This window comes from Sphingomonas sp. BLHR8 (genome assembly GCF_056821725.1).
Window position 1 is genome coordinate 1 of record NZ_JBPDIM010000002.1, and the last position, 55,559, is coordinate 55,559.

General features: G+C 68.1%; 52 protein-coding genes and 3 pseudogenes (1 of these 55 running past the window's edge). 31 read left to right on the forward strand and 24 right to left on the reverse strand.

The features are described from left to right. Positions 1-341 (reverse strand): exonuclease domain-containing protein (locus tag ACRYJK_RS09995; RefSeq protein ID WP_482667449.1); only part of this gene is annotated, 341 nt, incomplete at its 3' end. Between the two features lie 72 nt (positions 342-413). Beyond that, positions 414-1,250, reverse strand: a complete 837-nt coding sequence (locus ACRYJK_RS10000) for a hypothetical protein (RefSeq protein WP_482667450.1) — start codon at positions 1,248-1,250, stop codon at positions 414-416. 148 nt (positions 1,251-1,398) lie between these two features. Here ACRYJK_RS10000 and ACRYJK_RS10005 point away from each other — a divergent pair. From ACRYJK_RS10005 to ACRYJK_RS10030, 6 genes and pseudogenes are all read left to right on the forward strand, one after another. Further along, positions 1,399-2,802: pseudogene (locus ACRYJK_RS10005) on the forward strand (EAL domain-containing protein); the annotation flags it as partial. Between the two features lie 44 nt (positions 2,803-2,846). Further along, positions 2,847-3,298 (forward strand): annotated as a pseudogene (locus tag ACRYJK_RS10010) (IS5 family transposase); the annotation flags it as partial. A 59-nt stretch (positions 3,299-3,357) separates the two neighbouring features. After that, positions 3,358-3,732 carry an ArsR/SmtB family transcription factor gene (locus ACRYJK_RS10015; protein WP_482667451.1) on the forward strand — a complete coding sequence of 125 codons (375 nt, stop codon included), beginning with the start codon at positions 3,358-3,360 and terminating at the stop codon, positions 3,730-3,732. After that, on the forward strand, positions 3,729-4,190 hold the full coding sequence (gene arsN2 / locus ACRYJK_RS10020; RefSeq protein ID WP_482667452.1) for an arsenic resistance N-acetyltransferase ArsN2: 462 nt from the start codon (positions 3,729-3,731) through the stop codon (positions 4,188-4,190). The genes ACRYJK_RS10015 and arsN2 overlap by 4 nt, the downstream gene beginning before the upstream one ends. Next, positions 4,177-4,317: pseudogene (locus tag ACRYJK_RS10025) on the forward strand (arsenical-resistance protein); the annotation flags it as partial. The gene arsN2 and the pseudogene ACRYJK_RS10025, both read left to right, overlap by 14 nt. Positions 4,318-4,771: 454 nt before the next feature. Continuing rightward, a complete protein-coding gene (locus ACRYJK_RS10030; protein ID WP_482667453.1) occupies positions 4,772-5,560 on the forward strand; it encodes a class II aldolase/adducin family protein in 789 nt (262 codons plus the stop codon). A 23-nt stretch (positions 5,561-5,583) separates the two neighbouring features. Here ACRYJK_RS10030 and ACRYJK_RS10035 read toward each other — a convergent pair whose 3' ends face one another. Together ACRYJK_RS10035 and ACRYJK_RS10040 are read right to left on the reverse strand one after the other, a co-directional pair. Beyond that, positions 5,584-6,273 (reverse strand): Crp/Fnr family transcriptional regulator, encoded by a 690-nt coding sequence (locus tag ACRYJK_RS10035; protein WP_482667454.1) that lies wholly within the window; start codon positions 6,271-6,273, stop codon positions 5,584-5,586. 179 nt (positions 6,274-6,452) lie between these two features. After that, on the reverse strand, positions 6,453-7,541 hold the full coding sequence (locus tag ACRYJK_RS10040) for a serine hydrolase (RefSeq protein ID WP_482667455.1): 1,089 nt from the start codon (positions 7,539-7,541) through the stop codon (positions 6,453-6,455). Between the two features lie 232 nt (positions 7,542-7,773). On the opposite strand from ACRYJK_RS10040, the gene ACRYJK_RS10045 reads away from it, so the two are divergent. Beyond that, positions 7,774-8,772: an NADPH:quinone oxidoreductase family protein gene (locus ACRYJK_RS10045; RefSeq protein WP_482667456.1), complete on the forward strand. Its 999-nt coding sequence runs from the start codon at positions 7,774-7,776 to the stop codon at positions 8,770-8,772. Between the two features lie 142 nt (positions 8,773-8,914). Here ACRYJK_RS10045 and rplL read toward each other — a convergent pair whose 3' ends face one another. Together rplL and rplJ are read right to left on the reverse strand one after the other, a co-directional pair. Then, entirely contained in the window at positions 8,915-9,292 is a 378-nt protein-coding gene (rplL, locus tag ACRYJK_RS10050) for a 50S ribosomal protein L7/L12 (RefSeq protein ID WP_482667457.1), read from the reverse strand. 71 nt (positions 9,293-9,363) lie between these two features. Further along, positions 9,364-9,879: a 50S ribosomal protein L10 gene (gene rplJ / locus ACRYJK_RS10055; protein WP_482667458.1), complete on the reverse strand. Its 516-nt coding sequence runs from the start codon at positions 9,877-9,879 to the stop codon at positions 9,364-9,366. A 426-nt stretch (positions 9,880-10,305) separates the two neighbouring features. On the opposite strand from rplJ, the gene ACRYJK_RS10060 reads away from it, so the two are divergent. The 6 genes from ACRYJK_RS10060 to ACRYJK_RS10085 all read left to right on the forward strand — a co-directional run bounded on the left by ACRYJK_RS10060 (position 10,306) and on the right by ACRYJK_RS10085 (position 17,312). After that, a complete protein-coding gene (locus ACRYJK_RS10060) occupies positions 10,306-11,124 on the forward strand; it encodes a class I SAM-dependent methyltransferase (protein ID WP_482667459.1) in 819 nt (272 codons plus the stop codon). A 180-nt stretch (positions 11,125-11,304) separates the two neighbouring features. Beyond that, on the forward strand, positions 11,305-13,605 hold the full coding sequence (locus ACRYJK_RS10065) for an FtsK/SpoIIIE family DNA translocase (RefSeq protein WP_482667743.1): 2,301 nt from the start codon (positions 11,305-11,307) through the stop codon (positions 13,603-13,605). Positions 13,606-13,744: 139 nt separating this feature from the next. Beyond that, entirely contained in the window at positions 13,745-14,428 is a 684-nt protein-coding gene (locus tag ACRYJK_RS10070) for a LolA family protein (protein ID WP_482667460.1), read from the forward strand. Positions 14,429-14,726: 298 nt separating this feature from the next. Beyond that, positions 14,727-15,521 carry an exodeoxyribonuclease III gene (locus ACRYJK_RS10075; RefSeq protein ID WP_482667461.1) on the forward strand — a complete coding sequence of 265 codons (795 nt, stop codon included), beginning with the start codon at positions 14,727-14,729 and terminating at the stop codon, positions 15,519-15,521. Then, on the forward strand, positions 15,521-16,606 hold the full coding sequence (gene ribA / locus ACRYJK_RS10080) for a GTP cyclohydrolase II (protein WP_482667744.1): 1,086 nt from the start codon (positions 15,521-15,523) through the stop codon (positions 16,604-16,606). Before ACRYJK_RS10075 ends, ribA begins: the two co-directional genes overlap by 1 nt. Next, on the forward strand, positions 16,593-17,312 hold the full coding sequence (locus ACRYJK_RS10085) for an esterase/lipase family protein (protein WP_482667462.1): 720 nt from the start codon (positions 16,593-16,595) through the stop codon (positions 17,310-17,312). Before ribA ends, ACRYJK_RS10085 begins: the two co-directional genes overlap by 14 nt. A gap of 4 nt (positions 17,313-17,316) precedes the next feature. Here ACRYJK_RS10085 and ACRYJK_RS10090 read toward each other — a convergent pair whose 3' ends face one another. Continuing rightward, entirely contained in the window at positions 17,317-17,733 is a 417-nt protein-coding gene (locus tag ACRYJK_RS10090) for an acyl-CoA thioesterase (protein WP_482667463.1), read from the reverse strand. Next, complete coding sequence (pyk, locus tag ACRYJK_RS10095; protein ID WP_482667464.1) at positions 17,730-19,202, reverse strand: pyruvate kinase; 1,473 nt, start codon at positions 19,200-19,202, stop codon at positions 17,730-17,732. The genes ACRYJK_RS10090 and pyk overlap by 4 nt, the downstream gene beginning before the upstream one ends. 146 nt (positions 19,203-19,348) lie before the next feature. Between pyk and ACRYJK_RS10100 the strand changes: the two genes are divergently transcribed. Further along, positions 19,349-19,597, forward strand: a complete 249-nt coding sequence (locus ACRYJK_RS10100) for a DUF2312 domain-containing protein (protein WP_482667465.1) — start codon at positions 19,349-19,351, stop codon at positions 19,595-19,597. Positions 19,598-19,683: 86 nt separating this feature from the next. Here the strand turns inward: ACRYJK_RS10100 and ACRYJK_RS10105 are convergent, their stop codons facing one another. Then, positions 19,684-20,400, reverse strand: coding sequence for a type 1 glutamine amidotransferase domain-containing protein (locus ACRYJK_RS10105; RefSeq protein WP_482667466.1), 717 nt, complete (start codon positions 20,398-20,400; stop codon positions 19,684-19,686). A 135-nt stretch (positions 20,401-20,535) separates the two neighbouring features. Between ACRYJK_RS10105 and ACRYJK_RS10110 the strand changes: the two genes are divergently transcribed. From ACRYJK_RS10110 to pgsA, 4 genes are all read left to right on the forward strand, one after another. Further along, a complete protein-coding gene (locus ACRYJK_RS10110; RefSeq protein WP_482667467.1) occupies positions 20,536-21,279 on the forward strand; it encodes a YebC/PmpR family DNA-binding transcriptional regulator in 744 nt (247 codons plus the stop codon). Next, the gene (gene ruvC / locus ACRYJK_RS10115) at positions 21,234-21,767 is read left to right on the forward strand and encodes a crossover junction endodeoxyribonuclease RuvC (RefSeq protein ID WP_482667468.1); all 534 of its coding nucleotides are present in this window, start codon (positions 21,234-21,236) and stop codon (positions 21,765-21,767) included. Before ACRYJK_RS10110 ends, ruvC begins: the two co-directional genes overlap by 46 nt. A 218-nt stretch (positions 21,768-21,985) precedes the next feature. After that, positions 21,986-22,585, forward strand: a complete 600-nt coding sequence (gene ruvA, locus ACRYJK_RS10120) for a Holliday junction branch migration protein RuvA (RefSeq protein ID WP_482667469.1) — start codon at positions 21,986-21,988, stop codon at positions 22,583-22,585. 66 nt (positions 22,586-22,651) lie between these two features. Beyond that, entirely contained in the window at positions 22,652-23,242 is a 591-nt protein-coding gene (gene pgsA, locus ACRYJK_RS10125; RefSeq protein ID WP_482667745.1) for a CDP-diacylglycerol--glycerol-3-phosphate 3-phosphatidyltransferase, read from the forward strand. A gap of 9 nt (positions 23,243-23,251) precedes the next feature. On the opposite strand, the gene ACRYJK_RS10130 is transcribed toward pgsA, so the two are convergent. Then, the gene (locus ACRYJK_RS10130) at positions 23,252-24,157 is read right to left on the reverse strand and encodes a hydrogen peroxide-inducible genes activator (protein ID WP_482667470.1); all 906 of its coding nucleotides are present in this window, start codon (positions 24,155-24,157) and stop codon (positions 23,252-23,254) included. Positions 24,158-24,254: 97 nt separating this feature from the next. On the opposite strand from ACRYJK_RS10130, the gene cysE reads away from it, so the two are divergent. Further along, entirely contained in the window at positions 24,255-24,944 is a 690-nt protein-coding gene (cysE, locus tag ACRYJK_RS10135) for a serine O-acetyltransferase (RefSeq protein WP_482667471.1), read from the forward strand. Then, the gene (locus ACRYJK_RS10140) at positions 24,941-25,279 is read left to right on the forward strand and encodes a DUF2794 domain-containing protein (protein WP_482667472.1); all 339 of its coding nucleotides are present in this window, start codon (positions 24,941-24,943) and stop codon (positions 25,277-25,279) included. Before cysE ends, ACRYJK_RS10140 begins: the two co-directional genes overlap by 4 nt. Here ACRYJK_RS10140 and ACRYJK_RS10145 read toward each other — a convergent pair. The 3 genes from ACRYJK_RS10145 to ACRYJK_RS10155 form a co-directional block, all read right to left on the reverse strand. Then, positions 25,276-25,959, reverse strand: a complete 684-nt coding sequence (locus ACRYJK_RS10145) for an RlmE family RNA methyltransferase (protein WP_482667473.1) — start codon at positions 25,957-25,959, stop codon at positions 25,276-25,278. The two genes, ACRYJK_RS10140 and ACRYJK_RS10145, sit on opposite strands and share 4 nt — an antisense overlap. Beyond that, a complete protein-coding gene (locus ACRYJK_RS10150; protein ID WP_482667746.1) occupies positions 25,956-27,044 on the reverse strand; it encodes a Ppx/GppA phosphatase family protein in 1,089 nt (362 codons plus the stop codon). Before ACRYJK_RS10150 ends, ACRYJK_RS10145 begins: the two co-directional genes overlap by 4 nt. Before the next feature lie 293 nt (positions 27,045-27,337). Next, on the reverse strand, positions 27,338-27,703 hold the full coding sequence (locus ACRYJK_RS10155) for a glycine zipper 2TM domain-containing protein (RefSeq protein ID WP_482667474.1): 366 nt from the start codon (positions 27,701-27,703) through the stop codon (positions 27,338-27,340). 161 nt (positions 27,704-27,864) lie between these two features. Here ACRYJK_RS10155 and ACRYJK_RS10160 point away from each other — a divergent pair, with 161 nt between their 5' ends. Next, positions 27,865-28,890, forward strand: coding sequence for an esterase-like activity of phytase family protein (locus ACRYJK_RS10160; protein WP_482667475.1), 1,026 nt, complete (start codon positions 27,865-27,867; stop codon positions 28,888-28,890). Positions 28,891-28,978: 88 nt separating this feature from the next. Here the strand turns inward: ACRYJK_RS10160 and rpmB are convergent, their stop codons facing one another. Beyond that, the gene (gene rpmB, locus ACRYJK_RS10165) at positions 28,979-29,278 is read right to left on the reverse strand and encodes a 50S ribosomal protein L28 (RefSeq protein ID WP_482667476.1); all 300 of its coding nucleotides are present in this window, start codon (positions 29,276-29,278) and stop codon (positions 28,979-28,981) included. A 129-nt stretch (positions 29,279-29,407) separates the two neighbouring features. On the opposite strand from rpmB, the gene ACRYJK_RS10170 reads away from it, so the two are divergent. Next, entirely contained in the window at positions 29,408-29,839 is a 432-nt protein-coding gene (locus ACRYJK_RS10170; RefSeq protein ID WP_482667747.1) for a nucleoside deaminase, read from the forward strand. A 15-nt stretch (positions 29,840-29,854) separates the two neighbouring features. Here the strand turns inward: ACRYJK_RS10170 and ACRYJK_RS10175 are convergent, their stop codons facing one another. Both ACRYJK_RS10175 and ACRYJK_RS10180 read right to left on the reverse strand, forming a co-directional pair. Continuing rightward, a complete protein-coding gene (locus ACRYJK_RS10175) occupies positions 29,855-30,667 on the reverse strand; it encodes a LytR/AlgR family response regulator transcription factor (protein ID WP_482667477.1) in 813 nt (270 codons plus the stop codon). Then, positions 30,664-31,911: a sensor histidine kinase gene (locus tag ACRYJK_RS10180; RefSeq protein ID WP_482667478.1), complete on the reverse strand. Its 1,248-nt coding sequence runs from the start codon at positions 31,909-31,911 to the stop codon at positions 30,664-30,666. Before ACRYJK_RS10180 ends, ACRYJK_RS10175 begins: the two co-directional genes overlap by 4 nt. 141 nt (positions 31,912-32,052) lie before the next feature. On the opposite strand from ACRYJK_RS10180, the gene ACRYJK_RS10185 reads away from it, so the two are divergent. Together ACRYJK_RS10185 and ACRYJK_RS10190 are read left to right on the forward strand one after the other, a co-directional pair. After that, a complete protein-coding gene (locus tag ACRYJK_RS10185) occupies positions 32,053-34,158 on the forward strand; it encodes a RelA/SpoT family protein (RefSeq protein ID WP_482667479.1) in 2,106 nt (701 codons plus the stop codon). Positions 34,159-34,282: 124 nt separating this feature from the next. Further along, the gene (locus ACRYJK_RS10190; RefSeq protein ID WP_482667480.1) at positions 34,283-35,011 is read left to right on the forward strand and encodes a class I SAM-dependent methyltransferase; all 729 of its coding nucleotides are present in this window, start codon (positions 34,283-34,285) and stop codon (positions 35,009-35,011) included. A gap of 87 nt (positions 35,012-35,098) precedes the next feature. Here ACRYJK_RS10190 and ACRYJK_RS10195 read toward each other — a convergent pair whose 3' ends face one another. Further along, the gene (locus ACRYJK_RS10195) at positions 35,099-37,993 is read right to left on the reverse strand and encodes an Rne/Rng family ribonuclease (RefSeq protein WP_482667481.1); all 2,895 of its coding nucleotides are present in this window, start codon (positions 37,991-37,993) and stop codon (positions 35,099-35,101) included. Between the two features lie 416 nt (positions 37,994-38,409). Here ACRYJK_RS10195 and ACRYJK_RS10200 point away from each other — a divergent pair, with 416 nt between their 5' ends. Both ACRYJK_RS10200 and ACRYJK_RS10205 read left to right on the forward strand, forming a co-directional pair. Then, positions 38,410-39,288 carry an N-acetylmuramoyl-L-alanine amidase family protein gene (locus ACRYJK_RS10200; protein ID WP_482667482.1) on the forward strand — a complete coding sequence of 293 codons (879 nt, stop codon included), beginning with the start codon at positions 38,410-38,412 and terminating at the stop codon, positions 39,286-39,288. Positions 39,289-39,327: 39 nt separating this feature from the next. Then, a complete protein-coding gene (locus tag ACRYJK_RS10205; protein WP_482667483.1) occupies positions 39,328-41,955 on the forward strand; it encodes a penicillin-binding protein 1A in 2,628 nt (875 codons plus the stop codon). Between the two features lie 57 nt (positions 41,956-42,012). Here ACRYJK_RS10205 and gyrB read toward each other — a convergent pair whose 3' ends face one another. Then, positions 42,013-44,607, reverse strand: a complete 2,595-nt coding sequence (gene gyrB, locus ACRYJK_RS10210; protein WP_482667484.1) for a DNA topoisomerase (ATP-hydrolyzing) subunit B — start codon at positions 44,605-44,607, stop codon at positions 42,013-42,015. Between the two features lie 116 nt (positions 44,608-44,723). On the opposite strand from gyrB, the gene ACRYJK_RS10215 reads away from it, so the two are divergent. Then, positions 44,724-45,155, forward strand: coding sequence for a hypothetical protein (locus tag ACRYJK_RS10215; RefSeq protein WP_482667485.1), 432 nt, complete (start codon positions 44,724-44,726; stop codon positions 45,153-45,155). Here the strand turns inward: ACRYJK_RS10215 and ACRYJK_RS10220 are convergent. Genes ACRYJK_RS10220 through zwf form a run of 4 tightly spaced genes read right to left on the reverse strand, consistent with a single transcriptional unit; the run spans position 45,152 to position 49,126 of the window. Continuing rightward, positions 45,152-46,036, reverse strand: a complete 885-nt coding sequence (locus ACRYJK_RS10220) for a DMT family transporter (protein ID WP_482667486.1) — start codon at positions 46,034-46,036, stop codon at positions 45,152-45,154. The genes ACRYJK_RS10215 and ACRYJK_RS10220 overlap by 4 nt on opposite strands. After that, the gene (gene eda, locus ACRYJK_RS10225) at positions 46,033-46,638 is read right to left on the reverse strand and encodes a bifunctional 4-hydroxy-2-oxoglutarate aldolase/2-dehydro-3-deoxy-phosphogluconate aldolase (RefSeq protein ID WP_482667487.1); all 606 of its coding nucleotides are present in this window, start codon (positions 46,636-46,638) and stop codon (positions 46,033-46,035) included. Before eda ends, ACRYJK_RS10220 begins: the two co-directional genes overlap by 4 nt. After that, a complete protein-coding gene (locus ACRYJK_RS10230; RefSeq protein WP_482667488.1) occupies positions 46,635-47,675 on the reverse strand; it encodes a glucokinase in 1,041 nt (346 codons plus the stop codon). Before ACRYJK_RS10230 ends, eda begins: the two co-directional genes overlap by 4 nt. A 5-nt stretch (positions 47,676-47,680) precedes the next feature. After that, entirely contained in the window at positions 47,681-49,126 is a 1,446-nt protein-coding gene (gene zwf / locus ACRYJK_RS10235) for a glucose-6-phosphate dehydrogenase (protein WP_482667489.1), read from the reverse strand. A 122-nt stretch (positions 49,127-49,248) separates the two neighbouring features. Between zwf and ruvB the strand changes: the two genes are divergently transcribed. After that, positions 49,249-50,274, forward strand: coding sequence for a Holliday junction branch migration DNA helicase RuvB (gene ruvB, locus ACRYJK_RS10240; RefSeq protein WP_482667490.1), 1,026 nt, complete (start codon positions 49,249-49,251; stop codon positions 50,272-50,274). 71 nt (positions 50,275-50,345) lie between these two features. On the opposite strand, the gene ACRYJK_RS10245 is transcribed toward ruvB, so the two are convergent. Together ACRYJK_RS10245 and pdeM are read right to left on the reverse strand one after the other, a co-directional pair. Continuing rightward, complete coding sequence (locus ACRYJK_RS10245; RefSeq protein WP_482667491.1) at positions 50,346-53,186, reverse strand: TonB-dependent receptor; 2,841 nt, start codon at positions 53,184-53,186, stop codon at positions 50,346-50,348. A 190-nt stretch (positions 53,187-53,376) separates the two neighbouring features. Then, positions 53,377-54,105: a ligase-associated DNA damage response endonuclease PdeM gene (gene pdeM / locus ACRYJK_RS10250; protein WP_482667492.1), complete on the reverse strand. Its 729-nt coding sequence runs from the start codon at positions 54,103-54,105 to the stop codon at positions 53,377-53,379. Positions 54,106-54,345: 240 nt separating this feature from the next. On the opposite strand from pdeM, the gene ykgO reads away from it, so the two are divergent. The 3 genes in view from ykgO to ACRYJK_RS10265 are tightly spaced (at most 54 nt apart) and all read left to right on the forward strand, a layout consistent with a single transcriptional unit that may run on beyond the window. Then, entirely contained in the window at positions 54,346-54,471 is a 126-nt protein-coding gene (gene ykgO / locus ACRYJK_RS10255) for a type B 50S ribosomal protein L36 (RefSeq protein ID WP_003046794.1), read from the forward strand. Between the two features lie 10 nt (positions 54,472-54,481). Next, complete coding sequence (locus ACRYJK_RS10260) at positions 54,482-55,108, forward strand: HAD family hydrolase (RefSeq protein WP_482667493.1); 627 nt, start codon at positions 54,482-54,484, stop codon at positions 55,106-55,108. Between the two features lie 54 nt (positions 55,109-55,162). Next, a protein-coding gene (locus ACRYJK_RS10265) for a YbhB/YbcL family Raf kinase inhibitor-like protein (RefSeq protein WP_482667494.1) crosses the window boundary here: on the forward strand, positions 55,163-55,559 show its 5' portion. Its footprint extends 179 nt past the window's final position; the window shows 397 of its 576 coding nt (coding positions 1-397); its start codon is at positions 55,163-55,165; its stop codon lies off the right edge, out of view.

The window sequence follows — 55,559 nt, forward strand, 5'->3', positions numbered from 1 at the left end:
ACCATCGCGTCGGTGAGGCCGGTAAGCTCGGTCACCTCCTCCGGTACGCCGAACTCGGGCTGCTCGAGCCAGCAGCGCGTCGGAAGATGCCCGACTGCCCAGCCGCCCCGACCGATCTCGACGACCTTGATCGCCAACTCGATGATCTCGGCGGTCTCGACGTTGAGCGAGGTCGTTTCGCAGTCCAGCAGTGCCACCTTGCGCAAGACCAGATCGGGTCGAGCCGGGCGAGCGCGCGGCTGGTCAAGACGTACCTGCAGCTTGAAGTCTGGATGGTCTCGCAGCACCGCAGCCGCTGCCGCTACCTCGTGGCTCGCGAAAACCAGGTTGTCATAGTTCATAACTTTTTCCTTTCGAGCAGGATGCTCAAAAGGCTTCTCAGGAACTCAAATATTCTATCGCAGCGCAGCGAATTAGCTGAGGCCAAATCCTGACGCGAGTTGGCGCATGTGCTCGATCGCGGCGTGGGCAACCGGGCGCGTTGGCTTGGAATGATGGCCAGGCTCATCTTGCGCAGGGGGAGCCGGGGTCGGAGGTTGAGGATTGGTCGGAGGGTGGGTGACCTTGGTTGCTTCCCTCGTCGTCATCGTGGTCGGTGCCGGACAAGGCGCCGTTTGCGTGTGGTTTCGGCCAACCGGCTCCGTGACAGTTTTGGAGGGCGGCGTGGCTGCGCCCTCCTCAGCGGCACGGATGGCTAGCGGGTCCACCGCCCTGGCCGTCATCGGAGGATTTACGGCAGTGACGATTGAGTTGGGCAGCTGCGCTTCGCATTGAGCCGGCAGCGACTTGAGGCCCCCCTCGACGGCGCGCGCAATTGAGTTAGGCGCGGCACCTCGCCATTTCATGATCAGCGACGCCGTGTCAGGGTCTGCGGGATCGCTGACCGACCAGTTCCCCCCGTCAAATGAAAATTGGCGGGGATAGAGTCGAGCGTAGTCGAGGATGGCGAAAAACTCCGCCTTTCGATGATCATCGACGATCCGCAGCGCCTTTTGACATTCAGGCCGATCGAAGGCGTTCGGGGTGACGCCGAATTCGCGCGCCAAATTTGCCTCAACACTCAGCTGATTGCCGACGCGCACTAGCCGCGTCTCCCGGTCGAGGTGGAAGCGGATTGCCCAGATCTGTTTCTGCGTCAGCGGTCGCTTCGGGCCGACATTCTTGCCTGAGTTCCACGGCACGCGCCGCGGGGCGGACGGGTCGAGGTGTGAGTAGCCCATGACAATTTCTCCTTGGCCGTAGATGGCCACTCGGAGAACGACTTGGTCGGAGCGAGCGTGGAACGGCGGCTTAGACCCAGACTCGGTCGCTCAGCACCCCTCCGCCTTTCGCGACAACGTTGGCCTCTGCAATCTAACCACCGGAGCGTCAGGGCAGCAGCAAACTGTTAACATGGCTATGGCATTCTTGCGCTCGAAGGAGCGATCGGTGCGTAATTATCAGGAAGAGGCGCGGCTGGACGCACTGCGTCAACTGAGGCTGCTCGACACTCCGGCCAGCGAGAGCTTCGACCGGATCACACGTATGGCGAGCCAAATCTTTGACCTGCCGGTTGCCGCCATCTCACTGACGGATCATGATCGGCAATGGTTCAAGTCACGCGTCGGCATCGATCACTGGAGCATTCCGCGCCACAAGGCGCCCTGCGCCGAGGTGGCTGAAACGCGCGAGCCGCTGGTCATCACCGATTTTCTTTCTGATCCCTGTTACGCGGACAGCCTGCTGGCACGCAATGGAACGCGCTTTTACGCCGGTGCCCCACTTGTCACCAGCGAGGGCTATGGCCTGGGATCGCTGTGCGTCCTCGGCGCCGAGCCACGCGAGGCGTCAACGGCCGAGTTGAGGGCGCTTACCGATCTTGCGGCGATGGTCATGGCGCAGATCGAACTGCAACACGCATTCGGGCGCATCGACCCGGTCAGCGGCCTGCCTACCCGAACCCAGTTTCGAGATGACCTGATCGACCTCGCGCGTGACCTGCCCGGCAAAGAGCGTTTCGCCGTCGTGGTCGACCTCGCCCGCGACGATCAGGTTAGCAAAATGACGCGCGTTCTGGGCAGCGGACGAGTGGACGAGATGGTCCGGGAGGCGGCGCTGGCGCTTTGCGAAGCGCTTGAGCCTACTCGGTCGCTTTATCGTGTCGGGGCCACTCAGTTTGCCTTCCTGTCCCCGGCAGGAGTTGAACAGACGGCCTATATGAGGATGCTGCAAACCGAGTTCGAGCAGTTGCGGGCGTTGTCCTCGGTCCGCTTCGTTACCAGCATTGCCGTGGGGGTGCGTCCTTTTACCTTGGGCGCTGTGTCGGCCGACGACGTCCTGCGCGGTGCCGTCAGTGCGGCCCAGGATGCCCGATCGATAGACGGCGCGATCAGCCTGTACTCCGCCTCCCGCGACAGCGAACACCGGCGCCAGTACGGCCTGCTTCAGGATTTCGGTGCGGCGCTGGAAGCAACGGACCAACTGCGGCTTGTTTTCCAACCACGCATCGATCTGGCGACCAGACGCTGCGTCGGTGCTGAAGCGCTGCTGCGTTGGCGCCATCCAACGCTGGGCGAGATCTCCCCCGCCGAGTTCATCCCCCTAGTGGAGCAGACATCGCTGGCCCGCGCGGTTACGCAATGGGTGCTGGATGCCGCGCTGGATCAGCTGTCATCCTGGACAGCGCGGGACATCGGCCTCAGTCTTTCGATCAATATTTCCGCTGCCAATCTGGCAGAAGCCGACCTCATCCAGCGCATACAGCTCGGCCTGCTAAAACGTAACCTGCGGTCCGACCAACTCGAAATCGAGCTTACCGAAAGCGCGATCATGGATCAGCCGGATCAGGCATTGGCAATGCTGCAGGGGCATCGAGCCTGCGGGTTAAAAAGGGGATCTTGGCCGCCTGATCGGCCGCACCAAAGGCGGCATGAACACCAAGCTTCACGCCATCGCCGATGCGAACGGGCGCCCCTTGAGCTTCTTCATGACCGCGGGCCAGGTCAGCGACTACACCGGCGCGGCAGCGCTACTCGATGACATGCCGAAGGCGCAGTGACTGCTTGGTGATCGCGGCTACGACGCCGACTGGTTCAGGGACGCTCTTCAGGCCAAGGGCATCCAGCCCTGCATCCCAGGCCGCAGGTCGCGCAACGAGCCCGTCAGGTACGACAAGCGCCGCTACCGGCGCCGCAGCCGTATCGAGATCATGTTCGGCCGCCTGAAGGACTGGCGCCGCGTCGCTACTCGCTACGACCGATGCCCAACCGTCTTCTTCTCCGCCATCGCACTCGCTGCCACCGTCATCTTCTGGCTGTGACGAATGAGTCCTGACCCTAGCGATCCAAGCTCTTGACCTGATCGGCGAATCCTTCGAATATGTTGGAAATGTCGGATGGATCCACACCCGCGGCGATCGCCGCACTAAGCGCTTTGGCACATGAGCGAAGGCTCGCCGTTTTCCGGCTTCTCGTGCAGGCAGGCCCCGAGGGCATGTCAGCCGGCAGCATTGCCGAGGCGATGCAGTCGCCCGCGTCGTCGATGTCCTTCCACTTGGCCCACCTTCACCGCGCCGGCCTGATCGCGCAGCGGCGCGAAAGCCGGTCGTTGATCTATTCGGCCGCATACGATCGTATCGCGGGCCTGATCGGATTTCTGCTCGAGGATTGTTGCGGCGGCCGCCCCGAGGTGTGCGTGCCGCTCGCCGAGATCGCGAGCCGTGCCGCGTGTTGCGACGTGCAGGGGCAGGCATGACCATCACCGCCACCCTAACGACGTTCGACGATCCGCAGCTCGTGACAAGGCTCGAGGCGGCGAAGCTGCCGACGAGCGACCTATCGACGGCGGACCAGTTCTTTTTCGTCTTCACGGACGCGAGCCGCGCCATTGGTTGCGGCGGCTTCCTGCTCGCCGGCGAGCACGCTCTTATGCGATCGATCGTCGTCGACGATGATCGTCGCGGCACAGGCGCAGGAGCTGCCATTCTTGAGCGGCTGATCGTCGCGGCAGAGATACGCGGCGCGCGCCATATTTGGCTGCTCACCACGAACGCAGACGGTTTTTTTGCCCGTCATGGTTTCAACCAGGTAGCACGAGCCGAGGCCCCGCCGGCGATCGCGGCGACGCCTCAATTCTCGGGCGTGTGCCCTGGAAGCGCAGCCTTCATGCACCGCAGCCTCGCAGAGAGGAGCGCCGCCCATGTCGGCCTTTGAACGATATCTGACCCTATGGGTTGGCCTTTGCATCGTCGTCGGGATCGCGCTCGGCCATTTCTTCGCGCCGGCCTTCCAGATGATCGGCGCGGCCGAGATCGCGAACGTGAATCTCCCCGTTGCCGGCGCCGAATGTCGTCGAGTATCTGCAAACGGGTGGACCAGGCCGCAGCTCGAGAGGCTGCTCGCAGGCATGAACGCCCGCCCGCGTGACGAATGACCGGTTCAGATCCCAAGCCAAATGTCTTTCTGGTAACGCCCCTATCTAGGCTCAGCCGCTAGCGCAACCGGCAGAAGGATCTTGCATTGGTCGCGGACAGAATCTGCGTGCCATGGTCGTCGTTGCCATTTTGCCGCGCCCTACCCACAACGGACGACAGTTCTCAGATTGCAATGGCGGTTGCCGGAACGACCGGGATGAGGGCGCAAAGCGGTCTGGGCGTGTCGCCATTGACTGCCGCACCGCGATGATCTGCGCTTAAGAGTCAATCCCCGCTGCCTGCGGCGGCGCTGGTTTTTCTTTCCCTTTCGCGCCGGCGGTCCTAGCCTCCGCCTCCTGATACGACGGCGAGGAGTGGAGTGTGGCGAGCGCAGCGGCGTTACCGGCGAACGATGATCATGTCCGCGCCAGCGTGAGCGCTGAGGAGTGGGCGGTGCGGGTCGATCTGGCCGCGGCCTATCGACTGGTCGCGCTTTATGGCTGGGACGACCTTATCTTCACCCACCTCTCCGCGCGCGTGCCGGGGCCCGAGCATCATTTCCTCATCAATCCTTACGACATGATGTTCGAGGAGATTACCGCGTCGTCGCTGGTGAAGATCGACGTCGACGGGATGCCGGTGGTGCCGACGTCGCACCCGGTGAACCCTGCCGGCTTCACCATCCACAGCGCGATCCATATGGCGCGCGAGGACGCGCACGCGGTAATGCACCTTCACACGCCGCACGGGCAGGCGGTGAGCGCGATGGCGGAAGGGCTGCTGCCGCACACGCAAACGGCGATGATCGCGCGGCACAATGTTGCCTATCACGACTATGAGGGGATCGCGACCGACCTCGACGAGCGTGAGCGGCTGGTGGCGGACCTCGGCAACAAACATGCGATGATCCTCCGAAACCACGGCACGCTGGCGGTCGGACAGAGCGTCGCGGACTGCTTCATGCGGCTCTATTTCCTCGAGCGCGCGTGCCAGACGCAGGTGATGATGTTGTCGGCCGGGCGCGAGAACCTCAACAATCCGCCGCAGGGCACGCCCGAGAAGGTGGAGGGGCAATCACCGCCGGGTGGTATGGCGATGGTGGCGCAGGCGCTAGCCTGGCCCGCGCTGCTGCGCAAGCTCGACCGCATCGACTCCGGCTTTCGGAACTGACGTTCGCGCTGCGGCGCGACCGGTCAGGCGGATGGTGCGGCGACCCCACCATCGGGGAACAGATAGCGCGGGTCGAACTCCGCCAGCTGCCACAGCCCCTTGAGGTCGGTGATGAACGCCTGGCCGTCCCGCAGCACGACGAGGTCGAGGTCGCGCAACCGGCGCACGACGCGGTTGAGATGCACCGGCGTCATCCCACACGCCTCCGCCAGATCCGCCTGCAACATCGGCAAAAGAAAGCGCCGGCCATCGGATTCCCCGACCATGCGCAGGCGATATTCCAGTTCCGCGAGGAAATGCGCCAACCGTCCGATCGCGTTGAGGCGGCCCAGACGGAAAATCCATTCCCGATGCATGGCGGCATCCAGCAGAGTCGAGAACCACAGCATGCGCATCAGTTGCGGGCGTTCGCGCTGCAATTGTGCCAGCCGCTCGTGCGGTACGATGCCGACGCGGCAGGGGGTGATCGTGCCGACGTCATGGTCGAGCCAGCGCAGCGGGAATGCGTGAAGATCGACGAAATCGCCGGTGATCTGCATCGCCACGAGCTGACGTCGTCCGTCACGGTCATCCATATACCGGCACATCATGCCGTCGATGAGGTACGTCGAATGGTCGAGCGCCTCGCCCGATTTCAGTACGACCTTGCGCGCAGGGACCTCACGGACTTCAGCGATGAGTGCATCGACCGCGGCCAGATCATCATCGCTCATGGCGTCACGGCGGCGTCCGCGAAGGAAATTGCGCGTGATCATACCGATGCCCCCCTCCCCGGTGCCGCCGACCGCCGACCGCCCGCTCCAAGCGGATCGTTACGGACAGAGCAATAGATCAGGATCAAGGAAACAGAAAGGCAACGCTCACAGGCCGCCCGCCGTTCGCGCTTCGATGATCAGCGTCCGTGCGACTGCGCCACGGCCCGGCTCACCGCCTGCATCAACTGCATGCGTTCGGGGATGGACGCAGTGGTCGATGCGAGCATGACCGCGACGGCGTAGCGCGTCCCATCAGGCGCCGTAATGATGCCGATGTCGTTGTAGCCGGTCGCCAACGCGCCGAGCACCTGGCCGGTCCCCGTCTTGTGCGCCACCCGCCAGCCCGGCGGCACCCCGGCCTTGAGCCGCTGGGGGCCGCTGGTGGTGCGATGCATGGTGTCGATCACTCGCCTGGTCGAGGCCGGCGAAAGGAGCTGCCCGCGCGCGAGCGCCGCCAGCGCATCCACGACCGCCTGCGGCTGGGCGCCGTCTTCGGGATTGGCGAGATAGCGATTGAGCGCCGCCTGGCGCAGTTCGATCGGCACCTGACCACGTGCCGCCTCGAACCCGCGGCCGACGGAGTAGTGCTGCCGCCACTGAATGCCGGCGATGTTGCTTTGCAGCAGCCGTTCCCCCGGACCGAAGCGGATGCCGCTGACGCCGCGCGAGGCGAGATAGCGGCGCACCGCATCGGGCCCGCCCGCGTAGCGCAGCAACGTGTCGTTGGCGGTGTTGTCGCTGCCGGTGATGGCGCGTTCGATCAGCGTGTCGACGCTTTCGCGCACCACGCCCTCGCTCTGCACGCGACGGGCGAGCGGCTGGTTGAACAAGGTGAGATCGTCGGCGGTGATGCTGACCTGGTCGGACAGCGCGCCCTCACCAGCGTCGATGCGCGCCAGCGTCGCGAGGGTTACCCACAGCTTCGACACGCTCTGTTGCGGGAAAAATTCGTCGCCGCGGCGCGCGACGCTCCAGTTACCGTCGATCCGTCGCACGGCGATCCCGGTTCGGCCCGGGAAGCTGCGCCACAGCGCGTCGATGGTCGCCTCGAGCTCCGCGGGCGGCCGTTCGGCGCTCGCGTCGAAGCGCTGGGGCGGGGGCAGCGGGGCGGCCGCGGGCGGGAGCGCCTGCACTACCGGGCGCGAGACCATCGCGGGCATGCGGGGCGGGGGGGCGCTGGCGCGCGGCGGCGGCACGGCGTTGGCGCAACCGCTGAGCAGCGCCACCGCTACGCTCGCAACGCTCAGACCGCGCAGCCGATGAAAGGAAGGGCTCGAACGATTTGAGGTCATTTCCACGGTGTCCCCTCTACGCCGCAGGCGATTCGGCGCGAAGAGCCTTGTGGATCGCGTGGGATGAACGCCCGCCTAAGCGCGATGAATGGAGCGCGACGCTGCCCTTGTCATGGGGCGACGCTTGACGGACGATGCTGTGCAAATCGCCAAGGAGAATGTCTGCATGAAAGCTTTGCTCTCGACCGAGGTCGGTGGACCGGAACGGCTGACGGTCGGCGAATTGCCGGACCCGGTGGCGGGTGAGGGCGAGGTGGTGATCGACGTGCGTGCGTGCGCGATCAACTTTCCCGACACGCTGATCATCGAGGACCGCTATCAGTTCAAACCCCCCCGCCCGTTCGCGCCGGGGGGTGAGGTCGCCGGGGTCGTGTCCGCGGTCGGCGCCGGCGTGACGCACCTCTCCGTCGGCGATCGGGTCATCGCCGCCTGCGGTCATGGCGGGTTGGCGCAGAAAGTCGCGACGCGCGCCAACAACGCCTACCGTCTGCCCGACGATGTGTCGTTCGAGCAGGGATCGGCGCTACTGATGACCTATGGCACGTCGATCCACGCACTGATCGATCGCGGGCGACTGAAGGCGGGTGAGACGTTGCTGGTGCTAGGTGCGGCCGGCGGCGTCGGGCTCGCCGCGATCGAGATCGGCAAGGCGCTTGGCGCGCGGGTCGTCGGCGCGGTGTCGAGCGAGGACAAGGCGGCAGTCGCGCGCGAAGCAGGGGCGGATGACACGCTCGTCTATCCGCGCCAGCCGTTCGACAAGGATGCGTCGAAGGCGCTGGCAGACATGTTCAAGGCCACGGTCGGACCGGCTGGCGCCGACGTCATCTATGACGCGGTCGGCGGGGACTACGCCGAGCCGGCGCTCCGCTCCATCGGGTGGGAGGGGCGCTACCTCGTCGTGGGCTTTCCCGCCGGCATCCCGCGCCTGCCGCTCAACCTTACCCTGCTCAAGAGCTGCGACGTCTGCGGCGTATTCTGGGGGGCGTTCGCGATGCGCTCACCCGACGCCAACCGCGCGCATATCGCGCAGCTGTTCGACTGGTGGCGCGAGGGGCGAATCAGCCCGCGCGTAACGGCCACCTACCCGCTCGACCGCGCGCATGAAGCGATCGCGGCGTTGGGCGAACGGCGCGCCGCGGGCAAGCTGGTGGTGACCATCGACTGAACCCTCGATGCCCGACAAAAAGCCCGGCCTCCCGTGTGGGAGACCGGGCTTTTGGGTCATCCGGCGCGACGCTGGTCACCCCGGCCCCGCATTCGCGGGAATGACGCTGGAACCCAGGCGGCGCAGCCGCCCGGGCTTTGCATCACTTGAGCTCGACGGTCGCGCCGGCGGCTTCGAGCTTCTTCTTGAGCTCTTCGGCTTCCGCCTTGTTGACGCCTTCCTTGACGGCCTTCGGCGCGCCTTCGACCAGCGCCTTGGCTTCGCCGAGGCCGAGGCCGGTGATCGCGCGGACTTCCTTGATCACGTTGATCTTGTTGCCGCCGTCGCCGGTGAGGACGACGTCGAATTCGTCCTTCTCTTCAGCGGCCGGCGCAGCGGCACCGCCGCCGCCCGGTGCGGCCATCGCAACCGCCGCAGCGGCCGAAACGCCCCACTTTTCTTCGAGCATCTTTGCAAGGTCGGCCGCTTCGAGAACGGTCAGCGCCGACAGGTCTTCAACGATCTTGGCGAGATCAGCCATGATGTATCTCCAAAATGATCAGGCCGCGCGGGGTGTCCGCGAATGGCCGGGGTATCGAGGGGGTAATCGAGTTACGCAGCGTCCTTGGCGGCGTAGGCCCCGAGCACGCGCGCCAGCTGGCCGGCCGGAGCCGACGCGATCTGGGCGAGCTTGGTCGCGGGAGCCTGCACCAGACCGACGATCTTTGCACGCAGCTCGTCGAGGCTGGGGAGCGTCGCGAGCGCCGCAACACCCGCCGTATCCAGCACGGTTTCACCCATGCTGCCGCCGACGATTTCGAGCTTGTCGTTGGTCTTGGCGAAGTCCGAAACGATCTTCGCAGCGCTGACAGGGTCACTGCTGATCGCGAGCCCGACGGGCCCGGTCAGCATGTCGGCCATGCCAGCATAAGGCGTGCCGTCGATCGCGATCTTCACGAGCCGGTTCTTGGCAACCTTGTAGGTCGCCCCCGCCTCGCGCATTTTCACGCGCAGCGCCGTCGACTGAGCGACGGTCAGCCCGCCGTTGCGGGTGATGACCACCGCGCCGGCATCCGACAGCATCGTGCGCAACGCATCGACCACCTCGGCCTTTTGATTGCGATCCATGCCTTGTCCTTCCTTCATATCCGGGCGCGGGCGAACCCGAAGCCGGACGGCTCAATGACCTCAGCCCCGGTGAGGGGGGAGGTGTCCAGCGAACAGGGAATGAAGGCGGCGCACCCAAGGCGCACCGACAAGGCCAGCGGAGATCTCCGCATCATGGCCGCTCACCCATCGGATGAGCCATGTCCCCGTCTGTGTCGGCGGATATCAAGGGGCCGGCGACTGATCGCTTGCCCCGCCGACAGTCTCGGACGGTGACGACGGACAGCAAGGCCCGCCGGTCGCGCGTGCCTCTGCCTTGGCGAGCCCCTGCTGTCAAGCGACCGGCGCGATGCGGCGTCCATCAAGAAGTTGTTGAACAACGAAGTAATGATCTTATCGTCCCGGTGAGTCGTGCCGTTCCTCCGGGGGGAAAAGATGTCGCGAAATGTGGATCGTAAAACCGTCGAAGGCTTCGGCGACGAGTGGCGAAGCTTCGACCAGACGGCGATGGGCGAGCCGGAATATGCGAAGCTGTTCGCCGATTACTTCCATATATGTCCTTGGGATAAGTTGCCGGCCGGCGCGGTAGGCGCCGATATTGGCTGCGGGTCCGGGCGCTGGGCCAAGGGGGTCGCCCCCCGCGTCGGCCAGCTCCATTGCGTCGACCCGGCCGCCGCGGCGCTCAATGTGGCGCGAGCGAATCTGGCGCACTGTCCCAACGTCAGGTTTCACGAGGCAACGACGGACGAGTTGCCGTTCGAGGATGCAAGCCTCGACTTCGCCTACTCTCTGGGGGTGCTCCACCACATCCCAGACACCGCGAGCGCGATGGCCGACTGCGTGCGCAAGCTGAAGCCGGGCGCGCCCTTTCTCGTCTATCTCTATTATGCGTTCGACAACAAACCGATGTGGTTTCGTGGGATTTGGCGGGCTTCCGACCTCTTCCGCCAAGGGATTTCGCGCACCCCGTTCTGGCTGCGCAAGGCGATCACCAGCGCCATCGCACTCAGTGTCTATTATCCGTTGGCGCGGGGCGCGCGGCTGGCGGAGAAGGCCGGGGTCGACGTCGCCAACATCCCCTTGTCGCCCTATCGCCACCTGTCCTTCTACACCATGCGCACGGATGCGCTCGACCGGTTCGGAACCCGGCTGGAGCAGCGCTTCTCGCGCGCAGAGATCGCAGCGATGATGCAGGCGGCAGGGCTCGAGAACATCCGCTTCAGCGACGGCCTTCCCTACTGGGTAGCGTGCGGGATCAAGCGATAAGCAAGGTGGCAGCCGGGGGGCCGTCCCCGCGCGGCGGTGGCCGCCGTCGCTTGACCTTGCATCGCGCGGTCGGGCACGGTTTGCGCAATGGCCAGTCGATCTCCCGCTTCGCGCTCGGCGCTCGACCCGAGCGCGACCAACCTGCCACCCGCGCAGATGCGCGGGGAGTGGGACGGGTTGATGCGCGGCATCTTCAAGCGCTTCGGCGAACTGATCGCGGGCAGTGCGGCGATGCTGCTCGCGCTGGTGCTGGCGGCGATGCTAATCAGCTTTTCGAGCGCCGATCCGAGCTACACGACCGCCGCATCGGGACCGGTGCGCAACCTGCTGGGTTCCCCTGGGGCACATGTCGCGAGCATCCTGCTGCTGATCGCAGGCTGGCCCATGCTGCTGTTGAGCGGCAATCTGGCGGTCGGCGGCTGGCGGCTCGCCATGGCCCAGTCGCGCAGCCGGCGCCTGTGGCGCGCCATCGTCGGCGTGATGCTGTGCGCTGCGGCTCTGTCGATCTGGGAGAATAGCCCCGAGGTGCTGACCGCCGGGCGGGGCGGCGTGATCGGTTACGCGGCCGACGCGGCGGTCGACCCGCTCGCGGCGATGCTGAACGCGGGCGGAGCCGCGGCGCTGCGCGGCGTGTTGCTGCTCGGCCTGGGGCTGGGCGGGCTGTGGCTGTGGTGGCGCAGTCTCGCGCTCAGCCTGCCGTCGGCGGGGCTGTTCGCCCGTGCGCTCGGCTGGTTGCGCGAACGGCGGCGGCCCGTTGCGGCATTGGCCGAGCCCGACCGCGATGCCGACGAGGAGCGAGGTTCCGCCGAGCCCGGCGTGGTGGCCCCGCGGCGACGTCCGGTCGATGCCGGCCCCCGCCTCTCACCCGAGATCAGCGAGCCCGCGCCGGCCCCCGCCGCGCGACCGGGCGGCGCGCGCGCGACTCAGGGCGACATGTTCGCCGGCACCCACCTGCCACCGCTGTCGCTGCTGACGCCCGCTTCGGACAAGAGCGGATTGAGCGTCGACAAGGCCGCGCTTGAACGCAACGCGCGCCTTCTCGAAGGCGTGCTCGAAGACTTCAAGGTCGAAGGAAACATCACCGCCGTTCGCCAGGGTCCGGTGGTGACGATGTACGAGCTCGAACCCGCGCCGGGAACGAAGGCGAGCCGGGTCATCAACCTCGCCGACGACATCGCCCGGAACATGTCGGCGCTGTCGGCGCGCATCGCCTCGATCCCCGGCCGCACCGTGATCGGCATCGAGCTGCCCAATCCCAAGACCGAGCCGGTGGTGCTCCACCAGCTGATCGCCAGCGAGGCATTTCAGGAGCGCGAGGGCCAACTTGCCATCGTGCTGGGCAAGAATATCGCCGGGGATCCGGTCGTCGCCGACCTCGCGCCGATGCCGCACTTGCTGATCGCGGGGACGACCGGCTCGGGCAAATCGGTCGGGCTCAACGCGATGATCCTGTCGCTGCTCTACCGGCTCACCCCTGACCAGTGCCGCATGATCCTGATCGATCCGAAGATGCTCGAATTGAGCGTTTATGACGGCATCCCGCACCTGCTCGCGCCGGTGGTAACCGAACCGCCCAAGGCGGTGCGCGCATTGAAATGGGCGGTCGAGCAGATGGAGGACCGCTATCGCGCGATGGCCAACCTTCAGGTGCGCAACCTCGCCAGCTTTAACGACAAGGTCCGCAGCGCCAAGGCGCGGGGGCAGTCGCTGAAGCGCCAGGTGCAGACCGGCTTCGACCCCGACACCGGGCGTCCGATCTACGAGGAAGAGCAGATCGACGTTGAGCCGATGCCGCACATCGTGGTGATCGTCGACGAGCTCGCCGACCTCATGATCACCGCCGGCAAGGAGGTCGAGGTGCTGATCCAGCGGCTCGCGCAAAAGGCGCGCGCGGCGGGCATCCACCTCATCCTCGCGACGCAGCGCCCGAGCGTCGACGTCATCACCGGCGTCATCAAGGCGAACCTGCCGACCCGCATCAGCTTTCACGTCACGTCCAAGATCGACAGCCGCACGATCCTTGGCGAGATGGGCGCCGAACAGCTGCTGGGGAAGGGCGACATGCTGTGGATGGCGGGCGGGAAATCGCCGATCCGCGTCCACGGCCCCTTCGTCAGCGACGAGGAGGTGCGCGCGGTTGCCGACCATTGGCGCGCGCAGGGCGCCCCCACCTATGTCGAGGCGGTGACCGAAGAACCCGAAGTGGGGGGCGATTGGGCCTATGGTGGCGAGGATGTGGCGGACACCGCCGAGGATCGCCAATATGCGCAGGCGGTGCAGGTGGTGATCGACAGCCAGCGCGCCAGCGTCAGTTCGGTGCAGCGCGCGCTGCGGATCGGCTACAACACTGCCTCGCGGCACGTAGACCGCATGGAGGCCGACGGCATCGTCTCCTCGCCCAATCACCTAGGCCGCCGCGATGTGCTGCTCGACAAGGCGGGCAAGAAAAAACGCCGCGGGGGTGAGGCCGACGACGACTGACGCTCGGGCGCAGCGAGTTGCTTCCCCCCTGTCGCGACGCTGACATCGGGGTTCAGTCGCTATTCAATGCGCCGATGCGAGGGAGCGGGCCAACACATCGGGCGTTCTGCCCATTCGAATTTCACTGACAGGATACCCAATGCCTCGTTCGTTTCCCCGCACCGCTTTGACCGTCGCCGCGCTTGGGGTCGCCGGTCTCAGCGGCGTTGCCGTCTCAGGTAATGCCTGGGCGCAGGCGCGTTCGGCGACGCCAGCGGCGCGTGCGCCGAGCGGCGACCTCGCGCTGGTGCAGCGGCACCTCGAAGCGACGCGCAGCCTCGTCGCCGATTTCAGCCAGACCGACCGGCAGGGGCGGGTGCAGAGCGGGCGACTGACGCTCAAGCAGCCGGGACGCATTCGTTTCCAATATGCGCCGGGCAACCCGCTGCTGATCGTCGCCGACGGCAGCGCGCTGACGATGATCGATTACCAGGTGCGTCAGGTGCAGCGCTGGCCGGTGCGCAACTCGCCGCTGGCGGTGCTGATCGATCCGGGCGCCAATCTGATGCGCTTTGCGACGCAAGGGCCAACCAGCGATCCCGGTGCGATCAGCGTTGATGTGCGCGATCCGCGGCATCCGGAATATGGCATGATCTCGATGGCGTTCGTGCGCGATCCGGCGGGGCCGGCGGGGCTGCGGCTGTATGGCTGGGTGGCAACCGACGCGCAGCGTAATCGCACGACGGTCCGGCTCAGCAACATTCGCTACAATGTGCCGGTGGAGGACAGCGTGTTTCGCTGGCGCGACCCGCGCACGCAGCAGTCCGGACCGCGCACGCGCTAGGGGATTTTCACACCCCGCCCCCGCGCGGCCACGCCTTGTCGCGGAGGTGAACATTCGTTCATCGACGCGACAGTAATTCGGGGGCAGCGGTGGCGGTGTCGCGCAGGTTCTGCCGATGGCCAGCGCCCCAGCCAGTCATCGGACAAGCCCCATCAGGCCTCGCGACGTGCGCAACGGTCGTCGGGAAGTCCCTGCCCAGCGATCATCGCGCGGCCCCCGCTCCACTTGCCCCTCGGAGCGGGGGCCGTTTCGCGCTTCGCCTTGTTCCCGCGTCCGACATCCGCCAAAGCCCCGCGTCATGAGCGGCACCCTCCGCATCGCATCCTGGAACATCAATTCGGTGCGCGCCCGCGCCGATCTCGTCCGCGATTTCCTCGATCGCGAGGCGCCCGACGTGCTTTGCCTCCAGGAGACGAAGGTCGTCGACGACCTGTTCCCGCGGGACCTGTTCGCGGCGGCGGGCTATGACTGGGTCATCGTCAACGGCCAGCGCATGCACCACGGCGTCGCCATCGCGAGCCGCGTGCCGATCGCGCGCGACGACCGGCTCGACTGGCAGGCCAACGGCGAAGCACGGCATCTCGGCGTCAGCCTCGACAACGGCGTGCGCATCGAAAACGTCTATGTTCCCGCCGGCGGCGACGTGCCCGACCGCAGCGTCAACCCGAAGTTCGGGCAAAAGCTCGACTTTCTGGGGCGCATGATCGACTGGTCCGCCGGCTTGAACGTGCCGACGATCCTGACCGGCGACTTCAACGTCGCCCCGCTCGAATGCGACGTGTGGAGTCACAAGGCGCTGATCGACGTCGTCAGCCACACACCGATCGAGGTCGAGACGCTCGGCCGCTTGCAGGGCGCGGCCCACTGGGTCGACCTTGGCCGCCGCTTCGTGCCCGCGCCGGAAAGGCTCTACACCTGGTGGAGCTACCGCGCGAAAGACTGGGCGGCGAGCGATCGTGGGCGAAGGCTCGACCATATGTGGGCCACCCCCGACGTCGCACCGACAGCTCGCGCCCACCACGTGCACGAATGCTGCCGCAGCTGGACGCGGCCTTCGGACCACGTGCCGATCGTCACGGATTTCACCTTCTGATGGCGGATGATCGCACGGTCCCGCGCGCCATCGACGCGCTGCGGCATGGTTGGCCGGTGCGCTTCGGGAAAGGCGAGGAGGGGCTGACCCTGGCCGCGATCGAACCGCTCAGCGACGCCGAATTTTCCAGTCTCCAGCCGACGGCGATGCTGTTGTCGGGGGAGCGCGCGACGACGCTCAAGCTCACCAACCAGCGCGATGCGGCGGAGCCGGGGCCGGTCCTGATCGCGTGGGATGCGAACGACGGTGCGATCCAGGCCCGCGCGGTGGCCGATCCCGCGCTCGACCTGCGCTTTCCGCTGAAAGGTCCGTTCCGCGCACTCCCCCTTGATGGTCCGCGGGCTGATGCCGCCCGGGCGGCGGTGCGGCTCGCGCGGCAGGCGGGGCTTCTCCCGGCGCTGATGATGACCGACGCTTCGCCCGAAATAACGCTCGCGTCGGCGGAGGTCGCTCGGTTCGTCGACCCGGCCCGGCTCGCCATCGCCGCGCGTGCGCAACTTCCGGTGCGCGTGGACGTGGGCGCGGAGATCGTCGCCTTCCGCAGCCCCGGCGATCCGAGCGAGCATGTCGCGCTGATCCTCGGGACGCGCGACGGCACTCCGCCGGTGGTGCGGCTGCATAGCGAATGCCTCACCGGCGATGTGCTCGGCAGCCTCAAATGCGACTGCGGGCCGCAGCTCGACGCGGCGCTGTCGCGCATCGCAGGGGCAGGGTGGGGCATCCTCCTCTACCTGCGGCAGGAAGGGCGCGGCATCGGCCTCATCAACAAGCTGCGCGCCTACCAGCTGCAGGACCAGGGTTACGACACGGTCGATGCCAATCTGAGACTCGGCTTTCCCATCGAGGCGCGCGATTTCGCCATCGCCGCGCGGATGCTCGACCTACTCGGCGTGACGCAGGTGCGCTTGCTCACCAACAACCCCGACAAGATCGCGCGGTTGGAGGCGGCGGGGGTGAGGGTTATCGAACGCCTGCCGCTCGAACTCGCCGCCAACCCGCACAATGCCCGCTACCTCGCGACCAAGGCGGCGCGCACCCGGCACATGCTGGAGTTGAAGGAGCCCTCGAGCGATGTCGCGCACTGACCCGATTGCCCCTCCGTCGCTGCGGCTTTTGGCCGGCGAAGCGATGAGCATGCCGGCGTGGATCGTCGCGCGGGTGCGCAGTCGCCCGCGGCCCGCGCAGCGCCCGATCGCCGGAGAACATTTGCCGGTGCTGGTGCTGCCCGGTTTCCTTGCCAACGATGCCGGGTCGCGCCCGCTGCGGCGCGGGCTCGAAGCACGGGGTTGGCCGGTGTTTGGCTGGGGCCTTGGCATCAACCGGGGCGCGCGGCCAGATACGCTCGAAGCGTTGGGACGCCGCGTCGAAGCCGTCCTCGCCAGGACGGGCGCCGAGCGGCTGCATCTCGTCGGTTGGAGCCTTGGCGGGCTGTTTGCGCGCGAATATGCCAAGCATCACCCCGATCGCGTGGCGAGCGTCATCTCGATGGGATCGCCTTTCTCGGGCTCGCTCAAGGCCAATCACGCCTGGCGGCTCTACCAGCGGGTCGCGGGCCATCCCGTGGAAGCGCCGCCGATCGGCTGGCACGACCGCGTCCGGCCCGACGTACCGACCTACGCGCTTTATTCGGAGCGGGACGGCGTCGTTGCCGCGCAGACTTCGCGCGGGGAGTCGAGCGAGCGCGACCGGGCGATCGCGGTCGATTGCACGCACATCGGCTTCGCGCACGATCCGCGTTCGGTCGCGGCGGTCGCCGAATGCCTCGGCGAGGTGGAGGCGCGGCGGGGCTAGACGCTCAACTTGCGCGGAACCGGTCGGCGAGTTCGGCGGGGACGCGCATCGGGCGGCCGCTGGCGCGGTCGATCATCGCCCAGGTGGTGCGGGCGTCGATCAACACCCGCCCGTCATGTTCGCGCACGAAGCACACGCGCCGGTCGAAGCGCGCGCCCCGCGGCGGATCGGGCACCCAGGTCGCGCCGATTGCCGCTTCGCCCGGCAGCAGCGCGGCGCGGTAGTCGATCTCGTGCCGGGTCACGACCCAATAGGCCGCCGCGTCCTCCGCCGCCGTCGCGAGGCTGCGCCAGTGGGCCACCGCGACGTCCTGGATCCAGCGCACCCACACCGCGTTGTTGACGTGGCCGAGCTCGTCGATGTCGCCATCGCTCGCGACGACGCGCTGGCGAAAGGCGCCGGGCGGAATCGGCTCGCTCATGGCGCCGGCGGTGTTTGACGCTGGCTCTTCAGCTCGTCACCGGTCAGCGTTGCCACATGCAGCACGTTGGTCGAACCGGGCGTCCCGAAGGGCACGCCGGCCATCATGATCAGCTTCGATCCCGCGCCGCCGATGCCGTGGCGCACCGCCATGCGGCGGCCTTTGGCGATCATTTCCTCGAAACTGCCGATGTCGCGCGTGTGGACCGCATGCACCCCCCACAGCAGCCCCATCCGCCGCGCCGCCTCGAGCTTGGGCGTCAGCACGAGGATCGGCGCCTGCGGCCGTTCGCGCGAGACGCGCCGCGCGGTCGAGCCGGTGCCGGTGAAGCAGACGATGCCGTCGGCGCCGATGATCTCCCCGACCGCCCCCGCCGCTTCGGACAGCGCGTCGGCCGTGGTCGGTTCGGCCTTGGTCTCGGTGAAGTGCAGCCGCGCGTGATAGCCGGGGTCGCGCTCGACCGTGCGGCCGATGCGGTCCATCATCCGCACCGCGTCCACCGGCCACGCGCCCGCGGCGGTTTCGGCCGACAGCATCACCGCGTCGGCGCCGTCGTACATGGCATTGGCGACATCGCTAACCTCGGCGCGGGTGGGCGTCGGCGCAACGATCATCGATTCGAGCATCTGCGTCGCCACCACCACGGGTTTGCCCATCGCGCGGGCCAGGCTGACGATGCGCTTTTGCGCGACGGGCACACGTTCGGGCGGTAGTTCGACGCCGAGGTCGCCGCGCGCGACCATGCACGCATCGGCAAGCTCCATGATCTCCTCGAGCCGTTCGAGCGCCTGCGGCTTCTCCAGCTTGACCATGACGCCGGCGCGGCCACGGATCAGCGTGCGCGCTTCCGCGACATCCTCGGGCCGCTGCACAAAGCTGAGCGCGATCCAGTCGACATGCGCGTCGATGGCGAAGGCGAGGTCGCGGCGGTCCTTTTCGGTCAACGCTGCCAGCGGCACTACGACGTCGGGCAGGTTGACGCCCTTGCGGTCGGACAGGCGCCCACCGACCTCGACCATCGTCTCGATCGCATCGCCATCGACTCGCAGCACACGCAGCACCAGCTTGCCGTCGTCGAGCAGCAGCCGCGCGTCGGGCTGCAACGCGACGCGCACCTCCGGGTGGGGCAACTGCACGCGCTGGACATCGCCGGGCGCGGGGTCGGCATCAAAGGTGAAGCGCTGCCCCTCCTCTAGCATCACCCCGCCCTCGGCAAAGGTGCCGACACGCAGCTTCGGCCCCTGAAGGTCGGCCAGGATGGTGGTCGGGCGGCCGGTCTCCTTCTCCATCGCCCGGATCGCCGCGACGTTGGCGGCGTGCATGGCATGGTCGCCGTGGCTCATGTTGAGGCGGAAGGCGTCGGCGCCGGCGTCGAACAGCGCGCGGATGCGCTCCGGCCCGCTCGATGCGGGGCCCAGCGTTGCAAGGATGCGGACGCGGCGGTCGCGCGGGGGGGTGATGGGGGTCACAAATCTCTCCGGCTGGCGCAGTGCTTTGGGGCAGGGGTGTGACAGGCGCAAGGCGAAGCGGGCGGCGCGGCGGACCGAGCGCGCTTCCCCCCGCCGCCCCTCGCCGCTATCGGCGCCGCCTACATCGAACGGAGAATCACGCTTCCATGGCCGACGACGACGCCGAACCCACCGACAACCAGCTCAAGCTGTTCATCGAACGCGTCGAGCGGCTCGAGGAGGAAAAGAAGGGCATCGCCGACGACATCCGCGACGTCTATGCCGAGGCGAAGTCGCAGGGCTATGATGCCAAGATCATGCGGCAGATCGTGCGGCTCCGCAAAATGCCGCTGCACGACCGGCAGGAAATGGAAGCGCTGCTCGACACCTACAAGGCGGCGCTGGGGATCGGCTAAGGGCGCCGCTCACCTTGATCGAACCGTCACCCCGGACCTTGTCCAATCCAAGTCCGGGGCGACGATGTGAGGGAGGGCGGTAACTCTCAGCCCTCACCCCGAAGCTGCTTCACGACCGCTTCCGCGACGCCCTTCGCGCTCGACGGGTTCTGGCCGGTGATCAGCCGTCCATCTTCGACGACATGGCTGGCGAAGGGGAGCATCGCCCTTGAATAGTCGCCCGCGCGCCGGGTCAGCTCGTCTTCGAGGCTGAAAGGGATGGCATCGTCGCGACTGGCGGCCGACTCTTCCTTGTTCGAGAATCCGGTCACCTTGCGCCCCGCCAGCAGCGAGGAGCCGTCGGCCAGCGTCACGTCGAGCAACCCGACCGGGCCGTGGCACACCCCCGAGACCAGCTTGCCCGCGTCGTAAAAGGCACCGACCAGCCGTGCGAGCGCGGGGTCGCGGAAGTCGAACATCGTGCCGTGCCCGCCAGTCAGGTAGATCGCGTCGAAATCGTCGACCGATACGTCGGCGATCGCGACCGTGTCGTTCAGGCGATCCATGAACGCGCGATCCTTGTATCGATCGGACACCGCCCCGCCGAGGCCGAACATTTCCGCCATGCCGGCCATGGAGAGGCTCTCGGGATCGATCGGCACGAAACCGCCCTTGGGGCTGGCAACGGTCATCGCGCAGCCCGCCTCTTCGCCGACGTCCCAGAAGTGCGTCAGCTCGCCCAGCCACAGGCCGGTGCGAAAGCCGACCTTTTCATACTGATTGACGTTGGTGACGATGATGAGGATGCGACCGGCGCTGGACATGGCGCTTCTCCAGAAGGCGTTGACCGGCGGCTAACGAGCCGCGCTCGCGCTTCGTTCCGGGCGATTGCCACTCGGCGGGCCGCTGGCTAACAGGCGCGCCAATCGCCTCATTGTACAGCCAGGGGAACGCGGCGCATGGCCGGCCATTCCAAATTCAAGAATATCATGCACCGCAAGGGCGCGCAGGATAAGAAGCGCAGCGCCCTGTTTTCCAAGCTCAGCCGCGAAATCACCGTCGCGGCGAAGTCGGGGCTGCCCGACCCCGACCACAACCCGCGGCTGCGCGCGGCGGTGCTCGCGGCGCGTTCGGGCGGCATGCCCAAGGACAATATCCAGCGCTCGATCGACAAGGCGAGCGGGGGCGATGCCGACAATTACGAAGAGCTGCGCTACGAGGGGTACGGTCCCGGCGGCACCGCGATCATCGTCGAGGCGCTGACGGATAATCGCAACCGCACCGCCACCAACGTGCGCACCGCTTTTGCCAAGAATGGCGGCAATCTGGGCGCCAGCGGTTCGGTCGCGCATGGGTTCGAACGGCTCGGCCTGATCGAATATGGCGCGGGCGCGGGCGATGAGGACACGGTGCTCGAAGCCGCCCTCGACGCGGGCGCGAGCGACGTCGTGTCGTCTGAGGACGGCCACGAAATCTGGACTGCGGTCGAAGATCTGCACGAGGTCGCCCGCGCGCTCGAAGCGAAGCTCGGCGAAGCGGAAAGCGCCAAGCTCGCGTGGAAGCCCAACCTCACCACCGCGGTCGACGATGCCGGCACCGCGGCGACGCTGATGAAGCTGATCGACGCGCTCGAGGATGACGACGACGTCCAGACCGTGTGGGGCAATTACGAGGTCAGCGACGCGGTGATGGAGCAGCTCTGACCGGGGGCTCCCGCCTGATCCTCGGGCTCGATCCCGGGCTCGGCACGACCGGCTGGGGCGTTGTGGCGTGCGAAGGGTCGCGGCTGCGCCATATTGCCAATGGCTGCATCAAGACTCGCACAGCCGATGCGCTGGCGTTGCGGCTGGCGGCGCTCGACGCCGCGCTGACCGACCTGATCGCGCAACACGCCGTGGTCGGGGTCGGGGTCGAGGAGGTGTTCGTCAACGACAACCCGCGCTCGACCTTGAAGCTTGCGCAGGCGCGCGGGGTGGCGCTGGCGGTGGCGGGGCGCTGCGGCGTTGCGGTCGGTGAATATGCGCCGAGCCTCGTCAAGCAGGCGGTCACCGGCTCCGGCCGCGCGGACAAGGATCAGGTGCGCGGCATGGTCGAGCGGCTGCTGCCCGGCTGCAAACCCGCGGGCGCGGATGCCGCCGACGCGCTGGCGGTGGCGATTTGCCACGCGCATCATGCGGGGCGACTTGTCTAAATTTCCCCTCCCCCTCCTGGGGAGGGGCAGGGGTGGGGGCCTGCTCGCGTATGCGAGCGGAAGAGACCCATCGCAGCGTAGCGCCAATGATTTTTTCACGAGCCGCAGACGCGGCTCGGCCCCCACCCCCAACCCCTCCCCACGAGGGGGAGGGGAGGTCATCATCGTCGGCGCATCGCCCCTTCGCACACCCGTCCGGCTTCGCTAAGCCCGCCCGCATGATCGCGAAGCTCACCGGAACGCTCGACCAGACCAGCGCGGGGCATGCGGTCATCGACGTGGGCGGGGTCGGCTATCTGGTCGAAGCATCGGCGCGCACGCTCGACGCGCTCGGCGCGGTCGGCGAGACCGTGACCGTGCACACCGAGATGCTCGTCGGCGAAGATTTTTTGCGGCTGATCGGCTTTGCGAGCGCAGAAGAGCGCGACTGGTTTCGCCTGCTGACCGGGGTGCAGGGGGTCGGCGGCAAGGTCGCGCTGGCGATCCTCTCAGCGCTCGGCCCTGCGGAGATTGCGCGCGCCATCGCTGCGGCGGACAGCGCCGCCATCGCCCGCGCGCAGGGGGTGGGGCCGAAACTCGCCCAGCGCATCTGCAACGAACTCAAGGACAAGGTCGGCGGGCTCAACACGGTCGTCGTCGGCAGCGGCGCTGCGCTTCGCCCTGCGCCAGGCCCGCAGGCCGACGCGCTGTCGGCGCTCGCCGCGCTCGGGTTCAAGCCGGCAGAGGCGAGCGCGGCCGTCGCCGCCGCGAGCGACGAGCTCGGGCCGGCCGCGACGCTCGATGCGCTGGTGCGACTCGCGTTGCGCAAGGCGGGATAAAGGCGGCGGCCCCCTCGCCACCTCAGGGCGAAGCCGCTATCGCCATGCGACACGCTCGGGGGAATGATGTTCAGCCTGCCCAACGTCCTGACGCTGTCCCGCGTGGTGGCTTTGCCGGTGCTGATCGCCCTGATGTGGGGGCGGTGGGATACCGGCTGGCTGCTCGCCTTTGTGCTCTACTGCGCGATGGGCATCACCGATTATTTCGACGGCTACCTCGCGCGGGCGCAGGGCACGGTGTCGAAACTCGGCATCTTCCTCGATCCCATCGCCGACAAGATGATGGTCGCCGCGGTGATCCTGCTGCTGTGCGGGACGCGCCACGATCCCGCGTCGGTGCAGGATTGGCACCTTGTGCCGGCGATGGTCATCCTGTTGCGAGAGATTGCGGTGTCGGGCTTGCGCGAATTCCTCGCCGGACTGCAGGTGTCGGTGCCGGTCAGCCGCCTCGCCAAGTGGAAGACCGCGTTTCAGATGATCGCGCTGGGTGCGCTGATCCTGGCCGGGGGGATCGGGCCCCACGTGCCCTTCGTCGAAGGGTTCGGCTTTGCCGCGCTTTCAAAGGCGGTGGGGCTCACGACGCTGTGGATCGCCGCCGGACTGACGCTGATCACCGGCTGGGACTATCTGCGCGCCGGCGTGCGCCACATGGACTGAGCGCCCGCGTCACCCGGTGTGGTGACGGCGAAGCACCTCCGCCAGCAGGCGAAAGTCGCGCTCCCGCGGCGAATTGGTCCGCCAGACCAGTGCGATCTGACGCGCGGCATTCTGGGTGGCGAGCGCACGCGTGACCACCTGGGTCGGCTCCAGCAGCCCCGCGTCGACCGCCATCTGCGGCAACACCGTGACGCCGAGGCCGTTGTCCACCATCTGCACCAGCGTGTGCAGCGACGTCCCCATCATCCGCGCCGACCCTTTGAGGTCGGGACGGTGGCACACGGCGAGTGCATGATCCTTGAGGCAATGCCCGTCCTCGAGCAGCAGCAGCCGGTCATTGTCGAGCGTATCGGGCGACACCGTTTCGGGAAGATTAGCCGCTTCCCCGGCCGGGAGCGCGAGCAGCAGCGGGTCTTCGAACAGCAGCTCCTGCTCGGTGTCGCCGCAAGGGTAGGGGAGCGCCAGCATGACGCAGTCGACCTGGCCCTGGTGCAACGACGCGCAGGCCTGACCCGACGTTTCCTCGCGCAGATAGAGGTTAAGTTCCGGGCGCTCGACACGCAGCCGGGGGAGAAGGCGGGGGAGCAGGAACGGGGCGATGGTCGGGATCACGCTCATCCGCAGATCGCCGGTCAGCGGTCTGCCGGACGCGGCGGCGAGCGCGGCGAGCTCCTCGGCCTCGCGCAGCACGCGGTGCGCGCGCTCGACCACCGCTTCGCCGAGGGGCGTGAAGCGGACTACCCGCCGGGTCCGCTCGACCAGCATCACCCCCAGCAGCGATTCGAGTTCACGCAGACCCGCCGACAGCGTCGATTGGGTCACAAAGGTCGCATCCGCCGCTCGGCCGAAATGTCCGTGCTGATGCAGCGCGACGAGATATTGCAGTTGCTTGATGGTCGGGAGATAGGTTTGCATCTGTTCGACAAGTCCGATCAATCCGACGCGCTATAATCGAAATTGTAACTCGACGGTCGCTTGTCAAGCCATTCAGCTGGCTCGACATAGACGGCGCATGGTCGCCGACTTTCTCGCATATCTCGACTCCATCAAGGCGCGCGACCCCGCTCCCCGCTCGCGGTGGGAGGTGCTGACCTACCCTGGTCTGCTGGCGGTCGCGCTTCATCGCGTGGCGCACTGGCTGTTCGGAGCGGGGCTGTTTTTCCTCGCGCGCTTCGTCAATCACGCCGCCCGCTGGCTGACCGGCATCGACATCCACCCCGGCGCACGGATCGGGCGGCGGCTGTTCATCGATCACGGCATGGGCGTCGTCATCGGCGAGACCGCCGACATTGGCGATGATGTCACCATCTATCAGGGGGTGACGCTGGGTGGGACGGACCCGGCCAATGGCATCGGCGGGAAACGCCACCCGACCATCGCTCCGGGCGCCATCCTCGGGGCCGGGGCGCAGGTGCTGGGGCCGATCCAGGTGGGCGAGAATGCGCGCGTCGGCGCCAATGCGGTCGTCACCCGCGAAGTCGAACCGGGCGCGGTGATGGTCGGCATCCCGGCGCGCCGGATCGACGTGAACGACCCGGAGCCGGCGCGCGACTTCGTGCCCTATGGCACGTCGTGCCGCGAGATGTTCGATCCCGACACGCAGCAGATCGAGCTGCTGCAATGCCAGCTCGCCGAACTGCAGACGCGTGTCGCCAAGCTGTCGGCCGAGGTGGCGGCGGCTCGTTCGTCGGCCAGCGCATGACCGCTACCGTTCATCCCCTGCCCCAGCCGGCGGCGACGCAGGTCGGGTTCGAGCGGGCGGAGCTGATGCGGATCCTCGACCTGTACGGTCGCATGGTCGCCGCGGGGCACTGGCGCGACTATGCGATCGACTTCGGTCGCGAGGCGGCGAGCTTTTCGTGCTTTCGGCGCACCGCCGAACGCCCCGAGGTGCGGATCGAAAAGCGTCCCGCGCTGCGACATCGGCAGGGCATGTGGGCGCTGATCGGCGAACATGGCGCGGTGCTCAAACGCGGCCACGAACTGGCCGGTGTGCTGGCGCCGGTGGAACGGCGCCTCCTCAAACTGATCGGTTAGGCGGGCCCGTCCGCCGCGCGCTTGAACCCCTGCGCGACGACGAACAGCTCCGGGCTGCCCTTGCGGCTCGAGGGTGGTTTGGCGTGCTTCACGCTGGTGAAGTGCCGCTTGAGGACGTCAAGGAGGTCGCGGTCGGTGCCGCCCTGGAACACCTTCGATACGAACGCGCCGCCGGGGGAGAGGTTGGCGATGGCAAAGTCCGCCGCCGCCTCCGCCAGCGCGAGCGTGCGCAGATGGTCGGTCTGCGGATGACCCACCGTGTTCGCCGCCATGTCCGAGAGGACGAGGTCGGGTGGTCCGTCGAGCAGCGCCGCGATCGCGTCCGGCGCTTCGTCGGCCATGAAGTCCATCTGCAGGATGGCGACGCCGTCGATCGGCTCGACGGGTAGCAGGTCGATGCCGACCACCGCCGCGGCGGGCACGGTGCGGCGCACCACCTGACTCCATCCGCCCGGCGCGATGCCGAGATCGACGACTCGCCTGGCCCCACGCAGCAGCCCGTATTTGAGGTCGAGTTCGATCAGCTTGTACGCCGCGCGGCTGCGGTAACCCTCGGCCTTCGCACGTTTGACATACGGGTCGTTGAGCTGGCGCGCGAGCCAGCGGGTCGATTGCGCCGACCGGTTGCGCGCGGTGCGCACGCGTGTGCGGCCGCCCCCGCCGCTGCCGCCCCGGCTCACCGGCGCACGCTCTTGCGATTGATGCGGCGCGCGTGCGGCTGGTGCATCAATTGGCGCAGCACGCCTTCGCGAATGCCTCGGTCGGCGACCGAGACCGACGTCGCCGGCCAGATGTCGAGGATCTCCTCCAGCACCGCGCAGCCTGCAACGACGAGATCCGCCCGCTCGCGCCCGATGCAGTCGAGTCGCGCGCGATCGCCGAGTGACAGGCCGGCGAGCTGAGCGCAGATGCCGCGCAGGTCGTCACGGCCGATGCGCAGCCCGTCGACCCGCGAGCGATCGTAGCTTTTGAGGCCGAGGTGCACGCTGGCGAGCGTCGTGACGGTGCCGCTGGTGCCGAGCAGGCGCGGTTTCCGCGAGGGCGCCTCGTGCTGCTCTGCGGCGTCGCAAAATCCCGCCATGTCGGCCCGCACCCGCGCCCGCATGGCGGCATAGGCGGCGGCGCGCGCACTGGCATCGCGGCTGTCGTGCGGCTCCGATTCGGTCAGCGTCACCACGCCCCAGGGCACGCTGCGCCAAGCGAGGACCTGCGGGAATGCGCCGCGGTCGTCGACCAGCACCAGCTCGGTCGAGCCGCCGCCGATGTCGAAGATCAGCGCCGGGCCGTCGCCGGGCGTCAGCAGCTGGTGACAGCCCATGACCGCCAGCCGCGCTTCCTCTTCGGCGCCGATCACGTCGAGGAGGATGCCCGTTTCCTCGCGCACGCGACGCAGGAATTCCTCGCCATTGCTGGCCCGGCGGCAGGCTTCGGTAGCAACCGCGCGAGAGAGGGTGACGTGCCGACGGCAAAGCTTGTCCGCGCACACCGACAGCGCCTCCACCGCGCGGTCCATCGCCGTGTCTGCCAGCCGGCCTGTCGAGGCAAGGCCCTCGCCCAGCCGAACGATGCGGGAATAAGCGTCGACGATGACGAATTCTTCGCCGTGCGGTCGCGCGATCAGCAGGCGACAATTGTTGGTGCCGAGGTCGAGCGCCGCAAAGGTCTGCGCATGGACGCTGGAGCCGGGCCCGATCGCGCGGGCGGCATGGCCGTGCCGCATGGCCGGCGGCGGGGGAATGGGCGCGTCAGGCCCATCGCCGGCCATCAGCCTGAGCGCGGTCTCGCCGTCGCGGTCGCGGTCGCGCCATGACGCGCCCTGCGAAGCGGCGGGCCGCGCGGCGGGGTGGTTCGACCCCCGATCCGCCATCGGCGACGCCTTTCAATTCATGCACGCAGCTCGGATTGGGCTGCAGAAGTTGGCTGCCGTCCTATCCCTCGTGCCAGGTCACGACAACCCTCGTTCACACTCGCGAAAAGGCGCGCGCCGGGGGTCCGACGCGCGCCTTCGTACAAGTGCGGGAGCTGGGGAGGGTGGGGTCTGCTCCCGCACTCGACGGCTCAGCAGCGATTGTTGCTGCCGGCACGTTCGAGTTGGCGACCGGCGAGCGCGCCCACCGCGCCGCCGATGATCGCACCCGCGGTGCGGTCGCGGCGAACGACTTCGCGCCCGAGCAGGCCGCCGGCGACGCCGCCAACGATCAGCCCGGTGGTGCCGCTGTTGCAGCGATACGCGCGGCGCTGATCGCCGTAATAGGCGCGGTCGTAACCCTGATTGTAGCCGCGATAGCTGTCGTAACGGCCGTAATTGCCGCGATCGTAGCGGCTCTCGTAACGGTCGCGATGGTCACGGCCGTGGGCGGCGGCCGGCGCAGCACCCGTGACGAGCGTGGCGGCGGCGGCAAAGGCGATGGTCAGCTTTTTCATCATGTCTCTCCGGTCGGACGACGACGCCGACGGTTGGGGTCCGCGTTGATCCGACGTCATTGGTGCCCGTCAGCGCGTGCACGCCTCCTGAACGGCGCTGTCGTTTGACGTTCAGGGAAGTGAGGACGCCATGACACCGCGCGTGGTTGCGCGGCGGGGGTGTGACGTTCATCGCGGCGAGCGTGTTTGCCGTTCGCCGTCCGCTTCAGATCGTCGCCGCCGTCCTGCTGGCGGTGATCTCCACGAATGGCACGCGCGTGCCGCTGCCGGCTATCCCCGCCGACCCGCCGCCTGCCACGCTCCGGCCGCTCGAGGTCTCGGGCGAGCGGTTCGGCGAACTGACGTTGCGGCGGGCCTGGTCGATCAATCTGGCAGACCGGCGGCTTGGCGGCTTTTCGACCATCGCTTCGGTCGAGGAGAATCGCGCGGGGGCGCTCGCCTTTACCTTCGTCACCGATGCGGGTCGTGTGCTCGATCTGGCGCTGACCGCCGAGCGGCGGGTGGCGGCGCAGCGATGGCGCCGCGTGCGCGCGGTCGGTGCCGCGTTCGGGACCGCGGTGCGGCTCGACAGCGAATCGATGATCCCCGCGACAGGCGCGCGCGGTGGCTGGGTCGCCGGGCTGGAGGCGCCGCCGCGGCTGGCGTTGCTCGACAATGCGCTGTCGGTAGTCGCAACCCGCCGCGATCCGCCGATGCGGCGTTGGACCTCCAATTCCGGGCCAGAGGGGCTGGTCCGGCTGCGGGACGGGCGCCTGCTGGTCTTCGCCGAGCGAGCCGCTTCAGCGAGTGGTGTCGCGGGCCGGTCGCTGCTCATTTATCCGGCCGACCCGTTCGCGCGCGGCGCCGCCGCCCCCGTCGAAGTGGCCTATGACGACGCGGCGCGCGGTGCGGTGACCGACGCGACGCGGCTGAGCGACGGCCGCGTGCTGATCCTCCACCGTCGCGGCGATCCCTTTCGCGGCTGGACATCGACACTGGCGGTTGCCGACCCGCGAGAGCTCCGCCCCAACGCTGCCTGGCGGGCGCGAACGATCGCCCGGATCGAACAGGGTCCGTGGCGCGAGAATTTCGAGGGCGTGGCCGTGACCGGGCGCGGTGGGGACTGCCGCGTCTGGCTGATCAGCGACGACAACTTCCACCGCTTGCAGCGCAGCCTGCTGCTCGAACTGAGCTGTCCCGACCGATAAACGACGAAAAGCGGGCGACCATCAAGGCGCGCCCGCTTTTCTGTAGCTTTAATCGGGCAGGCGTCCGCGCGAACCGCGCACTAACGAATCACGCTGCGGCGTTGCTCTCGGCGAGCTTCTTCACCACGTCGCGCTTCAGACGGCGCGCCTTGAGCGACAGCAGCTCGTCCTTCGTCTTGACCAGCCAATTGTCGAGACCGCCGTTGTGTTCGACCGAGCGCAGGCCGTGCGTCGACACGCGCAGCTTCACGCTCTGGCCCAGCGCGTCGCTGAGCAGCGTTACGTTGTGCAGGTTCGGAAGGAACGTGCGCTTGGTCTTGTTGTTGGCGTGGCTCACATTGTGACCCACCTGACGGCCCTTGCCCGTCAGTTCGCAGATGCGCGACATGACTTGAAATCCTGTGTTCGACCGTGGCCGGAAAGGCTGCGCGCTTAAGCGGGACGTGCAGATTCGTCAAGCCGCGCCCCGTGCGCTAGCGCGACGGACGTGCGCGCGCCCTTCCCCCCGTCACCCTATATGGCCCGCGCGGTCGAGCTGGCGCGTGCCGCCGCCGCGGCGGGGGAGGTGCCGGTCGGCGCCGTCGTCGTACACCGCGGTACGATCGTGGGGGAGGGCGCCAATGCGCCTCGCGCACGATGCGACCCGACCGCTCACGCCGAAATCGTCGCGCTGCGCGAAGCTGCCAAGGCGCTCGGCAGCGATCGGCTGCCCGCATGCGACCTGTGGGTGACGCTCGAACCCTGCGCGATGTGCGCCGGGGCCATCGCCCATGCACGCCTCGCACGGCTCTACTGGGGCGCGGACGACCCCAAGGGCGGCGCCGTGGTGCACGGACCGCGGCTGTTCACCCAGCCCACGCTCCACCATCGGCCGGAATGCTACGGCGGGGTCATGGCCGACGAGAGCACCACGCTCCTGCGGGAATTTTTCCAGCAGTTGAGGGGGTAACGGGCCGCCGTCCGTTCAATGAACGAAGCGCGCCACCACGTCACGATAGCTGCGGCTGACCTTCACGTCCGATCCGGACGTCAGGATCAGGAAACATTCGCCGTTGGTGTGCGGCTTCACCTCGCGCACCTGTCCGAGGTTGACGATCCAGCTGCGATGCACGCGCTGGAACACGCGCGGATCGAGCCGGCGTTCGAGGTCCTTCATCGTCTCGCGCAGGATGAAGCTCTTCTCGCCGGTATATACGACCATGTAATCGCCGGCCGCTTCGATCCGTTCGATCGAATCGACATCGACGCGAAAGATCTGCCCGCGATCCTTGATGTTGATGAGCTTTTCGAAGCGGTTGGCGGCGACCGGTTCAATGGTTTCGTCGCTGGCGGCGGCGACCTGCTCGGCCGCTTCCGGTGCAACCTCGGCGAGCACTTCCTTGAGCCGTTCGGCCTCTTCGCCGGCGCGCGCCTCGGACAGGCGACGCCGCACCCGGTCGAGCGCGTCGGCCAGCCGCTGCGGCTCCACCGGCTTCAGCAGATAATCCACCGCCTGCGCGTCGAACGCCTTCAGCGCATGGTCCTGATAGGCGGTGACGAACACGAACAGCGGCGGTTCGACGTCCATCAGGCCCTGCACCACCGAAAACCCGTCGAAGCCCGGCATCTGGATGTCGAGGAAGACGAGGTCGGGTTTATGCATCTTGATCTTGCGGATCGCCTCGCGCCCGTTCTGGGCCGTATCGACGATCTCAATGTCGCCGTGCCCCTCCAGCCGCAGGGTCAGCCCCTGAACGGCCAGCTTTTCATCGTCGACGAGAATGGTGCGGATGGTCATGCGTTGAGCGCGGTCCTTTGCGACATGGCCGGGGCCGCCTCCGACGCGATGCGGCGATAGGGAAGTTCGATCGTGACCACGAACCCCTCCTCCCCTTCCTTCGCTTCGAAGCGTTGCTCCTCGCCATAGGCCTGCGTCAGCCGATCGCGAATGTTGGCGAGGCCGACGCCGGTCGACGGGGTGGCCATGGCGATGTCCGGGGGCAACCCGCCGCCCGTGTCGGACACGACGATGCGCACCCTTTCGCCGACGAGATGCGCGGCGACGCGGACATCCGCTCCGTCCTCCGATGGCGTCACCGCATATTTGATCGCGTTTTCGATCACCGGCTGCAGCAGCAGCGACGGCATCGCCGCATCCGCCGCCGCCTCATCGATGTCGAAGCTGACGCGCAGACGCTCCTCGAACCGCATTTTCTCGATGTCGAGGTAAAGCTTCATCGTCTCCACCTCCTGCGTCAGCGTGACCATCGCCGACGGTTCGTTGGCGAGCGTGTAGCGCAGGAACGACGACAGCCGGCTGAGCATCGCGTTGGCGGGCTCGGTCTGTTTCAACAGCACCAGCGTCGAAATCGAATTGAGGGTATTGAACAGGAAGTGCGGGTTGATCTGGTAGCGCAGCATGGCGAGCGTCGACGCCGTCGCCTGCCCTTCCAGCGCGATCAACTGGTCCGCCTGTTGCTCCACCCGCAGGAAATAGTTGATCGCGAAATACAGCGCCGACCATCCGCCCAGGAACACGACGTCGAGGAACAGCGGCACCAGCATCAGCGTCGAGAACGCCGCATTTTCGCTGCTCGGCTGGATGGCGACCATCGACGCGTCGATGAAGGCATAGACCACCGTCGCCGCGAACATCGCGCCGATCGCGCCCGCCCAGGCGGTGAGCGAACCGCGCTTCATCAGGCGACGATAGGCCAGCGACAATAGCAGCGTCAGCGAAAAGCCGGTCAGCATCGACACCAGCAGCGGCGCCAGCACCGCGATATCCTGCCCTTGCGCCAGGTTGGAGATGGCACGCAGAACGAACAGACCGGCCCACCCCAGTCCCTGCAGCACCCAGAAGGCGCGCACCTTGTCGACGAAGAATGGCTGTGCCCGGGTCGAGGGACGGAACGGGTCGCGCGGGCTACGCCGCGCCGGCACCGCCGCGCTCGGCGCCGGTGGCGCGCCAAGCAGCCAGCTGCGCAGGCTGTCTTGCCGGGTCATCGGGCGACGGTCGGGGTCGTGCACGGCATCGCCCATATCATCGGCATTTGTGCGAAGCGGGGCAAGGGGGGCGCGACCGTGACCGATCGAGCCGCGCTGCCGCGGCGATACCAATTCGTTGCGCGACCTCAACCAAAACACCTTGGAAACGAACGACCTTAACGCCACAACGGTCGCATGCTGCGTCAGTATCAACTGGTGGAGGCGGTGCGCGCCTATGATCCCGATGCGGACGAGGATGCGCTCAACCGGGCCTATGTCTTCACCGTACAGAAACATGGCACGCAAAAGCGCGCCAGCGGCGACCCATATTTCAGCCACCCGGTCGAGGTGGCGGGCATCCTCACCGAATTGAAGCTCGACCAGGCGAGCATCATCACCGGCCTCCTTCACGACACGCTCGAGGACACGCTGACCAGCGCCGAGGAGATCGACCGGCTGTTCGGCGGCGACGTCGCGCGGCTGGTCGACGGCGTGACCAAGCTCAGCAAGATCGAGCATCAACAGGCCGCCAACGACAGCGAGCATGAGCGCGCGGCGGAAAATCTGCGCAAATTCCTTCTCGCCATGTCGGACGACATTCGCGTGCTGCTGGTGAAGCTTGCCGACCGGCTGCACAACATGCGTACGCTGCACCACATCCCGGCTCCCGAAAAACGCCGCCGCATCGCGCGCGAGACGATGGATATCTACGCGCCGCTGGCGGAGCGCATCGGCCTCTATGAATTTATGCGCGAGATGCAGCTGCTCGCCTTTCGCGAGCTCGAGCCAGATGCGTACGAGAGCATCACCACCCAGCTCGACAAATTGACCCGCGGCGGCACCGACCGGGTCAAGCGCATCGCCGAGGAAATCCGCGCCGAGCTCGCCGCCCACGGTATCGAGGCCGAAGTGACCGGCCGCGCCAAGCACCCCTATTCGGTGTGGCGCAAGATGCAGGAGCGCCACGTCACCATCGAACAGGTGACCGACATCATGGCGTTCCGCGTCATCACCGCAGACGAGGACGCCTGCTATCGCGCGCTGGGCATCGTGCACCGGCGCTGGAAGCTGGTGCCCGGGCGGTTCAAGGACTTCATCTCGACCCCGAAGCGCAACGGCTATCGCTCGTTGCACACGACGGTGATGCGCGGCGAGAACATGCGCGTCGAAATCCAGATCCGCGACCGCGCGATGCACCGGCAGAATGAATTCGGGCTCGCCGCGCACTGGGCCTACAAGCAGGAGGCGCGGCCCGACGGGCAGGCGGGATGGATCCGCGACCTCATCGAAATCCTCGACCAGGCGCAGGATGCGGACGAGCTGCTGGAACATACGCGCATGGCGATGTATCAGGACCGCATCTTCGCCTTCACGCCCAAAGGCGCGCTGCACCAGCTGCCCAAGGGCGCGACGCCGGTCGACTTTGCCTATGCCGTGCACACCGCGCTCGGCGACCGTACCGTCGGTGCCAAGGTCAACGGCCGGCTGGTGCCGCTGCGCACCCAGCTCAGCAATGGCGATACGGTCGAGATTCTGACCAGCGAGAGCCAGACCCCCGAGCCCGCGTGGAGCGGGTTCGTCGCCACCGGCAAGGCGCGCGCGGCGGTGCGGCGGCACGTCCGTCACAAGGAGCGTGACGAGACCATCGCGCTCGGCCGCACGCTCTACGACGCGATCGTCTCGCGCCTGCCGGTCAAGGTCGGCGAAAAGGCACGGCGCGAGGCGGTCGGGCGGCTGAAGCTCGGCGGCGACGACGACCTCATGTACGCGATCGGCCGGCGCCAGCTGCGCGACACCGACGTCATGGATGCGCTCGTCCCCGGCATCGTCGCCGAGATGAAGGCGGGCGGGATCAGCTTCGACGCGACCAAGCCGATCAGCATCGAAGGACTGACCCCCGGCGTCGCCTACACGCTCGCCGACTGCTGCCGACCGATCCCAGGCGACCGCATCGTCGCGCTCGGCCGGCCGGGTGAGGGGATCGAGGTGCACGTCATCGACTGTCCCGAACTCGCCGACGTGGGCGATGCCGAATGGATCGACGTGCGCTGGCAGCGCGACAGCGAAGGCGGCACCGCGCGGCTGGTGATCGTGTTGCGCCACGAACCGGGCACGTTGGCCGAGATGGCGGCGACCATCGCGCGCGCCGGCGCCAACATCATCAACCTTCGCCTCGCCAGCCGCGACGGCGACTTTCATGCGATGCTGGTCGACGTGGAGGTCAAGGATCTCACCCACGTCATGCGCATCCTCTCCAACCTACGCGCCAGCGACGTCGTTGTGTCCGCCGAACGCGGCTGATCCCCGCGACGCAAGAAACTTCCAGAAGTGCGTGGCCCGATCGGCAACGCTTCCGTCATGCCGGAGGACGCAACTGTCTGATCGGGCATTGCTTTGGGCCTCGGTTTACGAACAGGATGCCGCCATGGCGACGATGCTGTCCGACCGGACCCGGCTTGCTCAGGGCTATTTCGCCGAGGGCGATCGATATCTCCGCGCAAATTATCGCATCCGTCGCCGCGCAGAGTTGGCGGGGGAGGTGCTGGGACCGCTGACGGGCAAGCACATCGTCGATCTTGGCTGCGGCGACGGTGCGGTTTCGGCGTCCTTTGCCGAAGCCCGGCACATCGCCTTTGTCGACAGCGCGGCGGACATGGTCGGTCGGGCACGCTCCGGGAGAGCGAATCGACCTGCAACCTATCTGGTCGACGATCTTCACGCCGTGACGCTGGACGACCCCGGCGACGTGGTGATGTGCCTCGGCGTGCTCGCGCATGTGGACGACAGCCGCGACACGATGCGTGCGATCGCGCGCAATCTTGTGTCCGATGGACGCGCGTTGGTACAGTTCAGCCCCGCCGAACGAGCGGTAAATCGCGTCGGCCTCCCGCTGCTGCGGATGCGCACCGGGCTTGGCTACCGGGCGACGGCCACGCGCGACGTCGTGGCTGCCGCGACCGAAGCGGGGCTGCGGGTGGTGGCGAGGCGCGATCACCTGTTGGTGATCCCCGGAACCGCAGCGCTGTTGGGCAAGGGCCTGCCACGCTACGACCGGGCGGTCTGCCGCCGCCCGTCGATTGCGCGCTCCGGGTCCGATACGTTGCTGCCGCTCGAGCATCATCGCAGCGAAGGTCATGATCCCGCGCGGCGGTAGGCGTTCAGCTCGACATTAGCCGCGTCGACCGGGACGCGGGAGCGGGACCGTCCGGGCGCGGTGTGTCGCCCGGACGGCTCGTTCGCATCAACCGCCGAAGGTGCGCTGCCACCAGCCGCGACGGGGCGCCGGGGCTTCGGTCGGTTCGGCCGTCGCATCGGCCATTTCCGCAGGCTCCGCAGCGGTGGCCGGCGCCGCCGCATCCTCGTCCGACGAGGCGATGGCCTCGCTGACTTTGGCGGCGGTGCTGGCGGCGGTCTTGCGGGTCGAACGGCGGCGCTTAGGGGCTGGCGCCTCCTCGGCAGCGGTGGCCTCGGCAGGCGAGCCTTCATCGCTCGCTTCGCCGCTGGCAACCGCGTCGGCCGTCGGCGTCTCGGCGACCTTCTTGCGCGAGCGACGCGGCTTTTTCGCCGGTTCGGCGTCCGCTTCGCCCTCGCTGGCGCCGTCCGTGGGGGCGGCGTTCTCGCTGGCCGCGTCCGCGGCCTTGCGCCGTGACCGGCGGGGCTTGGCGGCGGGCTTCTCCTCGGTCACCGGCTCGGCGTCCCCCTCGGGCAGAGCGAGCTGTGGTTCCGCGTCGGCATCCACATCGCCCGCGTCGGCATCGGCAAGCGGTGCTGGCGCGTCGCCCGCATCCGCTTCCTCCGTGGATGAAGCCGTCGCCTCATCGTCCTCGGCGCCGGCGCGACCTTCGCTGCGACGGTTGCGGCCACCGCGACGACCGCGTCGACGCCGCCGCGCGTCGCCGGGCTCCGCCTCGTCGCGTTCACCGTTGTCGACGCGGTCGTCGGCGGGCTCGGCTTCGCCCGCGTCCTCGCCGCTATCGGCGGATTCGCGCGGTTCGCCATCGTCGAGCGCAACGTCGTCCTGCTGTTCGCGCGGTGCGCCTTCATCGTCGCGACGACCGCCCCGGCGGCGGCGACGGCGGCGGCGACTGCGATCGCCGTCCTCACGCTGGGTGCCTTCCTCGCCGCCTTCACCGGCTTCGACGCCTTCGATCTCCTCATCGAAGATGTCGTCGTCCGGCTCGTCGGCAATCGCGGTGAACTGCGGGCGGATGGCGGGCGGCGGGCCGCTCGCATCGACGCTCATCCGTGCGCCCTCGACATGGCCGTCGGACTGCACGTCGATCCGGACGCCGTAGCGATCCTCGATCCCCGTCAGCTCGGCGCGCTTGTTGTTGAGGACGTAGAAGGCCGCCTCTTGGCTCGCGCGCAGCAGCAACTGCGAACCGCGCCCGCGCGCCGCCTCCTCCTCGAGCAGGCGCAACGCGCCGAGGCCCGCCGACGCCGCGGTGCGGACGAGCCCGGTGCCGTCACAATGCGGACACTGGCGGGTCGAGGCTTCGAGCACGCCGGTGCGCAGTCGCTGGCGGCTCATCTCCATCAGGCCGAAGCCCGAGATGCGGCCGAGCTGGATGCGCGCGCGGTCGTGCTTGAGCGCGTCCTTCATCGCGCGCTCGACCTTCCGGACGTTGCTGTTCGACTCCATGTCGATGAAGTCGATCACTACCAACCCCGCCATGTCGCGCAGCCGCAGCTGGCGCGCGACCTCGTAAGCGGCCTCGAGGTTGGTGTTGAGCGCGGTCTGCTCGATATTATGCTCGCGTGTAGAGCGGCCGGAGTTGACGTCGATCGACACCAGCGCCTCGGTCGGGTTGATGATCAGGTAACCGCCCGATTTCAGCGGCACCAGCGGCTGATACATCGCCGACAGCTGATCCTCGACGCCATAGCGCTGGAACAGCGACACGGGGTCCGAATAGGCCTGCACGCGCCGGGCGTGGCTGGGCATCAGCAGCTTCATGAAGTCCTTGGCGGCGCGGTATCCCTCCTCACCCTCCACGATCACGTCGCTGATGTCGCTGTTGTAGATGTCGCGGATGGCGCGCTTGATGAGGTCGCTGTCCGAGTGGATCAGCGCCGGCGCGGTCGCGCTCAGCGTCTTTTCGCGGATTTCGTCCCACAGCCGCGCGAGATAGTCGAAGTCGCGGCGGATTTCGGGCTTGGTGCGCTCCAGTCCTGCGGTGCGGACGATGCAGCCCATCGACGGCGGCAGGTTCATCTCGTCGATGATCGATTTAAGCCGCTTGCGGTCGGCGCCGTTCGAGATTTTGCGGCTGATCCCGCCGCCGTTGCTAGAATTGGGCATCAGCACGCAGTAACGCCCGGCGAGGCTGAGGTAGGTGGTCAGCGCCGCGCCCTTGTTGCCGCGCTCTTCCTTGACGACCTGGACCAGCAGCACCTGGCGGCGGCGAATGACGTCCTGAATCTTGTAGCGGCGATGCCACGAGCGGCGCTGCGGCGCGTCCTCCTCGCTGCGTTCGGGGCGGTCACCGCCGCGGTCGCCCCCGCGATCATTGCGCCGGCCACGCTCCTTGCCCGGGCGACGGCGGCCCCGGCCCCGGCGGCGTTCGCCTGACGCGTCGTCGCGCAGGGCTTCGTCGTCCCGCGCCGCGTCGTCGTCGGAATCGTCGGTCGCGGGTAGGGACTCGTCTTCCTCATCGCCGTCGGAGTGATTGTCGTGGCGCTCTTCGTCGCCATCGTGATCATCACCGTCGCGATCTTCGCTGTCGTGGTCGTAATCGTCGGCGTCGATCGGGTTGCCGTCCTCGTCGAGCGGGGCCGGAGGCGCCACGTCCTCGACCTCACCCTCGAGCGATTCCATCTCCTCCTCGGCGCGCATCGCGGCGGCGGCGGCCTCCGCCTCCTCGCGCAGCAGCGCGTCGCGATCCTCCTTCGGGATCTGGAAATAGTCGGGGTGGATTTCGCTGAAGGCAAGGAAGCCGTGGCGATTGCCGCCATATTCGATGAACGCCGCCTGCAGCGACGGTTCGACCCGGGTGACCTTGGCGAGGTAGATATTGCCCTTGAGCTGTTTGTGCTCGGCAGATTCGAAATCGAACTCTTCGATCCGGTTACCCTTGACGACCGCGACGCGGGTTTCTTCCCGGTGGCGCGCGTCGATCAGCATACGCGTGGACATTCAATATACTCCGGGCGCCCGGATGCGAGCGAGACCGCTCAGCCCCGATGGCGCGTGATGATGCGGGCGATGCGGACAGCGAAAATGCTGCAGGCCGGCCCGAAACAGGTGGGGAAAGATGCGCCGCGGGGGGTGCCGGACGGGCCGCCGCCTGAGCCCCGACAGGGCTGAGCAGGCAGGCGGAAAGGTTCGGCATCAACGTGGGCGCACCCGGTGGCAGGATTGACCGGAGCGTGAACCGCGGATGAGGTCCGCAAGGTGAGCGTGCCGGGCAATCAAACTGTGAAGCTGTCGCGACGGCGCAGATGGATGCGCTGCCGTAACGGGTTGCTGCTAGCAGCGCCTCCGGTTGCGGGCAAGGGCGGCGGGGGTGGCCCCCTTGTCGGGGCGGCCCGCTTCGCGCCATAGCGACGATCGTGCTGCCGTTCCTGCTGCCGCTTCTGTTCACCGCCCTGCCGCCGCGCGTCGTGGTGGCGCCCGTCGTGCAGCCGGCGATGGCGATGCTGCCGCGGCGGCGATACCGCGTGACGGTCCGGCTCGATCCGCCCGCCCCCGGCCCCCCGCTGCCGCGCATCGAAGGGCCGGAGGATGCAGCGCTGCCGCTGGTGGTGATCGATGCGGGGCATGGCGGCCACGACCCCGGCGCGCTCGCCGACGAAGGCCGCGTCGCCGAAAAGGACGTGACGCTCGCGCTCGCCCGCGCCGCGCGCGATGCGCTCCTCGCCAGCGGACGGATGCGGGTCGCGCTGACCCGCGATGGCGACCGCTTTCTGGTACTGGAGGAACGGTACGAGCTGGCACGCCGTCTGGGCGCAACGCTGTTCGTGTCGGTCCACGCCGACAGCGCGGAGGACCCGCTGGCAACCGGCGCGGCGATCTACACCCTCTCGGACAGTGCGTCGGACCGCGAAGCCGCGCGCCTCGCCGCGCGCGAAAACCGCGCGGACCATCTCGGCGCGGTCGACCTCGGCGGCCGCGACCGGCAGGTGCGTGCGATCCTGCTCGACCTCGCGCAGCGGGAAAGCGGGGCGCAGTCGGTCGCCTTTGCCCGCCGGTTTCTGCGCGCCGCCGCGCCGCAACTGCCGCTGCGCCCGGCGCCGCTGCGCTCCGCCGGGTTCGTGGTGCTGAAGGCGCCCGACCAGCCCGCGGCACTGATCGAAGTCGGCTTCATGTCCAACGTCGACGACCTCGCCCGCATCACTTCGGCGGATGGGCAGGCCGCGTTCGCCCGCGCGCTGCGCGATGCGGCGTTGATCGATGCGGCGGCGCGGCGAGTGCGGACGGCGCAGCGTTGAAGCCGGGCGGCGTAACCACTCTCGCCACGCGCGTGAATCATGCTATCGCGCGCAGCCGCCATGGCTGATGCCGAACCTCACCCCTCGCCGGTCGCCGGCTCGAGCGTCGCCGCGTCGCGCGGCGGCTTTCGCCTGCGCTTGCGCCGCGATGGGGACGAACCGACCCCGCCCGGCGGTGGTGGCGGTGGCGGTTGGTCGCGACGTTGGGAGTCGCGCCGCTTCCGGTGGCTGATCTACGGCCTCGGCGGGCTGCTGCTCGCCATGCTGCTGTTCTGGGCGCTGCTGATCCGCGGCCTGCCCGACGCGAAGACGCTGGTCGATTATGAGCCGCCGCTGCCCACCATTGTTCGCGACGTCAGCGGCGCGCCCACGCACAGCTTTGCCCGCGAACGGCGCGTGCAGCTCGAATATGACGAATTTCCGCGCCAGCTCATCCAGGCATTCCTTGCCGCGGAGGACAAGAGTTTCTTCAGCCACAGCGGCGTCGATTTCGCCGGGGTGGCGCAGGCGGTGGTCGATTATACGTCCAAGGTCGGCAGCGGCGAACGTGCGCGCGGCGGGTCGACCATCACCCAGCAGGTGGCGAAGAACGTCCTCCTCGGCGATGAATATTCGATCACCCGCAAGCTCAAGGAAATGGTGCTCGCCTTCCGCATCGAAAGCGTGCTTTCAAAGCAGGAAATCCTGGCACTTTACCTGAACGAGATCCCGCTTGGGCGCCGCTCGTTCGGGGTGCAGGCGGCGGCGCAGGCCTATTTCAACAAGGACGTCGCCGACCTCACCTTGCCCGAGGTCGCGTTCCTCGCGACGCTGCCGAAAGCGCCCGAAACCTACGGCCGCGTCCAGAACGAGCGCGCCGCGCTCGGCCGGCGCGCCTATGTGCTGGGCGAGATGGCGGACGAGGGGTTCATCACCGCTGCCGAGCGCGACGCCGCCAACGCCGCACCGCTTGGGCTTGCGCCGACGCGCGGGTCGCAATTCTCGGAAGCCGGCGGCTATTATATGGAGGAGGTTCGGCGCGAGCTGGTCGAACGCTTCGGTGAGAATGCGGAGAACGGCCCGCACAGCGTCTATGGCGGCGGACTGTGGGTGCGCACCGCCTTCGATCCGCGGCTGCAGGCTGCGGCGGAAACCGCGATGCGCCGCGCGATGCTACGCTATCATGCCGGGCGCGGCTGGACGGGGCCGGTCGGTCGCATCGAACCGGGCCGCGACTGGGCGCAGAAGCTGCGGTCGACCTTTCTCACCATCGACTACGACAATTGGCGGGTTGCAACGGTGGTCACCAAGGCCGGAGGCGCGGCAACCATCGGCTTTGCTGACGGCACGACCGGTCGGTTGGGCGCGGGCGATGCCGGCATGGCCGCACGCGGCGGCGGCACCGCCTTTTCAAAGCTGCGCGCGGGCGACCTCATCCTCGTCAAGCGCATCGCGGGCAACAGCTATGCGCTGCGTACCGCGCCCGGCATCTCCGGCGGATTCGTAGCGCAAAGCCCGGCGTCGGGGCGCGTCTTCGCGATGCAGGGCGGGTTCGATTCCAACCTGCAGAGCTTCAATCGTGCGACCCAGGCGCAACGCCAGCCGGGGTCGACGATCAAGCCATTCGTTTACGCCACCGCGCTCGATAATGGGCTGACCCCCTCGTCGATCATCGTCGATGCACCCTTTTGCGTCGATCAGAGCCGCGAGCTCGGACAGAAATGCTTCCGCAACTCGGGCGGCGGGGCGGCGGGGCCGCGGACGATGCGCTGGGGCCTCGAACAGTCGCGCAACCTGATGACCGTGCGGACCGCGAGCCAGGTCGGGATGCCGGCGGTGGTCCGCACATTCCAAAACATGGGGCTCGGTCGTTATCCACCCTATCTCGCCTTTGCGCTGGGCGCGGGGGAAACGACCGTCGCCAAGATGACCAACGCCTATTCGATGCTGGTCAATCAGGGCCGGGAATTGCGCCCGCACCTGATCGACGTGGTGCAGGACCGCCGCGGGCGCGTGATCTATCCGGCGAACTGGCGCGCTTGCGATGGCTGTAACGCGCAGGACTGGGACGGCAGCGCGATGCCGCGCTTCGAACCGACCGGCAAGCAGCTGATGGACCCGGTCACCGCCTATCAGGTGGTGCACATGCTCGAAGGCGTCGTTCAGCGCGGCACCGCGACCATGTTGCTCGACCTCGATCGGCCGCTGTTCGGGAAGACGGGGACAACATCCGGACCCACCGACGTGTGGTTCGTGGGCGGCACGCCGCAGTGGGTGGCGGGGGTGTATCTCGGCTACGATCAGCCGCGTCCGCTCGGCGGGTCGGCCTTCGGCGGCACGCTCGCGGCGCCGATCTTCGAGGAATTCGCGCGCGTCGCGACGGTCGGCCAGCCCAAGACGCCGTTCATCGCGCCGCTCGGCACGAGAATGGTCCGGATCGAGCGCAGCAGCGGCAAGCGCGTCTACGGCGCTTTCCCGACCGCCGATAACGATGCGATCATCTGGGAAGCGTTCAAGGCATCGTCCGAACCGCGTCGCTCGGTTCGCCGAGAAGAAGTGGCGCAGGCTCCTGCCGGGGCGCGCGCCCCGCAGCGCCAGCGCGCAGCAACCACCGCCCGCACCCAACGCCCTTCGACGCGATCGCAGCAGGACTTCGCCGACCGCGACGGCAGCGGCGGGATCTACTGACCGCGCCCACCCGACGCGAGGCTTCGCGGCGGGCAAAGGTGGCGGTCGCGCACAGGCCTACACGTCGAGGTTGGCGACGTTGAGGGCGTTGTCCTGGATGAAGGCGCGGCGCGGTTCGACCTCTTCGCCCATCAGGCGGGTGAAGACGTCGTCGGTGACGTCCGCGGTTTCGAGCTCCACACGAAGCAGCGTGCGCACCGTTGGGTCGAGCGTCGTTTCCCACAGCTGTTCGGCGTTCATCTCGCCCAGCCCCTTGTAGCGCGAGATGGCGAGGCCACGGCTGGCGTGGGCGAGCACCGCGTCGAGCAGCTCGGTCGGCCGCGCGACGTGGACCGGGCCGGCGCTCTTTCTGGCGCGCCCGCCACCGCGCGCGGTCTGCGTGCCGGGTTCGTCGGGCTGCGGCTCCTCGGGCGCGAGCGGATCGCTATCGGCTTCCGGCGTTTCGACCGCAGCCGTCGCGTCGGCATTGGCGGCGACGATCTGACCCGGGCGGGCATAGTCCTCCGCCACCTCCGCGCCGATGGCAGCGAGGCGGCGCGCTTCGCCGCTGGTGACGAAGCTCGCGTCGATGACGTGATGGTCGGTCACCCCGCGCCAGGCACGGCGGAGATAGTAGCCGCCGTCCTCGCCCAGTCCGACCTCCCACTTGCCATCCTCGCCGCGCGCGGTTTCGCTCGCGTTGAGGTGGTCGGCGGTACGCTTGGCCGCGGCCGCGCGATCGTCGGCGTTAAGTTCGCCCAAAGCGCCCGCCAGCGCCAGCGCCTCGATCAGCGCGGGGTCATAGCGGCGCGGAACGTAGCGCATGACCGCGCGCAGCCGCTGCGCCGCTTCGATCATGGTATGAAGGTCGTTGCCGCTGCGGCTGCCGCCGACGCCGTCGTATCGCAGCGCACCGACACCGCTGTCGATCAGATAGCGGTCGAGCGCGGCATCGTCCTTGAGATAGACCTCGGACCGGTTCTTCGCGACCTTATACAGCGGCGGCTGCGCGATGTAGAGGTGCCCCGCTTCGATGATCTGCGGCATCTGGCGGTAGAAGAACGTCAGCAGCAGCGTGCGGATATGCGCGCCGTCGACGTCGGCGTCGGTCATGATGACGATCTTGTGATAGCGCAGCTTGTCGAGGTTGAATTCGTCGCGGATGCCGGCGCCGAGCGCCTGGATCAGCGTGCCCACCTCCTTCGAGGAGATGATGCGGTCGAACCGCGCGCGCTCGACGTTGAGGATCTTGCCCTTCAGCGGCAGGATCGCCTGATAATGGCTGTCGCGGCCCTTCTTGGCGGAGCCGCCGGCGCTGTCGCCTTCGACCAGGAACAGCTCGGACTTCGCCGGGTCGCGCTCGGCGCAATCCTGCAACTTGCCGGGGAGCGAGGCGATGTCCATCACCCCCTTGCGCCGGGTGAGCTCGCGCGCCTTGCGCGCCGCTTCCCGCGCGGCGGCGGCGTCGATCACCTTTTGCACGATGCCCTTGGCCGGGCCGGGATTTTCCTCCAGCCACTGGCCGAGCTTGTCGCTCATCAGGCTTTCGAGCGGCTGGCGCACCTCGGAACTGACCAGCTTGTCCTTGGTCTGCGAGCTGAACTTGGGGTCGGGCAGCTTGACCGAAACGATCGAGGTCAGCCCCTCTCGCATATCCTCACCGGTGAGCGCGACCTTCTCCTTCTTGAGCAGCCCCGAACGCTCCGCATAGCCGTTGAGCGTCCGCGTCAGCGCGGCGCGGAACGCGGCCAGGTGGGTGCCGCCGTCGCGCTGAGGGATGTTGTTGGTGAAGGCGAGCTCGGTCGGATAATAGCTGTCGTTCCACTGCAACGCGACGTCGATGCCGATGCCGTCGCGGTTGGCGGAGATGGCGATGGGCTCTTCCATCAACGCGGTTTTGTTGCGGTCCTGATATTGGACGAACGCGGCAATGCCGCCGTCGTAGCGCAGGTCGACCTCGCGTGCCTCGGCATGGCGCGCGTCCGTGAGCACGATGCGCACGCCAGAATTCAGGAAGGCAAGCTCGCGGTAGCGGTGCTCGAGCTTGTCGAAATCATATTCGGTGACGTTCTTGAACGTCTCGGTCGACGCGAGGAACCGCACGCGCGTGCCGCGCTTGGGCTCGCCCTCTTCGGTCAGCGGAGCATCGCCGCGGCGCACCAGCGGCGCCTCCGCATCGCCGTGGCGAAAGCGCATCCAATACTCGCCGCCGTCGCGCCACACGGTGAGCTCGAGCCATTCGGAGAGCGCGTTGACGACGCTCACGCCGACGCCGTGGAGCCCGCCCGACACCTTGTAGGCGTTGCCGTCTTCGCTGTTGTCGAATTTGCCGCCGGCGTGAAGCTGGGTCATGATGACCTCCGCCGCCGACACGCCTTCCTCCGCGTGCATGTCGACCGGGATGCCCCGACCGTTGTCCTCGACGCTGACGCTGTTGTCGGGATGGAGCGTGATGCTCACCCGATCCGCGTGGCCGGCGAGCGCCTCGTCGATCGAATTGTCGCTGACCTCGAACACCATGTGGTGCAGCCCCGACCCGTCGTCGGTGTCGCCGATATACATACCCGGCCGTTTACGCACCGCGTCGAGGCCCTTCAGCACCTTGATCGAATCCGCGCCGTAGCTGGGCGCGGTGCTGTGGTCGGGGTTCGGAATTTCGGTCGGTTCTGCCATGCCCAGCCTATAGGGAAAGCGCCACGCAAAGCCAATGGCGGGGCATGGCTCGAGGCTCTGCAGGGCGAACCGATTTGCCGGTGGCATCGTCGCGGCGTCGGCTTTAGTCTCGGCGCATGACCAACCTCGTCCGCCATGCCCTCGCCCCCCTCGTCGCCACGCTCGCGCTCGCCGGATGCAGCCAGCCCGACGCGGCGCAGCGCGATGCGCCGAACATCGCGTTCGAGGGGATGCGGGGGCCGACCGGCGCGCTCGAACCCGTGCCGACGCGTGCGGTGCGGATCGGCCTCGGCGGACCGCAGCAGCCGGCCTGCCGCACGCTCGCCCTGCCGCAGGGTACGCGCCTCTACTGGTCGCCGGCGGGCGGGCCGGTGAAGGCGACGGTGTCGGGCGAAGCGGCCGCATGCGACACCGTCGATGGCTGGACCGGCATTGTGTTTCCCGCGCAAGGGCAGGGCTTTGATGCCTGCAATGTCACGCGCCGCCTGCGCACCAGCCGCGAATATCAGGGTCCCTGCCGCTGGGGCTGGGCGCAACTGCGCGGCTAGGCGCGGGTCTGCGCTCGTGCGACGATCAGCGACCCGCTGACGATCAGGCCGGTACCGACCAGCACCGGCAGCGTCACCTCCTCATCAAAGAACAGCCACCCGCACAGCGCCGCCCAGGCGAAGGCGGTATATTCGGTGGGGATGAGCAGCTGCGCCTCGCCCCGGGCGTATGCCCAACCGAACAGGTAGAGCGCGGCGACCGACAGCACGGCGCTCAGCAGCAGCAGCGGCCAGTCGGCACGATCCGGCAGGATCGCGACCCACGGCGCGGCGATCAGCAGCACGCCGACGACGGTGATCGTCTGGAAAAAAGCGATCTCCCCCGGCTTGGCGGCGAGCGCCTGCTGCCGGGTGAGGATCAGGTTGTAGGCGAACAGGACGGCGGAAAGCAGCACCGCCGCGATCGCCAGCGACACCCGCGGGTCCGCGCCGCCCTCGCTCGCATCCCCGAGCCGGCTCCACACGATCACTCCGACGCCCGCCAGCCCGAGCAGCGACGCGGCGATGGATGACGGTTGAACCTTTTCCTTCAGCAGCACCGCGGCGAGGAACAGCCCGATCAGCGGTGCGATGAACGACAGCGCAATCGCCTCCGCCAGCGGCAGGACGCCGATCGCCCAAAAGAACAGCAGCGCCATGAAGGCGACGACGACTCCGCGCCGCAGGTGGAGCCGCAGCGCCGCCGGGGTGGGCGGGGAGGGGTTGCTGGCGACCCAGGCGGCCCCGCTCAGCACCGATCCGACCAGATTGCGCCACAGCAGCGCGCTGTAGACGCCAAGGCTCAACACCAGCGCCTTCATCGCGGCGTCCATGATGCTGAGCAGCGCAACGCCGAGCATCGCGACCAGCAGCGCGGCGATGCGGAGGCGGGCGGGGCTCACCGGGTGGCGGCGCGGGCGGCGGCGGTGATCGCCGCGACGTCGGGCTCGCCGCGCGGGACCAGCCAGCTGCCGCCGACGCACAGCACCGCGTCAAGCGCTTGCCAGTCGCGCGCGCTCGCGGCGGTGATGCCGCCGGTGGGGCAGAAGCGCGCCATCGGGAATGGCCCGGTGAGCGCCTTCAGCGCCGCGATGCCGCCATTGGCTTCGGCGGGGAAGAATTTGAAATGCGTGAGGCCGAGGTCGAGCCCGCGCATCAGGTCGGATGGGCTCGCCACGCCGGGGAGGAAGGGCACCCCGCTTGCCACCGCCGCCTCCCCGAGATCGGCGGTGAGGCCGGGCGACACGACGAACTCCGCCCCCGCGACGATCGCGGCGTTGAGGTCGGCGCGGTTGAGCACTGTGCCCGCGCCCACGACCGCGCCGGGCACGCGCTTCATCGCCGCGATGGCGTCGAACGCCGCGGGCGTCCGCAGCGTCACCTCCAGCGCGCGCACCCCGCCCGCGACCAGCGCGCGCGCGATCGGCTCGGCGCGCGCGACGTCGTCGATGACCAGGACCGGGATGACCGGCGACAGGGTCATGATCTCGGCAATCGCAGTCATCGTGACGGGCTCCCTTGGTCGGCGGCGAAGGCTGCGGCGCCGTATAGCCCCGGCTGCGGGTGCGTCACGAGCCGAACCGGCATCGCCTCCATCATGGTGCGATACCGCCCCTTGTCGACAAAGCGCGCCGCGAAATCGGAGCAGGGGAGGTGCGGGCCAAGCCGCTGCCCCAGCCCGCCGGCGATGGCGACGCCGCTGGCTCCATGCGCCAGCGCAAGGTCGCCTGCGACGCTGCCGAAGATGGCGCAAAAGCGGTCCAGCGCCGCGGTGGCGATAGGATCGGTGCCGGTCAGCGCAGCGTCCCACAGCTCGGCGCCGCTATCGTAGCCCCTCCCCTTCAGGGGAGGGGTTGGGGCGGGGGCTTTCGTTTGACGCCGCGCAGTGTTGAGAGCCCCCACCCCCGGCCCCTCCCCTGAAGGGGAAGGGAGAGACAGCGCCTCGCTAATCACGCGCAGCCCCGCGCCTGAAACCACGCGCTCCGCCGACACGCGCCCGAACCGCGCGCGCAACATCGCCAGCAGCGCATCCTCGAACGCATCGGTCGGGGCGAAGCCGAGGTGCGCGCCTTCGGTTGCCTGCACCTCGCGCCCGCGCAGGTGCGCGACGCCGAGCCCGGTGCCGGGGCCGAGCACGGTGATCCGCTCTCCACGCGGCAGCGGTTGGTCGGGACCGGCAACGTGCGCGAATGCGGCGTCGGGCAGCCGCGCGACGGCGTGTGCGACCGCTTCGAAATCGTTGAGCAGGGTGACGCGCTCCACGCCCAGCCGCTCCGCCAGCCCCGCGCGCGCGATGCGCCAGCCGCCGTTGGTCAGCGTCACCACCTCGCCGCGGATCGGCCCGGCGAGCGCCAGCACCGCGCATGGCGCCTCGCCGAGCTGCGCCCGTGCCACATCCCATGCCGCCTCCAGCCCGTCGAAGTCGGCAGTGCGCAGCGTCAGCGGCTCGTCCAGCGTGACAACCTCGCCGCGCGCGACCTCCGCTACCGCGAACCGCGCGTGGGTGCCGCCGATGTCAGCGACGATCGCGCGTTCAGCCACGACGCTCAGTCATGCCAGCGCACGCCGTGGCGCTGGGCCAGCGCATCGGCGGCGTCGGGGCCCCAGCTCCCCGCAGCATAGCGCCCCGGCTTTGCGTCCCGCTCCGCCCAGCCGGCGCGAATGGCGTCGATCCACGCCCACTGCGCCTCCACCTCGTCGCGGCGCACGAACAGCGCGGGGTCGCCCTCGATCAGGTCGAGCAGCAGCCGCTCATAGCTGATGCGCCGGTGTTTGCCCTCGAACGCGCGCGGCATGGCGATATCGAGCGGCACCTCGCGCAAGCGCACCCCGCCGCGGTCGAGCCCCGGCACCTTGGCCATGACGGTCAGGCGGATGTCCTCTTCGGGCTGGATCGAGATGGTGAGCCGGTTGGGCTGCGCCTTGGCGCCTTCGCTGGCGAACATCATGTGCGGCACGCGGCGGAACTGGATGACGATGTCGGTGCGCCGCGCCGCCATGCGCTTGCCGGTGCGCAGGAAGAAGGGGACGCCCTTCCACCGCCAATTGTCGATCTGCGCCTTCATCGCGACGAAGGTTTCGGTGTTGCTCGCGCGGCCGAGGTCGTCGGCGTAGCCCGCCACCACCTCGCCATCGATCGTGCCGGCGTCATATTGCGCGATGACATTGTCGTCGCGGCGGATCGGGCGGAGCGAGCGCAGCACCTTGACCTTCTCGTCGCGGATCGCGGTGGCGTCGTAGCGCGCGGGCGGCTCCATCGCGACCAGCGCGAGCAGTTGCAGCATATGGTTCTGCACCATGTCGCGCAGCGCGCCAGCCTGATCGTAATAGTCGCCGCGCGTGCCGAGCCCGACACTCTCCGCGATGGTGATCTGCACATGGTCGATGTGTGCGCGGTCCCACAGCGGCTCGAACAGGCTGTTGGCAAAGCGCAGCGCGAGGAGGTTCTGCACCGTCTCCTTGCCCAGATAATGGTCGATGCGGAAGATGCGCTCCTCCGGGAATACGCGCCCGACCGCATCGTTGATCTCCGCCGCGGAAGCGAGGTCGAGCCCGAGCGGCTTTTCGAGCCCGATGCGCACATGTTCGCCGGTCAAGCCCGCCGTTTCGAGCCCCGCGATGGTCGGTTCGAACAGCGACGGCGCGGTCGAAAGGAAGATGGCGAGGCCGTCCTCCACCGGCCCGACCTTGGCCGCCAGCGCCGGGAAGCCGTCGAGCGTGGACGCGTCGAGCGGCTGATAGGAAAGCCGCGCGACGAAGCGGTCGATCGCGGCCGCATCGGCGCGGTCGGCGGGTAGGAACTCCGCCAACGCCGCGCGCGCGAACTCGCGGTAACTAGCATCATCATGCGGCGATCGCGCGGTACCGACGATCCGGAGATCGCCCGCCACCAACCCCTCCGCATCGAGTGCGCATAGCGACGGCAACAGCATCCGCCGCGCGAGATCCCCGGTGGCACCGAACAGGAGCAGCTTGTCCGCGATGAAGTTCATGGCGCGCGGTGTGGCGGCGGCGGCCGCGGGTGTCGAGCTATTCTCTCCCCTCCCCACGAGGGGGAGGGGAGGTTTGGCCGCTCCGCCTTGCACTCCCCCCGCGCGGCTGTATCCCGCCCGACGTGAGCGACAATCCCCTCCTGACCCCCGCGCGGCTGGCGGATGATGCGGATGCGGCGTTGCGGCCGAAGACGCTCGACGAATTCGTCGGGCAGCAGGCGGCGCGCGACAATTTGCGGGTCTTCATCGCCGCGGCAAAGGCGCGCGGGGAGCCGCTTGACCATGTGCTGTTCTTCGGCCCGCCGGGGCTGGGCAAGACCACGTTGGCGCAGATCATGGCGCGCGAGATGGGGGTCGGCTTTCGCGGCACGTCGGGGCCGGTGATCGCCAAGGCGGGCGACCTCGCCGCGCTGCTCACCAACCTCGAGGACGGCGACGTGCTGTTCATCGACGAGATCCACCGCCTCTCCCCACAGGTGGAGGAGGTACTCTATCCGGCGATGGAGGACCGCGCGCTCGACATCATGATCGGCGAAGGGCCCTCCGCGCGGTCGATCCGCATCGATCTGCCGCGCTTCACGCTGGTGGGCGCGACCACGCGGCAGGGGCTGCTGACGACCCCGCTGCGTGACCGCTTCGGCATTCCGGTGCGCCTAAATTTCTACAGCCATGACGAGCTGGAGGCGGTCATCACCCGCGCGGCGCGGCTGCTCGGGCTCGACATCGCCGCCGATGGCGCGCGAGAGATTGCGCGGCGTTCGCGCGGCACCCCGCGCATCGCCGGGCGGCTGCTGCGCCGGGTGCGCGACTTTGCTCATGCGGCGGGGGCTGAGCGCGTCGATGCGCCTACCGCCGACCGCGCACTGACCCGGCTGGAGGTCGACGCGCTCGGGCTCGACGCGATGGACCGGCGCTACCTCACCATGATCGCCGACATCTATCGCGGCGGCCCGGTCGGGGTGGAGGCGCTCGCGGCAGGGCTCAGCGAGCCGCGCGACACGATCGAGGATGTGATCGAACCCTATCTGCTGCAGCTCGGCCTCATCGCGCGGACGGCACGGGGGCGGCTGCTCAACCCGCCGGGGTGGAAGCACCTCGGCCTCGCGCCCCCCGCGGGCAGCCAAGCCGGATTGTTCGAGACGCCCTAGCGTCGCACCACAAAAAAGGGGCGCTCCGCTTGCCCACGGAGCGCCCCTTTGGCGTCGTCCCTGCCCGTTGGTTAGAAGCGGGTGCGCACCGTCACGCCATAGGTGCGCGGTTCCGCGAGATATTGCGAGAAGAGCTGGCGCCCGCCCGGATATTGCGGATCGACGAAGGGCGCCGTCGACGCACCAGCCTGGAACGGCGAATTGAACGCGACCTGCGCATAATCGACGTCGAACAGGTTCTGTGCCCACAGCTCGACCGCCCAGCGCTCGTCCGCTCCGCGCAGACCGATGCGCGCGTTGACGATGGCGTAGCCGTCCTGCGCCTTTTGCGGTAACTGGTCGGAGCCGGTGTTGTAATCGCCGGTCATGCGGCCGTCGATGTAGAGGAGGCCGCTGAGCCCGCTGTTGCCCAGTTCGGGGGTGTAGGCAAAGCTCGCCGTCGCCACCCATTCCGGCGCGTTCGACATGCGATTGCCCGGCAGCACGCGCAGCGCGGGGTCGAGCGGCGCGCCCTGGCTGCTGCCGACGAGGTTATCGCGGTAGCGGGTGTTGGCATAGGTGAGCCCCGCGCCGATCCGCACATCGCGCGCCGGGTTGAAGCTCGCCTCAAGCTCGACGCCTTCCGAACGCACACCCCAGGTGACGTTATCCGCAGCGCAGGTGCCGGTGGCCTCGGCGTTGGCGCTGTAACCGGGGCCGGTCGGGAAGCTGTTCTGATCGCGATCCGCCCCGCCGAGGTCGGTGGAGCACCCGTTGATCGACTGCACCAGGAAGACGGTGCCGTTGAACGTGTTGAGCTGGAAGTTCGAGAAGTCCTGACGGAACGCCGCCACGCTCAGCGAAAATTCGCGGGTGGCATATTTGGCGCCGATTTCGAACGCATTCACCAGCTCGGGTTCGAACTGCAGGTTGTTGACCACCGCCTGCGCGCCGCCGAGCGAGGCGAAGGTCTGGATCGGCAGCTTGAGCGCCGACCGGTCGAGGTTGAACCCGCCAGCCTTATACCCACGCGAATAGCTGGCGTAGAGCATCAGGTCGTCGGTCGGGCGGTAAGCCGCAATCGCCGTCCCGGTCAGCTGATTCTCGTTGCGTTCGCTGTTGATCGAAACGCCGTTTAGTTCGGAGGTCGAGTTGCCCTGGCAGGCGAGGCCGATCAGCGCGCCGGCCGTTGCCGCCAGCGGCCCCGTCAGCAGCGGACCCAGCGCCGCCTGCTGCGCGACGCAGGCGGTGTTGTCGTTGCCGAAGGTCGCGTTGAACCGCTTGCGCTCATCGGTGTAGCGCAGGCCGAGCGTGATATCGAACTGGTCGGTCAGGCGGATGATGTTGTGCGTGAACAGCGCGAAGTTGCGGCTGTTCTGCTCGTAGTTGTCACGCGTCGTGCCGCGGTTGTTGATGCTGTCCAGCCGGTCGAACGCGCCCACCAGCAGCGGCCCGGCCGCTCCGAACGGCGACGGCACGCCGGGGACCAGGCCCGATAGCACCGCGCGACCGGCGGGGGCGAGGCAGCCCGCGCTGGTCGGGCTGTAGAACTGCGCCAGCGCGCTGCCCGACACCACGCGGCAGGTGGCGAAGCGTCCATACTGATTACCGAAGCGCAGGTTGTCGCGGACGGTCAGATCCTCGTTCGCGAAATAGCCGCCGACCAACCAGTCGAGCTTGTCGTCGAACGCGGTGCCCTGCAGCCGCAGCTCCTGCGTGAACGTCCGGAACTCGCGATAGACATCGTCGGCCGGCGTGCGGAACAGGATGTCGACGCTGCTGTAGTCGGTGTCCGATCCCTGCCCCGACCGATAGTCGCGGTAGGCGGTGATCGACGTCAGCTTCACGCTGCCGAAATCATAATCGATCTGGCCCGACACGCCCTTGTCTTCGGTGGTGCCGGCAAAGCTGCGGCCCGGCGAGGAGTAGATCGTGCGGTCGTAGCGCGGATTGAACGCCGCCAGCGGCTGGCCGAGGTCGCGCAGCACGTTGACGATGTTGTTGCCGTTCGGGTTCGGCACCCCGCCCGCGAGCAGCGGCGAGGCAGGATTGTTGAGGTTGCCGACGAACGGATTGACCGTGCCGTCGACATAGGTCGCGCCGCAGCAGCGTTCGTCGCGGTTGGTGTAGTCGCCGATGATCCGCACCGACAGCGCGTCGTTCGGCTCCCACAGCAGCTGGCCGCGCATGAAATAACGGTTGCGGTTGTTGACGTCGATGTCGTTGGCGGGATCGTAGTAGAAACCGTCGCGCCGGTTCCACACCCCGTCGAACCGCAGCGCGATGGTGTCGGTCAGCGGCCCCGACACCGCGCCCATCACGCGGATGTTGTCGTAGTTGCCGTACGTAAGCTCGAGCATCCCCTCGCCGTCGGGGTTGAACGTCGGCTTGCGCGAAATGATCGAGATCATGCCCGCAGATGCGTTGCGCCCGCCGAGCGTACCCTGCGGTCCGCGCAGCACTTCGACGCGCTCGATTTCGCCCAGTTCGTTGAGGCCGATGCCCGAACGGCTGCGGTAGACGCCGTCGATGAACACCGCGACCGAGCTTTCGAGACCGGGGTTGTCGCCGACGGTACCGATGCCGCGGATGCGCGCCGAACCGTTCGCTTCCGAACCGGTCGATGACACCAACAGCGACGGGGCGAGCTGGTTGAGCTGTCGGATGTCGTTGGCGCCGCTGTTCTGCAGCGTTTCGGCGCTGACCGCGGACACCGCGACCGGCACGTCGGAGAGCAGCTGCGCGCGACCCTGCGCGACAACGACGATGTCGCCGCTTTCATCGCCGGCTTGGTTGGCCGGGTCGGTCTGGTCGGGCGACTGGCTGTCCGCCGGGGGGACGACGGTCTGCGCCATCGCCGGCGCGCTCAAAGCGACTAGGCTCGCGCCCGCAAAAAAGGTGCCGCAAATGCCGCGCGACAAGAAGGTCCGCATTGCTCTCTCCTCGATTGCCGGGTTGTTGCCCCCGACCCGGCTACGCTGCGACGGGTGTCGTCGTCGACGTGCACGGAAGGTGGCGATGCTACGCCCTGCGCGCCGCTTGTGAAGCGGGGCAGCGGCGACGCCCGGTTTTTGTGTCACGAGTGCGGCGTTTGCGCCACAGTTTCGGGGCGGGTGCCGGCGCTCAGCCCGCGCTGCGTAACCGCACCGACGCGCGTCGCCGCGACGACGCCACGCGCATGACCCGCCCCTCGCGGCTCGGCAGCGCAAAGCTGAGCAGCCGCTCGGTGGTCGCGACCAGCGCCCGCGCCGGGTCGCCCAGCAGTGAGCGCAGTGGGTTGGCGAGGACGTCGAATCCGCCGGTCAGCGCGCCGAACGCCGGCAGGACAATGCGCTGCTCGCACGCCGCGAAACATGGACGCGCAAGGGGCCCGCTTGCACCGCGCAGGCGCAGCTTGGGGTGCCAGTGGCCGGAGATTTCGGGCCGCTGCTCTGCGTTGCGCGCGTCGTGACGCAAAATGATCCCGCCGACCAGCGCCTCGTCCGCGCGATCGCCGGGGAGGCGCGCGGCTGCGTCGTGATTGCCCGCGATCCAGATCATCTCGCGCCCGCGCACGACGCGTTCGATCAGCGCGCGTTCGTCATGCGTCAGCCGGTCCGGCCCGGCAGCGTCGTGGAAACTGTCGCCGAGCGCCCAGATTTCAGCCGGATCATAGGCATCGACCACCGCCGACAGACGCTCCAGCGTGGCGCGGCTGTCGAAGGGCGGCAGCATTTGCCCTGCGGTCGCGTACCAGCTGCCCTGTTCAAGGTGCAGGTCCGCCACCAGCAGCGCGCGCCGCGCGGGCCAGTAGAGCGCACGCTGTGCCAGCGCGACAAACTGGTGTCCGCCAAAGTCGAGGAGATGGCTCACGCCGCGCCGATTGGCCTCGACCCGGCGGCGATGCAAGCACAAAGGTGGAACGCTCCGACATCCACGCATTTGGGTGCGCGGTTGACTTTGGCCCCGTCGCTCCATAGGGGCACCGCTTCGCCGCGCAGGTGGAGCTCCATTGGGGCGCAGATTCGCGCGCGCCGGGCTGCGGACATATCGCGGCGAGGGCGCGCGGTCACTTGGCGCGGCCCGGCACGTTCAGACGACAGGTTTTTCCCGATGAAGATCCGCAACAGCCTCAAGAGCCTCAAGGACCGGCACCGGGACAACCGCGTGATCCGTCGTCGTGGCCGCACCTACGTCATCAACAAGACGAACCGCCGCTTCAAGGCGCGCCAGGGCTGATCTGCCGGGCATGACCGGCGCGGGGGCGCCCCGCGCGGTCATCTTCGACGTGGGCGAAGTCCTGTTTCATTGGGACCTGCGCGCGCTGTTTGCCCCGTTGCTGCCGGACGCCCGCGCGCTCGATCAGTTCGTGCGCGACGTGATCAGTCCGGAATGGCATTTTCAGAGCGACCAGGGCCTCCCGCTCGATGAGATGGTGGCGGAGCGCATTGGTCGGTTCCCGCAGCACCGCGCGGCGATCAAAGCCTATGCAACACGCTTCAATGACAGCATCACCGGCCCGGTCGCGGGCATGCACGATCTGGTGGCGCAGCTCGATGCGGCCGGCGTGCCGCTGTTCGCCATCACCAACTTCGGCGCCGAGTTTTGGGACGGGTTCCGCCCGACCCAGCCCATATTCGACCGCTTCCGCGACATTGTCGTGTCCGGCCATGAGAAGCTGGCCAAGCCCGATCCGGCGATTTTCGAGCTTGCGCTGAGCCGCTTCGGCCTCGCGCCGGCGGATGCGCTGTTCATCGACGATCGCGGGGAGAATGTCGCCGCCGCCGAGGCGTGCGGCATCGCCAGTGACCGGTTCGTCGCCGCGCCGCAATGCACCGAATGGCTCGTCGGTCAGGGAATCGAAGCGGCCGGATGAACCGGGCGGGGCGCCGGTGGTTGAGCCTCTGACGCCCCCGGATAAGGACATGCTATGCTCGAGATGCTTCCAGCTTTTGTCGGTCAGGCTCTCGCGCATCGCCGCGCCGGGGTGGCAGGGCTGGCCATCGCCGACCCGGCGCGCCAGCGCGGAGACGGGCGTCTCGCGCTCTCCAGCCCAGACTTCGGCGAGCGGACGATGATACCTGCCGCTTGCACCGCCGATGGCGAAGGGCGTTCACCCGCGCTGACCATCGCCGGCGTTCCCGAAGGCACGCGCTCGCTCGCGCTGTTGGTGGAGGATGCGGACGCACCGACTCCGCGACCGATCGTGCACGGCATCGCGTGGGGCTTAGCCCCGGATCTGGGCGCGTTGGCTCCGGGCGATCTCGACGGCGGCGGGGCCGGTGGCGCTGAGGGGCGCACGGGGATCAACAGCTATCGCCGCGCGG

Coding starts and splice junctions, on each gene's coding strand:
- ruvA (WP_482667469.1), top strand. CDS start 21,986: ATGATCGCGAAGCTCACCGGAACGCTCGACCAGACCAGCGCGGGGCAT.
- ACRYJK_RS10215 (WP_482667485.1), top strand. CDS start 44,724: ATGACCAACCTCGTCCGCCATGCCCTCGCCCCCCTCGTCGCCACGCTC.
- eda (WP_482667487.1), bottom strand. CDS start 46,638: ATGACTGCGATTGCCGAGATCATGACCCTGTCGCCGGTCATCCCGGTC.
- ACRYJK_RS10065 (WP_482667743.1), top strand. CDS start 11,305: ATGCGCGGCATCTTCAAGCGCTTCGGCGAACTGATCGCGGGCAGTGCG.
- ACRYJK_RS10140 (WP_482667472.1), top strand. CDS start 24,941: ATGACCGCTACCGTTCATCCCCTGCCCCAGCCGGCGGCGACGCAGGTC.
- ACRYJK_RS10105 (WP_482667466.1), bottom strand. CDS start 20,400: ATGTCCAGCGCCGGTCGCATCCTCATCATCGTCACCAACGTCAATCAG.
- ACRYJK_RS10245 (WP_482667491.1), bottom strand. CDS start 53,186: ATGCGGACCTTCTTGTCGCGCGGCATTTGCGGCACCTTTTTTGCGGGC.
- ACRYJK_RS10170 (WP_482667747.1), top strand. CDS start 29,408: ATGGCCCGCGCGGTCGAGCTGGCGCGTGCCGCCGCCGCGGCGGGGGAG.
- ACRYJK_RS10190 (WP_482667480.1), top strand. CDS start 34,283: ATGGCGACGATGCTGTCCGACCGGACCCGGCTTGCTCAGGGCTATTTC.
- ACRYJK_RS10045 (WP_482667456.1), top strand. CDS start 7,774: ATGAAAGCTTTGCTCTCGACCGAGGTCGGTGGACCGGAACGGCTGACG.
- ribA (WP_482667744.1), top strand. CDS start 15,521: ATGGCGGATGATCGCACGGTCCCGCGCGCCATCGACGCGCTGCGGCAT.
- ACRYJK_RS10260 (WP_482667493.1), top strand. CDS start 54,482: ATGACCGGCGCGGGGGCGCCCCGCGCGGTCATCTTCGACGTGGGCGAA.
- ACRYJK_RS10075 (WP_482667461.1), top strand. CDS start 14,727: ATGAGCGGCACCCTCCGCATCGCATCCTGGAACATCAATTCGGTGCGC.
- ACRYJK_RS10205 (WP_482667483.1), top strand. CDS start 39,328: ATGCTATCGCGCGCAGCCGCCATGGCTGATGCCGAACCTCACCCCTCG.
- rpmB (WP_482667476.1), bottom strand. CDS start 29,278: ATGTCGCGCATCTGCGAACTGACGGGCAAGGGCCGTCAGGTGGGTCAC.
- rplJ (WP_482667458.1), bottom strand. CDS start 9,879: ATGGATCGCAATCAAAAGGCCGAGGTGGTCGATGCGTTGCGCACGATG.
- gyrB (WP_482667484.1), bottom strand. CDS start 44,607: ATGGCAGAACCGACCGAAATTCCGAACCCCGACCACAGCACCGCGCCC.
- ACRYJK_RS10035 (WP_482667454.1), bottom strand. CDS start 6,273: ATGAGCGATGATGATCTGGCCGCGGTCGATGCACTCATCGCTGAAGTC.
- arsN2 (WP_482667452.1), top strand. CDS start 3,729: ATGACCATCACCGCCACCCTAACGACGTTCGACGATCCGCAGCTCGTG.
- ACRYJK_RS10015 (WP_482667451.1), top strand. CDS start 3,358: ATGTTGGAAATGTCGGATGGATCCACACCCGCGGCGATCGCCGCACTA.
- zwf (WP_482667489.1), bottom strand. CDS start 49,126: ATGAACTTCATCGCGGACAAGCTGCTCCTGTTCGGTGCCACCGGGGAT.
- ACRYJK_RS10085 (WP_482667462.1), top strand. CDS start 16,593: ATGTCGCGCACTGACCCGATTGCCCCTCCGTCGCTGCGGCTTTTGGCC.
- ACRYJK_RS10155 (WP_482667474.1), bottom strand. CDS start 27,703: ATGAAAAAGCTGACCATCGCCTTTGCCGCCGCCGCCACGCTCGTCACG.
- ACRYJK_RS10070 (WP_482667460.1), top strand. CDS start 13,745: ATGCCTCGTTCGTTTCCCCGCACCGCTTTGACCGTCGCCGCGCTTGGG.
- ACRYJK_RS10180 (WP_482667478.1), bottom strand. CDS start 31,911: ATGGGCGATGCCGTGCACGACCCCGACCGTCGCCCGATGACCCGGCAA.
- ACRYJK_RS10150 (WP_482667746.1), bottom strand. CDS start 27,044: ATGGCCGGCGATGGGCCTGACGCGCCCATTCCCCCGCCGCCGGCCATG.
- rplL (WP_482667457.1), bottom strand. CDS start 9,292: ATGGCTGATCTCGCCAAGATCGTTGAAGACCTGTCGGCGCTGACCGTT.
- cysE (WP_482667471.1), top strand. CDS start 24,255: ATGGTCGCCGACTTTCTCGCATATCTCGACTCCATCAAGGCGCGCGAC.
- ACRYJK_RS10185 (WP_482667479.1), top strand. CDS start 32,053: ATGCTGCGTCAGTATCAACTGGTGGAGGCGGTGCGCGCCTATGATCCC.
- ACRYJK_RS10100 (WP_482667465.1), top strand. CDS start 19,349: ATGGCCGACGACGACGCCGAACCCACCGACAACCAGCTCAAGCTGTTC.
- ACRYJK_RS10090 (WP_482667463.1), bottom strand. CDS start 17,733: ATGAGCGAGCCGATTCCGCCCGGCGCCTTTCGCCAGCGCGTCGTCGCG.
- pgsA (WP_482667745.1), top strand. CDS start 22,652: ATGTTCAGCCTGCCCAACGTCCTGACGCTGTCCCGCGTGGTGGCTTTG.
- ACRYJK_RS10175 (WP_482667477.1), bottom strand. CDS start 30,667: ATGACCATCCGCACCATTCTCGTCGACGATGAAAAGCTGGCCGTTCAG.
- ACRYJK_RS10195 (WP_482667481.1), bottom strand. CDS start 37,993: ATGTCCACGCGTATGCTGATCGACGCGCGCCACCGGGAAGAAACCCGC.
- ACRYJK_RS10110 (WP_482667467.1), top strand. CDS start 20,536: ATGGCCGGCCATTCCAAATTCAAGAATATCATGCACCGCAAGGGCGCG.
- ykgO (WP_003046794.1), top strand. CDS start 54,346: ATGAAGATCCGCAACAGCCTCAAGAGCCTCAAGGACCGGCACCGGGAC.
- ACRYJK_RS10130 (WP_482667470.1), bottom strand. CDS start 24,157: ATGCAAACCTATCTCCCGACCATCAAGCAACTGCAATATCTCGTCGCG.